Consider the following 57,671-nt stretch of genomic DNA (forward strand, 5'->3'; position numbering starts at 1 on the left):
CTCATGAAATACGGTATTCTGATGTGACAAAACCTGAATCCTGGTCGTTAAAGTGTTTGTTTGCACTCATATTTTAACTGTTAGGACTCAGGTTTTTTTATTTAAAGCAAACTATGGGACAGCAGTGGAGAGTGCCCCTCTTTTAAAAAGAGGGGGCTTTTATTTTTGACTATGCGATTGAGCGAATATTTTCAGCCAATTGTGCCAGCGCTTGATCATCCGCCCTTCGAGCATCATGCGATGAAATATAGCCCTCATAAGCATCAAAATACTTATCGACTGAAGAATTAATTGGCTGCCATTTTTCATGGGTATTTTTAGTCTGATGCATTGGAAATAGCTTGGCATGCACATGATCGACACCAAATCCCTCGAACACCATTGCTGTTCGGCCAACGTCATCAAAATAACGATCCAATTTTAGGGCTACCTGCTTGGTATATAAAACCAGATTTGTCAGCACCTGGTCACTCAGTTCAAAGGCATAGCTGGAATAATGCTGTTTTGGAATCACTACGCTTGCGCCCAATGTATTGGGAAATATAGTAAGAAACGCCATAAAATCATCATTTTCATCGATTAAATGACATGGCAATTCCCCTTTTACCATTTGACAGAAAATACAATTTTTACTCATTTTAAGATCCCCTAAATTTTTATATTTTTTAAAAACTTCAATGAAATTTACTTTATTTTTTAACAATATAAATTATAAAATTATGACTCTTCAGACTGTTTAGCTTAAAAAATTCAGTTAAGTGGTTTAAACCTCAGCCACCACATTACGTCCTTTCGCTTTGGCCTTAAATAACGCCTCATCGGCCTGTTCCAGTAAAGCAATCCATGACTCTGCACCAATCGCTACCCCAATACTCACCGATACATGAATATCTTCATCAGCTGCGGTCAGAATAGAATGTTCAGCGACTTCGGTCCGGATTTTATTCGCCAGCATGAAAGCATGCTGCATCTCGATATTTTCAATCAGGACCAGAAACTCATCACCGCCATAGCGAACCAGCAGATCCGAAGCTCGAACATTGGCTTTTAAGCGTTCTGCAACCAGCTGAATAACCTGATCACCAATAATATGCCCATATTGATCATTGACCTGTTTGAAGTGATCAATATCAATAATCATCAGGCAGGTTCGCTTAAACTGGGTCGGATGCACTTCCATAAAACGGATATATTCATCGAGCGCAAAACGGTTAGCCAGTCCTGTCAGGGAATCGGAATGGGCAATATTTTTCAGTCGAAATTCTAATGCTTCACGCTCTTGCAGCATGTGCTGCAGTTTTTGAATTGCTGTAAATAAGGATTCAGTAGGCCGGTCTATTTTTAGTTTTGATTGGGCTTGCTTCCGTTCAGACCCAGTGGACAAATCAAATAAAATTTTACGTGCCCGAATTAAAGGAATAAAGATGCGTTTACGCGCAAAAATCATGGTCAAAATTGCCGTAATCAGGGAAATTCCAGATAAGGCCACCGTCCAGATCAAATGATTCAGACTATGGCGCATTTCCTTAATAGCCACATCTTTGGTGTATTGCAGTAAATAGTTCTGCAAATCAATCACTGTTGTAAATTTATCTACAATAGCTTCAGTCAGCTGGGTTCCAGTTAAATAATAAGGACGCTGCTGGCGGCTATCTTCAATCAGTCGCTCCACAATCGGTAAACCTTGCTGAATAAATTCAGTTCCGACCCGTTGATGTAAACGAATAAACTCATCAGTTTTGTCCTGAACAGGCTGTAGCGTATCAATGATATCCCAGAGGTAGCGTACCTGATGCTGGACTTGTAAGGAACGGGTAATGTTTTGCTCTGGAATGTGGGTTCCAAATGTCACATGTGCCATGACATTTGACGCTACCCGACCCGATTGATCCCTGAGATCAGATAAAAACAGGATTTCACTCATGTAATTACCCAAACGGGCAGATGGCGTAGCAGAGGCAATCACTACTCCTTTCAGAATTTTACGGCTGCTATCCCAGGCAGTAAACATGGCGAGAATAGCCTGATCCATTTCCTGTGCAGTACGTTCCGGGCGAGGTATTTGAGTATAGAGATCGACCTGCTGACGTCCATTCTGCAAGCTCGGTTTCAATTCAGATAAAAGTTGCTGGCTTAGGTGATTAAAACCAACCTGATCAAGTGCCTGAGCCGTAATTTGCATCTGTTGATCGACTTCCTGACGGTAATCGCTTAACTCCTGCTGATGTTTGGCAAATTCCTCAACCGAGCTAGACATTACTTTGTTGGCAGGTGCCCGTTCCCGGGAGATTTTATTGGCGAGATCGGTGACCTGTTGTAAGGCATAAAGCTGCTGATAGGTTTGTTTTGATTTTAAATAATGTTGACTACTATCAATAATTAAGGGAATACAAATACACAATAAACATAAAATAATGATCGACATCGACCAGTACAGATGTTTGCTGATTTTCTCAGAGCGCAAAGTATTCATCTTGATTTTTAGTCCTTCACATGAATCAAGGACTCCCCATTTAATAGTAGATAGATTATACAAATAAACGCCTACTCATCATCAATATTTCTTCCCAATTGCTTTGATTTTCAGAAGGTTTTTCTTATGTTCTTAAAGGTTTTAACTCTTTATATTTTCAGGATTTTTCATCTGTTATCACTAAAATATAAATAGGAATGAAAATTTCATAATTTAAAATATAAGAAAATTAAAAAACTCGCTTTCTGAACTATTTACACGTGCAACAATTAGGTGCATAATGCACTGCATTAGGGCGAGTTAAATTATTCCTCAGCAGATTTTTTGATTTACCCGCAAATTTTGGCGAAAAAACCTCAATTTTATATAGAAATTGAGGTTTTTTTTTGCAACTTTATAGAACGAAGCAATTTTTAAATTGAAATAATGCACCATTAAGGTGCACTTAAGAATCATCTTTGACGGCTTTCTATACTAGTTTTTCTAATCTTCTTTTATGAACTAATCCGTAGACTGATGCTTCTAAAAAATTCTGGCAAAAAAAAGCCCAACCTTGGGGAAAGCTGGGCCGATAAAAACAAAAATATGTGGAGAATCAGTCAAATTATCATGTAAAAACATGAACTCTAACCTGATTTTTTTATTATCAGTCAATTTGGTAACAATGTAAAGCACATTAATTTACTAGGATTTATGGCATATCACAATTTATAGACAAAACAGTGAAATACATCACATTATAACCCTGATTTTGTCGCTAAACCGATCAATTCTTTCATAAATTTGCTTTATATTACAGTTTTTACGCCTCTCTTAAATTCAGTGTAATAAACATGATTATTTTCATGATAAATAAATTGGTTTTTTGAATTAAAATCCACTATTCAACTTAATTAAACAATCAAAAAATCCTTTATTAATTCATTTTCCTGATTAGATGTAACAATTTATTTAGTATACAACATTGTTATTTAAGCTTTTTTCTAAAATAACTAAATTTTCTAATTAAAAGACTATTAAACAAAATCAATACAATGATTTTGTACAAAAAAATAGCGATTTCGAATTGGATTGACTTAATAAATTGTCACAATACAATACGTTCCTGTTGTACATCTTTTGTAACAAAATGGTAAATATCATGAAAAAACTCGGTTTAGCCACTGCTTTATTATTAGCCATGACCGGTGCTCAAGCATATCAATTCGAAGTTCAAGGTCAATCAGAGTTCATCGACAACACTGTAAATGACAAAGATTTCACTGGTGCTGTTCAAGGTACTTACTACTTCAAAGATGTAGACGCTTCTAAAGGCCCTTTAGCTGAAGCTGCTTTCATCAACCAGGCATCTAACGTTTCTGCTGCTTATACATATGGCGAATATGATGTAGATGCTGATGATAGAGACCAGACTTCTCATACTTTCGGTGTGAAAGGTGAAGCTTACATCCCAACTAAAGTTGTTCCTGCTTATGCAAGCGCTTCTTATAGCCATACAATTACTGATGGTAAAGGTGGCCAAAATGATGACAATGGCGACCGTTATGCATTAGAAGTAGGTGTACTCCCTATTCCTAACTTCCTGGTAGCTGTAGGTTACACAAGCGTTGCAGACCAAACTTCTTATGACGCTTTCAATATGTTCAACAACGGCGTTGCTAAAGCTGCTCTTGAGTCTCGCACAATCGATGAAGACCAAGATGCAATCACTGCTCGTACTAAATATGTAGGCGCAATTGACGGCACTAACATGTCACTTGGCTTCGAAAGCGGCTTGGTTTATGGTGAAGATACTGCTTACAACCTAGGTACTACTTTGTACATCAACCCTAAATTAAGCGTTGGTGCATCTTATATGGAATCTAGCTACGCTAACTCTCCAGACAAAGCTTGGGGCGCAAACGTAAACTACTTCATCACTCCAGCAGTTGCTGTAGGTGCTAGTTATGTGAACTCAAACTACGAAGCAAATCTTGCTCAAAATGCTGTAGTTCGTGATACACAAACTGTAGGCTTAAATGCTAAATTCCGTTTCTAATTTCTGAATTAGTGACTGAATAAAAAAAGGACGCATCAGCGTCCTTTTTTATTGGATCAAATATTTATTCTGGAGAACGGACCAGACTTAAAAAGTGCAGATGACGTTCATATTGGTCAATGATGTCCTGGATTAAATCTTCCTGAGTCCATTCCATCACATCATAATTTTGCCCCCCTTCCCTTAAAAAGACTTCTGCCTGATAAGATTGCGGAGAATCTGCATCCGGCATAAAGCTCGGTGCTAAAGTCTGGGTAGCAATGACCTGATAAATAAAGTTCATTTCATTCTGATGATCGACACGTAACTCGATCCCATCTTCCAGTTTAAAGATTTTCACCTGGATGTGACGACGTTTCAGTTCAACCTGAAAACTGTTAAAAGCTTTGCTGACCATCGTATCAATATAATCACGTACTTCATCATGCGTATGCGGATAATGCATAATTAAACCGAGTCGCTGTTGCCAGCTACGCGGGTTCTGAATGGCCCGCGGGGTAATACGTGCAGCTTGTAGCGCATGCATTTTCGTTACATCCAGATGCAGGGCCTTAATCAGTCCCCAGCAAATCAGCAGCATAATAAATGTAAACGGCAAGGCACTCATAATCGTAGCCGACTGCAAGGCTTCCAGCCCACCTGCCAGTAACAGAATGATGGCCAATAAAGCCATTAACACGGTCCAGAACAGACGCTGCCAAGTCGGTGAATTCTCGGTTTTCGCCGTGAGATAATCCGTGACTAATGATCCAGAATCTGCTGAAGTGACAAAGAACAGGATAACCAATACCGTAGCAATAATACTGGTGACTGAATTAAATGGCAGATTACCTAAAAATTCGAACAGCGCTACAGAGGAGTCACGTTGTACTGCCTCAAGCAGATTAGTATTGGCTTCATGCATGATACTGAATAATGCAGCATTGCCCATAAAGCCCATCCAGATTAAGGTAAATCCGGTAGGAATCAGTAGAACCCCCACAATGAACTCACGGATACTGCGGCCTTCGGATACTCGGGCAATAAACATCCCGACAAATGGCGACCAGGAAATCCACCAGGCCCAATACATAATGGTCCAGCCACCAATCCAGCCACTAGGCTGATAAGCATACAGATTAAAGGTCATACTGAACAGGTTTGCAACATACTGGCCAGAGTTTTGAATGGTGGTCTGCAGAAGATAGATGCTTGGACCGGTAACAAAAACAAAGATGAGTAGCAGTAAGGCAAGCAGCAGATTCAGTTCAGCTAGGCGTTTGATGCCCTTATCCAAACCAAAAAATACGGACATTGATGCCATTACAGTGACGGCAATAATCAAAATGACCTGAGTACTGGGGGTCTGCTCAACTCCAAATAGGTAATTCAGACCCGAATTAATCTGAGTCACCCCAAAACCTAAAGTTGTCGCAACCCCAAATACTGTCCCTAAGGTGGCAAAAGTATCTACCCCGTCTCCGATCGGGCCATGAATCCGGTTACCGATCAATGGATATAAGGCGGAGCGAACTTTTAAAGGCAGGTTATGTCGATACGCAAAATAGGCCAATGACAGACCCACAATGGTGTAAATCGCCCAGGCATGCAGGCCCCAGTGGAAGAAGGTCACGCGAATAGCCTGCTGTGCGGCCAGTACAGTTTCCGGGTCACCAGCAGGCGGTGTGACATAGTGCATAACCGGTTCGGCAACACCGAAAAACATCAGGCCGATCCCCATTCCTGCGGTAAACAGCATGGCAAACCAGGATGCCTGGCTGTATTTTGGCTGGCTATGGTCGGGCCCGAGTTTGATTTTCCCCATATCAGACAGGGCAATATAAATCAGAACAATCAGGAAGATCGCCACGGAGAGGACATAAAACCAGCTAAATGAAGTGGTAATCCACGCATTCATTTGCTTGGTCAACAGGTCGAATGAATCAGGTGCCAGTATTACCAGTCCCAAAAAAATGGCGATAATCACCACTGTACTAATAAAGACATTCGGATTGATATTGGCAAACCAGGATGAAGGTTTGGAAGGCATAGATCCCCCATTTTTTTAATAGATTGAATGCCGGGAGGCTTGAATCATTATTGATAAGTAAAAACATTCTGATCGAGAGAATTACGATCAAAGATACGTTTTGGACCTTAAGATTTTAAAATATTCAGGAAAATAAAGCCGTTAAGTTACTGTAACCAAGCTATGCAGCTCTGTACGTTCTATTCCTCAGGCTTTCTATGCTTATGTTGTATATGAGTCTGTTTAGGAAGATGGGAAATATACTGTAAGGCAATCAGACGGGAAACAATCAAGGCCAGATACATTACCCCGACAAACATTTGGATAATGGCAAGCATCCGTGCGACCGGGCTGACCGGCATCACATCAGATAATCCTGTAGCAGACTGTACACTAAAGCTCAGAAAGAGCAGATCCAGCCACGGCTGATAAGCTTTTAGATCTGGGTCCGAAAAGCTGTAAGGTACCCATAACTGGCAAATGCTATAGAGAAAAGCAAAGCCCCAAGCCAGCAATGTGAAAACTGCTCCCGCTGCAAATAGTTCGTCTTTGGTCAGATAACGGTCATGAAACATATAACGTAACAGGCCATACGCTGCACTGAAGTAGGCACTGGCTTCAAACAGATGCGCGACGATCATGATCCAGGTATAGCGCAGCCCCAACACAATTAATGACGAAAAGAAGATGGCCCCTGCGACAAAGATGAGTCCCAGAATGGTAAACATCGGAGTCTGACGAATTACCTTGGCAATCACCAGCAAGACCACCACTCCCAGCATCCATGTACCCGCGCGATAAGAAACGCTGTCATAACTCAGCATCGACAGAATCAGAATCAGTAACTGCAGGCATAGCAGCCAGGCAGAAGGCAGATACTTAAAATGGGTCCAGAATCGTAGCAGGGAGTGCTTCATGAGATTTGTCTTGATGTCCTGTCGAGCATCATTATTGTTATCGCTGGCTTAACATAGCATGATCTGTCGAATGGATAGAAACAGGATTGTATAAAAATCATTGAAATCTCAGTTAAAAATAGCTGTATTTAATTTTAGATAACCTATCCCAAAGTATTTCATTGGGTAGCTCAGGTATTTTATCGCTATAAAAAAAGCCCCCATCAGGAGGCTTTTTTAGGACATCAGATCTTAGTGATCAGATGCACCTGAGATTCCAATACCTGTTTGTGAGCGAACAAACTGTGCATCGAAAGCTTTGCGTTCTGCTTGTGCTTTCACTGAGCGGTCTGTGATGGAGAAGAACCAGCAGCAGAAGAAAGACAGTGGCATTGCAAATAATGCAGGACCATTAAATGGAACGACTGGTGTATCTGAAATCGCGAAAGTATCTACCCAAACGGCTTTAGACAGTACGATCAGTACTACTGCAGTCACCAAACCAACCACGCCACCAATGACAGCACCACGTGTGGTCAGGCCTTTCCAGAACATAGACAGAACCAGTACCGGGAAGTTGGCACATGCGGCTACCGAGAATGCCAGACCCACCATGAAGGCAACGTTTTGCTTCTCGAACAGGATTCCCAGAATCATCGCAAAGATAGCAAGACCAAGAGTTGCAATTTTAGACATGCGCAGTTCAGATTCAGGTGTAGTACGGCCTTTCTTGAATACGTTTGCATACAAGTCATGTGAAATTGCTGAAGCACCTGACAAGGTCAAACCTGCAACTACCGCAAGAATGGTTGCGAATGCCACTGCAGAAATGAAGCCCATGAACAGGTCACCACCCACAGCATCTGCCAGGTGAACCGCGGCCATGTTGTTACCGCCCACCAGCTCTAGCTTGCCTGTGATTGCCATTTTTGCAATGTCCAGGAACTGCGGGTTGTTCGCTACGTATAGAATCGCACCGAAACCGATAATGAAGGTTAACAGGTAGAAGTAACCGATAAAGCCTGTTGCAACCACCACTGATTTACGTGCTTCTTTGGCATCTTTTACTGTAAAGAAACGCATCAGGATATGTGGCAGACCTGCTGTACCAAACATCAGCGCCAGACCAAGAGAAATCGCATCGACCGGATTCGAAGCGAGATTACCCGGACCCATAATCTTGGTTGCATCTGCAAGGCTCAAGTCATGTACTTTAGAGTAAACCTGAATCGATTGTTCAAACATATTGGTAAAGCTGAAACCTACGCCCTTCATTACCATGAAAGCCATAAATGTCGCACCAGACAACAGCATTACTGCTTTAATGATCTGTACCCAAGTGGTCGCTAGCATGCCACCGAAGATTACGTAAGCCATCATCAACAGGCCAACAATCACCACAGCAATATTGTAGTTCAGACCGAAGAGTAACTTGATCAACTGACCTGCACCTACCATCTGTGCGATCAGGTAAAACGCAACCACAACCAGTGAACTTAATGCAGCTAGAGTACGCACCGGTTTTTCTTCCAGACGGAACGACACTACATCAGACAGGTTAAATTTACCCAGGTTACGCAAACGTTCTGCCACCAGGAATAAAACGATTGGCCAACCCACCATAAAGCCTAGTGAGTACAGCAATCCGTCAAAACCGGACAGGAATACCATCGCGGAAATACCGAGGAAAGATGCTGCAGACATGAAGTCACCAGCAATGGCCAGACCGTTCTGGAAGCCAGAAATCCCGCCGCCGGCAGTATAGAAATCATTAGTATTTGTGGTTTGTTTGGCAGCCCATTTGGTAATAAATAAGGTTGCTCCAACGAAAATCACAAACATGATAATCGCGTGCCAGTTGGTCGCTTGCTGCTCCGCAGCACCCAGATCTGGTCCAGCAAATGCCATTGCCGAGCTGAGCAAGGTCAGCGCTGCAGCAGCAAGCGCTTGATATGAAATCCCTTTCATCTTAGTGTTGCCCCTTTTCTTTTGTAATCGCTTCCACTTCCTGAATTGCTTCTCTGTTCAGCTGATCAAGTTTGTTATTGGCAATGTAGGAATACACCCAGCACAATATAAAAGACAAAATAATGATACCGATACCTAGAGGTACACCCCAGGTCGTTACACCGCCAGAAATTGAAGACAATAGAAATTCTTTGTTGTAGCCAACAAGCAACATGAAACCGACATAGACAAATAGCATGATGCCGGTTAAGGTCCAGCTCAGCGTACTTTTTCTACGTACCATTTCTTTGAATTTGGGATTCTGTAGAATTCTTTCTACTTGGGCCTCATCCATAGTTACACTCCTGTAGCCCCACCATGGGCTTACTATTTTTTAATTCGAATTATCACTGTTGCAAAATAACAACATTTAGAATGACTTGTAATTTAGACTTTGGTCGTTAAAAAATGATCAATTTAAACTGCTGAGTGCATGATGCGGTATCATAGCGTCATGCACAGTACACATCAGGCTATATGAACAGTTGGCTCATCATAGGGGTGCTCGCCCTCTATATCACTTTACTCTTTACTTGCGCTTTCTATGGGGAAAAACATGCCAGCCGGCTGAGTACCCGTGGCCGCATGCTATTGTTTAGTTTAACTTTAGGCGTCTACTGTTCTTCCTGGACATTTTATGGCGCGACCGGTGCTGCGGTTCGTGAAGGAATTATTTTCCTGCCGATCTATCTTGGTCCCCTGCTCTTTGTCGCGATTGGTTACGATATCTGGCGCCGTCTGGGACGGGTACGCCAGCATCATGCGATTTCCTCTATCGCCGACTTCGTCGCTGCACGTTATGGTAAGAGTGGGCCTCTGGCTTCGCTGGTCACCATTCTGGCGGTGATTGCCATCATTCCCTATCTGGCTTTGCAGTTACGTGCAATTGCCTTGAGTGCGGCGGTCATTCTGGAACCTTCAGCCGGGATTGCCAGTACCACCAATAGCGTACTGTTCCTGACTGGCGTCCTGGCGATTCTGGCGATGATTTTCGGTACCCGGCAGATTGCCAACACCGAACAGCATGGCGGTCTGATGCTGGCTGTCGCCTTTGAGTCTTTTGTTAAGTTATTTGCCTTGCTGGCCGTAGCTTGTTTCTTTATTTTTGAAGCACCAGAAAATCTGCCTCAGATCAGTAGCGATATTCAGTCAACCTTCCATGATGTACAGCTGTTTGGCGTACCGGAAAGTTTCTGGGTACAGACCCTGTTGGCTGCACTGGCGATTATCTGCTTGCCACGTCAATTCCACGTAGCAGTGGTTGAATTACGGGATGAAAAACATATCCGTGGTGCACGTCGCTGGTTTGCCATTTATCTGATTCTGACCACACTGGCAATTATCCCGATTGCCAGCTGGGCACTGCATGCGGCTCCCCAATATTTAGCGATTCCAGATGTCGCGGTACTGTCTTTACCGCTTAGCTATAATCAGGACTGGCTGACCTTATTGGCCTTCTTAGGCGGTTTCTCGGCTTCGACTGGTATGTTACTGGTGTCTTCAGTCGCCCTGTCGATCATGCTGAGTAATGACCTGATCATGCCAGCGCTCTGGCGGTTAAACCTGATCTCACGGCATGACAAGCGTTTACCACTGGTACTGAAATTTACCCGCCGGATCTGTATCCTAGCCGTGATGTTGATGGGCTTTCTGTTCTTCAACTTTTTTAATGATATTGACCAGCTCTCAGTCTTTGGTCTGCTGGCCTTTAGTGCCGTGGCACAATTCGCCCCTGCCCTGATTGGTGGTCTGTATTGGCGTGGCGGGAGTAAGCAAGGTGTATATGCTGGCCTGCTGACCGGTTTCGCTTTATGGTCGTATACCCTGCTATTACCAACGATTTTGCGCAGCCTGCCAGAAGCCTATCAGCAGTTCAGCCAGAGTTTTCTGGAACAGGGTCCTTTGGGCTGGAACTGGTTACGTCCTGAAGCCCTGATCGGTTTCGAATCTTTTGATCCTTTAACGCATGGTGTGGTCTGGGCACTAGGTCTGAACACATTCCTATATATCTGGGTTTCCCGGATGTTCCGTCCAAGTGTGGCTGAACAGATTCAGGCGGAAAGTTTCTTCTACTATGAAACCAAGCCGCTTCCTTCTCAAAGTCCATCTACTGATGTCAGCTACTCGCATCAGGATGTGGCCCGTTTAAAAGTTGGTGACCTGATTACGCTGGCCAAGCGCATTACCGGTGAAGGTCCAACCATGCAGGCCTTCCAGCAGTTCTGTGCTCAAAATAGTGTGGAACTGAATGAAAATAGCAGTGCCAATGGCATGTGGTGGCGTTTTACTGAGCAGTATCTGGCCGGTACCATTGGTGCAGCCTCGGCACGTACCCTGCTGACTACCGCGATGGTGAATAATGGCCTGGCCCTCGGTCAGGTGGCGAATATTCTGGATCAGGCCTCACAATGGCAGCGTTTTAACCAGAACCTGATCATGACCATGATCGACCATATGACCCAAGGGGTGAGTGTGGTTGATGAAAATATGTGTCTGGTCGCCTGGAACAACCAATACCTGAAACTGTTCGACTATCCAAAAGATATTGTTTATGTCGGCTGTCCAATCGCTGACCTAATCCGTTATAACGCTGAACGCGGTGAATGCGGTCCGGGCTCGGTCGAAGAACATGTGCGTAAACGGATTCACTGGATGCAGGTCGGCAGTGCGCATGAATTTGAACGGATCCGTAAAGATGGCCGCGTGATTCAGATGCGGGGTAACCCAATTGAAGGCGGTGGTTTCGTGACGACCTTTGCCGATATTACTGCCTTCCGTGAAAATGAAGCATTACTGGAAGCCCGGGTTCAGGATCGTACCCAGCAGCTCGCTGATGCCCTGTCTGAACAGCAACTGGCGCGTGAACAAGCCGACAAAGCCAATATGTCCAAGAGCCGCTTTATTGCTGCCGCCAGTCATGACCTGTTACAGCCAATGCATGCTGCACGTCTGTTCAGTACGGCGCTGGAGCAAAGTGTACAAAGCGAAGAAGATCGCAAGACCCTGCAGCAACTGGATCGTGCCCTGCATGGGGCAGAAAGCATGCTCTCAGCTCTGCTGGATATTGCCCGACTGGAGGGCGGTACGATTCAGCCGAAACGCCAGGCTTATCCACTGCATGATTTATTAAGTGATCTGGAACTGCAATTCAAATCCATTGCGGCACAACGTGGCATCAAACTGCGAGTGCATGATGCCCAGTTCTGGATTGACACCGATCCACAATGGATTCGCCGGATTATCCAGAACTTTGTCAGCAATGCCCTACGTTATACCGCCAAAGGTAAGGTCGTGGTCGGTGTACTGCGTTCTAGCAACCGGCCAAATCATATCCGGATCGGGGTTTGGGATACCGGTCCCGGTATTGCTGAAGAACAGCGGATCAAGCTGTTCCAGGAATTCGAGCGTTGTGGCCATACTTCGCCTTGGGGTGAACAGGGTCTGGGGCTTGGTCTCGCCATCGTGCAACGTATGACTGGTCTATTGGATTATCCAGTTCATGTTTCTTCCGAGCTGGGCAAAGGTTCCTGCTTCATGATTGAAGTGCCACTGACCGCAGCACCGAAAGTCGTTGCCGCCCCTGTTCAGGCTGTGCCGTTGAAGTCCAAGGCCTTTAAGATTCTATGTCTGGACAATGATGAAACCATTCTGGAAGGCATGTCGACCTTATTGACCAAATGGGGTTATCAGGTCTTTAAAGCCACCGAACCAGAACAGGCCGCCGAGATGATTCAGCAGGAAAATATTCAGGTCTGGCTGGTCGATCAGCATTTAAACCAGGACAAGATCGGTCTGGACTTTATTCTGGAACATCGTAGTAGTGATATTCCGGTGGCATTGATTACCGCAGATTCTGATCCGGAACTGCCACAGCGCCTGAAGGATTTAAATATTGTCCTGCTGAAAAAACCGTTGAAGCCTGCTTCACTCCGTTCCTGGTTATCCGGTCTGAAAATCTCAGGTAGCTAGAACTTTTTATTTTCATCTCAATGCCCATTTTAATGATTTAAAGTGGGCATTTTTTATACCAAACAAATACCTTTCTTTACCTGACTGGCAAAAAAATCAGGCCAATGTGCTAAAAGCACCAAATTTCACATAATTCCTGCTGATAAATTGCTCAAAATTATCATTTCAGCATTCTCTATGGCAAAAGCCACCAATTCTATTAATATACATGTGTACACCTAGTTACAATTATTTAAGTTGTTGTTTTAAATTAATTTTTAATCCTATTTTATGGCAGATAGAACTTTGGTCGTATTTTTAATACAACAAGCTTAGTTCTAAAAATAGACAATATAAGAAACGATCAGTTTCCATCTGACAATGCCTAAATCCTTTTGGCAGCTGGTCTATTTGCACTGCTAGATAGGAGTTATAAAAATGAAACTCGATGAATCAATTGCTCAGCTTCCCGCACAGACTCAGCAATTCCATCGCCAATATGGTGCTAATGCCTTATTACCCAGCATCGACTGGGCACAAATGTTTAAATACAGCAAACTCGACGATACCCAGATTCAGGCACTCGAAACCCTATATCAGCATGCAGTTCCTTTAGCTCTGCAAGTTTTTGATGAACTGCATTTTGATGTCTTTGAACCTTATGCCTATAAACCGCAAGGTTTAGGTCTATTTGAACGTCTGGCTGAACAGGAAAATAAGCTAATTGAATCTCTGGAAGCAGAAGCCGAAGATTTACCAGCAAAAACCCGTCATCAGATCTGGAGTATGCTGCTGCGTGGTGGCGCTGTTCTGGTCTTTAAAGCGTGGCTCGGTAAAGTAAAGAATGAAGAAGATTGTCTGGACACGACCCAATTTGATGAACTCTCTGATCTGCTCTTTATCAAAACTTGCCCGCATGAACTGGCAGAGCACCTACAGGTCGATCCGAATAGCACAGACGAGCATGTGTTCCTGATGTATGAGGATGAGGTTTATCTGGACCGTTTCAATAGTCTGGAAACCGCTGCCCTGTTTGTTGATCTTGGTGTTTATGATGCGACTTTCCTGAGTCTGCGTGATGACCGCGTGGCAGAATATCTGATCTCCAAAGGCTATGTCACTCAAGAACAAATTGATGAATTGCAATCCGCACTGAATCCCATGTTCTGTACTGATGTTACCCAAAAACAGGATTATATTGCTTAATCCGCAATATTCTCTCAATAAAAAAGACCTCCTCTGAGGTCTTTTTTATTATGTAAGCTGCATCATTTACATTTTCTTTTCTTCAATATTCAAGGCATTAATAGCAAGCACGGCTTGGGTACGGTTTTGTACACCCAGCTTACGGAAGATTGCTGTCACGTGCGCTTTAATGGTGGCTTCTGAAACATCCAGTTCATAAGCAATCTGTTTGTTCAGCAAGCCTTCGGCTACCATCATCAAGACACGGAACTGTTGTGGTGTTAAAGACTGAATCCGTTCTGCCAATGCAGTTTCATCTGCAGCACGCGGATCGAAGTTCATGTTGGCTGGCAGATTGGGTGGTAACCAGATTTCCCCTTCGAGGACTTCGCGAATTGCTTCACCAATATGGCTTGGATGTGCCGATTTTGGAATATAGCCCATCGCACCATGTGCAATCGCACGCTGGATAATGCTGGCTTCTTCGTGAGCAGAAACGACAATAATTGGAATCGAAGGATATTGGGCGCGAACGTGGACCAGAGCAGAAAAGCCCGATGCACCTGGCAGGTTTAAATCCAGAAGGACAAGATCAGGCTCAGGACCATTTTCTAGACGTTCATAAAATTCATTGACTGCTGCAGTTTCATGAATCTGCGCTTGTGGCAGACTATAACGAACAGCTTGGATCAGAGCATGACGAAACAGTGGATGATCATCAACGATTAAAATATTCATAGGACGTGAGAGAGATCTTGTGCACAGTAGCTCCTATTCTAACCACACAAGCCAGTTTATGGATATGCAAGATCACCAATTTTTTAAATAATGTGGAGTTTTTCTTTAATTTTTTTAAATTTTGGCTTATTTCAATAATTCTTTAATTCTCATCACTTTTTTATATATGATTTATTCCTATTATGCATAGCTTATCTTTATTCAATATAAATATAGTTATCAGTTATTTATCCAGCTCTCTATGTTTTAGAAGCAAATTTTCCGCTTATATAGAAAAATCAGATAACTTTTCAGCATTTCGTTATTTTACACCTACTGCGGCAATCGGGATTAATAGGGTCATTCCGAGCTTAACCATTTTTAGGTACTTCACATGTCCCATTTTTCCGAGCAAAAACCTTTAAACATCGTGGCTGTTTCTGGTGGCCTGAATCACCCATCTAAAACCGAAGCACTGGTTCAAGCCATTCTGGATGAACTGGGTGAAGCGACGCCAATCAATGTACATTTCATCAAGTTCAGTGAAATTGGCCAGCTTTTAGGTGGTGCAATTTACCGTAACCAGCTACCGCAACGCGTGCAGGATGATTTGGCAGCTGTTGAAGCAGCAGATGCCCTGATTGTCGGTACGCCTGTTTACCGCGCTTCATTTACGGGCCTGTTCAAGCATTTCTTTGACTTCGTAGAACAAACGGCGCTGGTAGATGTACCGGTTCTTTTAGCAGCTTCTGGTGGTAGTGACCGTCATGCGCTGGTTCTTGAACACCAATTACGCCCATTGTTCAGCTTCTTCCAGGCACAAACCTTACCAATCGGGGTATATGCCACAGATCGTGACTTTACGCCTGAATATACTATTCACAGCGAATTACTTCGTGCCCGTATTACCCTGGCAGTGGCTCGTGCCCTACCAATCCTTGAATGGGCGCCAGCAAAGGGGCAGCGTGCTGAGGTCATTAAAGAAAAATCTCAGCAAGCCAACCAGAGCCTAGGCATCAACAAGCAAATCGAACAGGAAGAAGTTTTACCTTCAGCTGCAGTGCCAAGCCTGGATGCCGCAGAATCCCGTTTGCACAGCAAGAAAGTGCCAAAGACTCAAGTGGCTTAATGGCCACTTCATTCAGAGGGTAAGAATTAATGTCTCAAGATAAAAATATTGTATTTGCTTACTGGGTTCCAAATGTCAGCGGCGGTCTGGTGGTCAGCGACATCGAACAGCGTACTGACTGGAGCTATGACTACAATGTCCGTCTGGCGCAAACTGCTGAGAAAGCAGGTTTTGATTATGCCCTGACCCAGATCCGTTTTACTGCGGGATATAACGCTGAAAACCAGCATGAATCAGTCAGCTTCAGTCACGGCATCCTGGCAAAAACTGAACGCTTAAAAGTGATTGCCGCGATCTTGCCGGGTCCATGGAAGCCTGCGCTGGCAGCGAAACAGCTGGCCACCATTGACCATCTGACCAATGGCCGGATTGCGATTAATGTCGTAAGTGGCTGGTTCCGTGGCGAGTTTGATGCAATTGGTGAAGAATGGCCGGAACATGACGAACGTTATGCACGTTCAGAAGAATTTATTCGCAGCCTGAAAGGGGTCTGGACCCAAAACAATTTTAGTTTTGATGGTAAATACTACCAGTTCCAAGACTATACCTTGAGTCCAAAACCGGTACAAAAACCGTATATTGAAATCTTCCAGGGGGGAAGTTCCCGGGCAGCACGCGATATGGCATCTCGCGTGTCTGACTGGTACTTCACCAATGGCAATACGCCGGAAGAGCTGAAAAAACAGATCGATGATATTCGTGAAAAAGCCAAAGCGAACAATCACTCTGTGAAAATTGGTGTGAATGCGTTTGTGATTGCACGTGACACCGAAGAGGAAGCGCAAGCAGTACTGCGAGAAATCGTGGCCAAGGCCAATGTTCAGGCGGTGAAATCTTTCGGTGAGGCAACGCGTGAAGCGGGCGCAGCGAGTAAAGAAGGTGAAGGTAACTGGGCCAAATCCACATTTGAAGATCTGGTGCAATATAACGATGGCTTCCGTACCAACCTGATCGGTACACCTCAGCAGATTGCGGAACGTATCATCGAACTGAAAAAAGTTGGTGTTGATCTGGTTCTTTCAGGCTTCCTGCACTTTATTGAAGAAGTGGAATACTTCGGTGAAAAAGTCTTGCCACTCGTGCGTGAACTCGAAACGCAGCAAGCTGAACAGCAACAAGAAGAACAAGAAGCTGAGCTCGTTTAAACTATAATAATGCTCAGCATAACGATTCATTCCCTCAAGGCTCGGCTTGAGGGATTTTTTTTGTGCAACACAGTGTTCTCGGCATAGAGATAGCCGCCTGCTTCATTCTTGACTAGAATGAAGCCAAACTCGATGAGATAGAAATTTAAATTATGTATACCGGTATCGTACAAGGCTTAGAAAAAGTCGTGGATATTCACCAGGGCAATGGCTTCATTACCATTATCGTGAGCAACGAAAATCAGTTTTTTCAGGATGTCTTTATTGGCGCCAGTGTTGCGATTAACGGCGTCTGCCTCACCGTAACGACTATTGATCAGGAGCTAAACCAGATTCACTTTGATATCTCCAATGTAACCCTTGCCCTCACCACCTTAAAATCTCTTCAAGTAGGTGATGAAGTGAATGTCGAACGCTCTGCCAAAGTCGGTGCAGAAAATGGCGGGCATAATCTGTATGGACATATTGAAGGCACAGCGATCATTAAAAATCTGGAACATCGCGGTGAAACCTACCATATCGATATTCAGATCCCGGATGGCAATATCAAATACTTTTTCTTAAAAGGGTTTATTGGTCTGAACGGCTGCAGCCTGACCATCAATCGCGTCGATCGCGCCAATAGTGAAATCTCGATTGATCTGATTCCCGAAACTTTGCGTCTGACCACCTGGAAAAATGCCAAAGTAGGTGATGAAGTCAATTATGAAATTGACCAGACCACGCGTACCTTGGTGGATACCTTAGAAAATATTCACCAGCGTTAAATGAAAGAGCCGCTTATACCATAGGCGGTTTTTTAACTGATCATTCTGCCCATATCTACGTTTCTATACAGAATTTTCAGGTGGAATGAATAAAATAATCTGATTCCGATTCAGAACGTTATTCCCATGCAGTTGATCTGGTTCCGCCAAGACCTCCGTATACATGACCATGCCGCACTCTGGCATGCTACTCAGCAAGGACCTTGCATTGCGCTAGCAGTCCTCTCTCCCGAACAATGGCAACTGCATCAGGATGCCCGGATCAAAACTGATTTTTATCTGCGTCGGCTCAAATATTTAAAACAGCAGCTACAGCAACTGAATATCCCGCTGATCATATTGAATATTCCTTTATGGAAAGATTTGGCGCCAGAAATATTGAATCTATGTCAAACCCTGAATATTGAAAACCTGCATGCCAATATCGAAGTTGGTGTCAACGAGCTGAAACGTGATGCTCAGGTACAGCAATTGCTGGAACAGCAGCAAATCAGGGTCGAGCTCTATCATGACCGCACCCTGTTTCCCCTTGGCAGTATCCGGAACCAGTCCAATCAACCCTATCAAGTCTATAGTGCCTTTAAGAAAAAGTGCTATGAGCGGCTAATTCTGGATGTACCCGCCTGCTATCCTGAAATTGAAGCTCAAGATCCAATCCAATTACCTACTGGTTTCATCAATGTTGATCTGGAAAAATTCTCGGCAGATTATGTAGTAGAGCATGCTGCCCAACTTTGGCCTGCGGACGATCAAACTGCCTTGGACCTGCTTGATGATTTTATCGAGGACAAAATGGCTCATTATAAAACCGACCGTGATCTGCCTGCAGTTGATGGCACCAGCCGTCTTTCCCCTTATCTGAATATCGGTGTTATTTCAGTTCGCCAATGTATGCAAGCTCTTTTTCAGGATGGCTATTTCCAGATTGAGGATGTGGGTCAGCAGACCTGGTTAGATGAACTCTTGTGGCGGGAATTCTATCTACAGACCCTGTTTGATTTTCCACGTGTCTCCAAACACCAACCATTTAAGCAAAATACCAATAAGATCCAGTGGCGCAATGCCCCCGAAGATCTAGCTGCCTGGCAGCAAGGCCAGACCGGAATTCCAATTGTCGATGCTGGCATGCGGCAAATGCTGGCAACTGGCTGGATGCATAACCGGGTCAGGATGATTACTGCGATGTTCCTGTGTAAGAACTTGCTGATCGACTGGCGACTGGGTGAAAGCTGGTTTATGCAGCACCTGATTGACGGCGATCTGGCTGCGAATAATGGTGGCTGGCAATGGTGTGCATCGACCGGCATGGATGCTGTGCCCTACTTCCGGATTTTTAATCCGGTCAGCCAGTCCCTGAAGTTTGATCCCAATGGAGACTATATCCGCGAGTGGGTGCCTGAACTGGCGCATCTGGATGCCAAATCCATTCATGAACCTTATGCCAAAAATCCTGATCTGGAACTGGATTATCCAAAACCGATTGTCGATTTAAAAGCCTCTCGTGTACGAGCCATAGAAGCCTTTAAGCAGATTTAGAAGAAACTATCACTTCATCTAATATGAAAAGCCTCCAGTATCAGAGGCTTTTTATTTTCATATCAAGAATAAAAACTTGGATCAGGCACTTTCCCGGTCAGTATCCATTCCCCAACTTCCTGATATTTATAATCTACCGGATCATGCAAGGTCTGGGTGCGAACATTACGCCAGAAACGGTCCAGATTCAGTTTGGCTGTGGTCGCACGCGCGCCCATCACCTGAAAAATATTCTGGGTGATATAGAGAGATGTATTGGTGGCCGCGATTTTGGCTGTAGCAATCGCCACTGAAACTTCACCACGCTGCTCGGCAGTGAGATCATTGCCCAGATCCCAAGCAGCTTGTAAGGTTTGAATCGCTTTATCAGCCAGCAAACGCACGCTTTCCAGCTGCACATAAAAATCGGCAAAATGCTTCTGGGTAAAAGGGTCATTCACAGCCTCTTCTACCAGTGATTTAGACCAGGCTTTCTGAGTCTGTACGGTTTGTTTGGCCACTTCAAACGCACCTTCTGCTACACCAAGGAACATGTGTACAAAGATCAGCTGGGCAATCAATGGACGTAAGCTTGAATACGGTGTACTCAGTGGACCGGGATTTAACAGTAATTCATCTTCATGAATTTTGACCTGCTCAAAATGGCTGGTGCCGCTATCGGTCTGGCGTTGACCCATATTATTCCAGTCACCGAGAAAACTTACACCCTTACGTGCTGTTGGAATTACCCCGATCAGTAATTTTCCAGCGTCGTTATATCCTGAGCACAGTAAAATATCGGAATCAATGGAGCCAGAACAGAAACTTTTATTTCCATCAAAAATATATTCTTTTTCAGCAACTTTTGTTGCGGTAGTACGACGGTCCAGTGGATTTAAGGTATTGCCCCAGAACAGGTTTTCCCGAGCGGTCTGTTCAAACCATGGGCCATATTGTTCTGGTTGGGAAAATAATTGAACCGTTGCAATCAGCAAATGATGAAACCCATAAACATGTGCTAATGAACTATCAACTCGGGCAATAATTTGAATGGTTTTAAAAATTGTCTGCCAGTCTGCTTCCTGACCGCCGTACTGTTTCGGAATAGACAGGCCCAGTAAACCGCTCTGGCGAATCAGATCACGTTCGGCTTTAGGATTACCGCCCTGCTTGTCACGAACTGCGGCCGTTTGGGCAAAAGTTTCTGCCAGTTGCTGGGCAATTTGCAGTGGAGATTGATCTAGATATTGTTGTCGTACATTCATTCTTTTGACCTAAGTTCAGCATGGTTTTAGCTTAGCAGATTGCAGCTTGGCACTATATTCGAAAGCATGCAGAGCTTATTCCTGAGACAAAAATACCGGCAAATAATGCCGGTATTTGAACGTCCCAAACTTATGCTTGATTGCGCTGCACTTCAGCAATCAATTGATCTACCACCTGTGGCTCCGCCAATGTTGAAGTATCACCCAGACTATCCAGTTCATTGGCAGCAATCTTTCTTAAGATCCGGCGCATAATTTTTCCTGAACGCGTTTTAGGTAAAGCAGGTGCCCAATGCAAGGCGTCTGGCGTTGCCACTGGCCCTAAAATTTTACGCACCCAAGCTACCAGTTCACCGCGCAACTGTTCAGTACTTTCAGTCCCTGCCTGCAAGGTAACAAAGGCACAAATCCCCTGTCCTTTGATGTCATGCGGCATACCGACAACAGCAGCTTCGGCAACTGCTTCATGGGCCACCAGTGCACTTTCAATCTCTGCCGTACCCAGACGATGACCGGAAACATTGAGTACGTCATCGACACGACCAGTAATCCAGTAATAGCCATCTTCATCACGACGTGCACCATCACCGGTAAAATAGGTACCTGGATAGGTCGAGAAATAGGCGTCAATAAAGCGGTCTGGGTCACCCCAGATGGTGCGCATCTGACCTGGCCAAGAATCCTTAATTACTAGATTCCCTTCTGCCACCCCTTCAATTTCCTTGCCTTCTGCATCGACAATGGCGGGTTGCACACCAAAGAATGGCCGGGTTGCAGAACCCGGTTTCAGGTCGGTCGCACCTGGTAAAGGCGTAATCATGAAGCCACCAGTTTCGGTTTGCCACCAGGTATCAATCACCGGGCAGCGGCTTTCACCGACTACCGAGTAATACCAGTTCCAGGCTTCCGGGTTAATCGGCTCACCGACCGAACCTAAAATTCTCAGACTGCTACGATCACTTTCCCGTACATAGGCATCCCCCTCACGCATCATGGCACGAATGGCTGTCGGTGCAGTATAGAGAATGGTCACATTGTGCTTGTCGACGATATGTCCGGTACGTGCCCAGCTCGGATATTGCGGCACTCCCTCGAACATGACCGTAGTCGTACCATTAGAGAGCGGACCATACAGTACATAGGAATGCCCGGTAATCCAGCCGACATCGGCAGTACACCAGAACACATCATCCTGTTTGATGTCAAAAACTTCTCGGAAAGTACAGTTCACATAAGTCAGATAGCCGCCTGTGGTATGCAGTACGCCCTTAGGTTTTCCGGTTGAACCCGAGGTATACAGGATAAACAGCGGATCTTCCGCATTCATCGGCTCAGGCGGACAGATCTCATTGACGGTCATAATTTCCATGTGATACCAGAGATCACGCCCCTGTTGCATTTCCACCGGATTGCCAGTGCGATGTACAACGATGACATGTTCAACCGATTCGGTACCGGCGACTTTCAGGGCTTCATCCACATTGGCTTTCAGTGGAATAGCTTTGCCACCACGCATGCCCGAATCTGCGGTAATCACCATTTTGGCCTGACTGTCTTCAATCCGGCTGGCCAGAGAATCAGGTGAGAAACCACCAAACACCACACAATGCACTGCACCAATCCGGGCACAGGCCAGCATGGCAATTGCGGCTTCCGAGACCATTGGCATATACAGCACCACCCGGTCGCCTTTTTTAATCCCGTTCTTTTTCAGTACATTGGCAAAACGGCAGGTTTCATCATAAAGCTCATGAAAAGAAATAATCTTGTGACGGGATGGATGATCCCCTTCCCAGATAATCGCCGGTTTATAAGGATGTTCCTTAAGATGGCGATCCAGACAGTTGGCACTGACATTGAGCTGGCCATCTGCAAACCATTCAATTTTAAAATTGTCTTTATCAAAACTGGTATTTTTAACCTGGGTAAAAGGTTTGATCCAATCCAAGCGTTGTGCCTGTTCAGCCCAGAACTGATCCGGTTGTTCAATGGATTGCTGATAACGCTCAAAATACTCTGTATCAGTGGTACGTGCGGTTTTCTTAAATTCTACTGGTACTGGATAGATTTCTTTCATTGTTCGCTTCCTTGATCTTGTTCTATCTCATCACGAGAGCTTGATGGCATTTTGTTGATTGTTTTTTATGCATAATGGCAGTATGTACTGCATATTTCAAATCCGACAATCATGCTTTCGTCGTAGATTATTTATTCAAATTCAATCAGAATAACTTCGGATAATGCTCAGCTATGGCCAAAGTCAGCTAGATATTGCTATCGTCAAATAAAATGAGTCTCCCACTCTCGCTGTATTTTATACAGGCTTAGGATCTTGCCCATGAATTCAACTGAACCTTCCTATTTCCCTCCTCCTTTTCCTGCAGCAGATCATCCCTTATCGATCAGGGGCCGATTTGGACGTTTGAGTTTTATTGCCTGGTCTGCATTTTTACAGTTTATTTTCTTATGCAGCAGTATTGCGCTAGGTTTAAGTATTGATATTGTGAATATTGCCAGCCTATCGGTAGATTCAAACTGGCAAATTTCTCTGCATGGCCTGTCCAGTCTGATTGCCTTGGCGATCATGCTGGTCTACCTGTATTTGGGTATTGTGATTACAGTACGACGTTTACATGATCTGGACCGTAGTGGCTGGTGGATGCTGCTATTCTTCGTGCCTTTGATCAATCTGTTTGTCTGGATTTATATCGTACTTTTTCCAGGAACAAGAGGCAGCAATCAGTATGGCCCAATACGTACAAGCCCCGTCTGGGAAAAGATTGTAGCTTGGCTGGTAATCATTTTTACCGTATTGAGCCTGTTGGCGACGACTGCATTATTCTCTTATATGAGTGAAGGTGAACCTTCAAGAATCCCAAGTGAAGTGAAACAAAAAACGACTGAGTTCTTTTAAACCAATTGTGTCTGTTTTGCATAAATATATTGTGTATAAACTTCGCTGTTGTTAATTTTTTGCTGTAGTTGAGGCAAAATAAGCGAAATTTAAATTGTGGAGTTTTTGTGGCTGAGCAAGAGAATACTTTAAGCCAGGTAACTGAAGGGACGACTGAGCTCCTGCATCAGGCGACTGAAAAAACTGCCCAAACTGTGATCGAACATACCTCCAAGTACAATGATGCCTATAGCACCATTGACAAGATCATGGAGGGTTTCTGGGAGCGTGTGCCTTATTTCTGTATTGCGCTAACAGTCATTGTCATTTTCTGGTTACTGTCAAAACTGTTTAAGTTTTTTGTCCGTAAGACTTTAGAAAACCGTACTTATACCCGACAGAATCTGGTGCTGGTGCTGAACCGTGTCGGTAGTACCGTGATTGTTTTCTTCGGTGTTTTAATCGGGCTGGTGATTGCGATTCCAGGTTTCACCCCAGGTCAGCTGATGAGTGCGCTTGGGATTGGTTCGGTGGCGATCGGTTTCGCATTTAAGGATATTTTCCAGAACCTGCTCTCAGGTGTACTAATTTTGCTGGGTGAACCTTTCAAGATTGGCGATGACATTATCGTGAATGGTCTGGAGGGTACCGTAGAAGATATCCAGATTCGTGCAACCTTTTTACGCTCGCCAGATGGTCGTCGTATCGTAATTCCAAATGCTACGGTCTATACCAGTGCAGTCACAGTGAATACTGCTTATACCCGTCGCCGCTGTGAATTTTCGGTCGGGATCGGTTATGAAGATGATATCCAGAAAGCCAAGGATATTATTACTGCAATTCTGGATAAAGATCCGACCATCCTGAGTCAACCTGCATTTAGCGTCAATGTGATTGCACTGGCAGACTTCTCGATTACCCTCAAAGCCTTATGGTGGGTCAATACCACTGAAACAGGCATAGGCACCTCAATCAGTGCCGTTCAGGAACGGGTGATTCAAGCCTTTGCTGAACATAACATTTCGATTCCATATCCGGTGCAGGAAGTGAAAGTCTATCGTGGCGATGGCCATGAAGATGCTTCAGCTCGCGCTAAACAGTCGACCTAAAACATACGAAATCGCCGTTTCAGTACGGAGAATACGGTTGCCAAGGCTCACTGCCTGGCAGCCGTTTTTTATGAGTAAATCGACCTCATAAGGAATAAAACCACCTTCCGGACCTATGACAATCGTGCAAGGATGCTGAAGTGCATATGGCATCGGCTGTTCGGCATAAGGATGTGCAACAAAGGCTGGACAGTCTGCTGTAATGAGTCCCGGCAAGATATCTTCGACAAAAGGTTTAAAGCGTTTATATAGCTCAATTTTCGGAGCAAGCGTATCTCCTGCCTGTTCTAGCCCGAGATCGATATAATGATTCAGCTGCTGCAAAAATGGGGTCTGCCAATAGCTTTTATCCACCCGATAGCTATGCAATAAAATGATCTTTTCTACCCCCATGGTCACAGCATCCATGATCAGACGGCGCAAAACTTTAGGACGTGGTAAGGCTACAATCAAGGTAACAGGCAGCTTTGCAGGAACTGATTCTTCTTGAATGGGTTTCAATAAAACTGCTTTTTCAGAAATTTCGACAACTTCAGTTAGATACCGTTTCCCTTCCCGAATCCCAACTTTTAATGTGTCACCAACCTGAATCTCAAGATGCTGTTGCAAATGCTCCAGTTGTCGCTTTGAGCTAATCGGCCATAGTTCAGATTCAGTTTGGCGGGGATCAAGCAGGACGATATTCATAAAAAATTAACTCAACAAATCCATCACTGGATACGCGGAAACTTCATCCACAATTGTCCGAGGCAGGGCTCTTTTTGCCTGATATAGGTTCTGCGATATCTTTGCAAAAAGATGGTATATGACGATTTTTGTGGATGACAAATGGTTTTGTTACTTTTGCCGAAACAAAAGTAAAAGAAAGAAGAGCGCTAGCATTAAATCTATAAAGATAAGGCTTAGTTTTAACCTTATACAATCAATCCATGAAAATCAGCTTCTTCACAAATCAGAATATAATCAAAGATATTGATCAATCACCTGAATATGCCTTTCAAGTGAACCCTGATTCTGCTGCATAATCTTTTGTGCAGCAGTATTCAAACTTTCAGCTTTAGTTGAATTATTCAGAATTTCTAGCAAAGTCTCAGCAGACTGTTTAGCATCCTGCACTACTTCTACCGCATGCGCCTGAACAAACTCATCGACAATCGTCTGAAAGTTAAAATAGTTTTTACCCAGAATCGTTGGGACATTCAGCGCAATCGGTTCCAGAATGTTATGCCCACCACCTGGTTCATTCAGGGAACCGCCGACATAACAGGCTTGGCTCAAGGCATACCAGAGCCACATCTCGCCCATGGAATCCGCCAGATAAACCTGAGTATCTTCTTCGATACGTTGCCCCAGACTACGACGTTGGGTTCTTAAACCTAAGGACTGTGCAGCTTGGAACACCTCATCAAAACGTTCCGGATGGCGTGGCACCACGATACAAACCAATGCTGGAGTTGCATCTAACGCAGCTTTAAGCTCAGCCATCAATTGCTGCTCTTCAGGCGCATGCGTACTGGCGAGAGTAATGATCTTCCGGCCTTGCAAAGACCATTCCTGTTTCAATTGGGCAGCATGATCAATAAATTGCTGCGGTGCCGTAATATCAAACTTGATATTGCCCAAGACCTGAGTTTTTTCTAAAGCTATACCTAGATCAATATAACGCTGCTGGGTTGCGGTATCCTGAGCCAAAAGGCCGGTTAAATTCTTAAGCATGCCACGGGTTAGGCCTTTGACTTTGCCATAGCCCTTGGCGGATTTTTCAGAAAGACGGGCATTCAGTAACAGACATGGCACATTAAAAGCAGGTGCTTGATCAATCAGATTTGGCCAGAGCTCGGTTTCCATCAACAGTAATAACTTAGGCTGATATTTTTGATAAAAATCACGAATCAGTTTTTTTTGGTCAGCTGGCAAATATACAGCCTGGAATAAGTCTAAATAAGGTTCTTTCAAGAAGAGAGATTTGGCACGTGCCTGCCCGGTCTTGGTGGTATTGGTCACTAGAACCGGATGCCCAAGTTTTAAGTAATGTTCAATTAAAGGTTGAGCGGCATTGGTTTCCCCTACGGATACCACATGAAACCAAATCGCCTGCAGGTTTTTAGGAGATTGGAAAGGACCAAAACGTTCCAGCAATTCTTGTTCTAATTGTTCCGGACTGGTCGCACGTTTACGTATACGGGATTGATAAAGCGGTTTCGCTAGCGCCAAGGCTGCGTTATACCAGAATGGAGTAGCCACATTGCGCCCCAAAACAGATTCAATCGGCAAAATATAACAGAGCCACATCGACATGTTAATCGATGTGGCTCTTATTTCGAATTATTCTATGGTACTTAATACCTTAACTTCTGCCAAAGTTGGATAATCAATATAACCTTCAGCCACCTGACTGCCGATCATATTTTCCATTTTCAGCTCATTCAGCGGTGCATTCTGAAGCAGACGCTCGTATAGATCAGGATTCGCAATGTAGGCTTTACCAAATGCGACTGCATCTGCCTTTTCAGCTGCCAGTAGCTCAATCGCATCTTCACGACTCAGTTGCATATTAGCAATATAAGGTACTCCACCAGAACGCTCTTTCATATATTCAGAAATACTGTCTTCAGCCAGATATTCACGGGTAAAGAAGAAGGCAATCTTGCGCTTGCCTAGCTGCTCCATGGCATAGCCAAATGTTTCACGTGGATCATTATCACCCATGTCATGGTCATCACCACGCGGAGCAAAATGCACCCCTACACGATCTGCACCCCATACTTCAATCAGTGCATCAGTTGCTTCTAGCAGGAACCGTGTACGGTTTTCGACTGAACCGCCGTATTCATCCTCACGCTGATTGGTTTTGCTTTGCAGGAACTGGTCAATCAGATAACCATTGGCAGCATGTAATTCAACACCGTCAAAACCGGCTTCTTTAGCACGAATCGCGGCTTGCTTGTACTGCTCGGTAATCGCGTGAATTTCAGAAACTTCCAAAGGACGTGGCGTAACGTATGGACGCTTCGGGCGTAACAAGCTGACATGACCCGCCTGTTGTACTGCACTTGCAGAGACTGGTATTTCACCATTTAACAGATCCGGATGCGATACACGACCAACATGCCAAAGCTGGGCAACAATCAGACCGCCCTTCTCATGAACCGCTTGAGTGACCTTTTTCCAGCCTTCGACCTGAGCATCGGTAAACAATCCTGGAGTATTTAAATAACCGTTGGCTTCTTCGGAAATCACTGTAGCTTCAGAAATGATCAGACCAGCACTTGCACGTTGCGCATAGTACTCAACCATCATGGAGGTTGGAACACGATCAGCAGTTGCACGGCTACGGGTCAGCGGCGCCATGATGACACGGTTTTTAAGCTCTAACGCACCGAGCGTTAAAGGAGAATTTAATTCAGCCATCGTTACTCCCACCTGTTAAAGGTGTTGTTGTAGGTGTTCGATAAATTGCTGAATCAAAGTTTCATTGCGGGAGAAATATGACCACTGTCCATGCTTGGTCGCAGTAATCAGGCCAGCCTGCTGTAATACCGACAGGTGATTGGACATGGTGGACTGTGAAACCTGGCCCAAACGTTCAATTTGACCTGCACAGACCCCACGTTGAAAGCCACCACACTCTTCCGCAGGCAGATATTGCTCCGGAGATTTTAACCACTCCAGAATTTGTCGACGGGTCGGATTGGCTAAGGCTTTAAAAATTAGATCAAGGTCCATAGGCACATCACAATCAGTGGCGCAACGAAACTTCATTCAGCATCTGCGACCATTATATCGTATTTTTTCGATTTATATATCGAATAATTTGGATATAAGAGTCACAGTCTGTTAAAGCTTTGTTACGCCAGCTTTTAAACAATTTCTTACAGGCCCTGTTTCAGGCTTGCTTCGATAAATTTGTCCAGATCACCATCCAGAACTGCGCCAGTATTAGAGTTTTCTACCCCTGTACGCAAATCCTTGATACGTGAATCATCCAGGACATAAGAACGGATCTGGCTACCCCAGCCGATATCAGACTTGGAATCTTCCAATGCCTGTGCAGCTTCATTACGTTTATTCATTTCCAGCTCATACAGCTTGGCACGTAATTGCTTCCAGGCATGGTCACGGTTAGCATGTTGTGAACGCTGGTTCTGACATGCCACCACAATACCGGTTGGAATGTGGGTTAAACGCACCGCAGAGTCAGTTTTGTTAATGTGCTGACCACCCGCACCTGAGGCACGGTAAGTATCAGTACGGACATCTGAAGGATTGATTTCAATTTCGATATTGTCATCGACTTCGGGTGAGACAAACACGGCAGAGAATGACGTATGACGACGGTTGCCCGAGTCAAAGGGTGATTTACGCACTAAACGATGTACACCAGATTCGGTACGTAACCAGCCATAGGCATACTCACCTTCGACACGAATCGTCGCAGATTTAATCCCGGCGACATCACCGTCAGACTCTTCCATCAATTCAGCTTTAAAACCATGACGTTCGATCCAGCGCATATACATACGTAACAGCATAGATGCCCAGTCCTGTGCTTCAGTACCGCCTGAACCTGCCTGAATCTCCACATAGCAAGGGTTTGGATCCATCGGGTTGCTGAACATACGACGGAATTCAAGCTTCGCCAGTTCTTCTTCAGCCGCATTCAGTTCAGCTTGCACATCTTCCAGCATGGCCTCTTCATCTGCTTCAACCGCAAGGTCAAGCATTGCCTGGGCATCTTCAAGCTGGGTGGTTAAGCCGTCCAGTACATTGAGTACATTCTCAAGCTCGCCTTTTTCTTTGGCCATGGCCTGAGCACGACTCTGGTCATTCCAGATCGCTGGGTCTTCTAATTCACGCAGGACTTCTTCTAAACGCTCTTTTTTCAGATCGTAGTCAAAGATACCCCCGTAGTGTTTGACCACGTTCGTTTAAGTCTTTTAATTGGTTTAGATACGGATTAATTTCCACGTGAATTACTCTCAATCAAAATTAGGTATAAATTCTTAGGTCAATATTATATCACAGTCTATTTCGCCAATTTATAGCGATAAATCCATCTTTAAAGCTAAGCAAGAAAATGTCACTCGCACATTTTTTAATTACAAAATTTGTCAGCCCGATAAAATAGCTAAATATTATTTTTAATACTTTCTCATTCTATTCTTAAATATATTTCGCTGTATTTTTATACTCAGTTTTTGATTCATTTTAAAACCCTAAAACCCCTACAAAATAAGATAAAAAATAGCATTTTCAATACATTCCACAATATCTACACACTTTTAATAAAACAAAACATTTCATTTTTAGTTTTTAAATTCAATTAGTTATTAAATGAAAATTACATAATATTACCTTACTCACAATGTAGTAACTTTCCTTTGATTGACGATTATTGGAATTGGTCTAGACTTAAAGTTGTAACAAAAAGTGTATTAATTTTAGCCATATTTTCAGAGGGGAGTATCCGCATGAAAAAACTAGCAATCGCTTCAGCATTACTTTCAGCCGTAGCTCTTACAGGTACAGCAGCTCATGCTTATCAAGCGGAAGTGGGTGCATCTGCAGGATTAGTTGATCCTGACAATGGTAGCTCAAGCGGCTCTTTTGGTGTTGATGGCACATATTACTTTAATCCAGTTGAAACACGTAATGCGCCATTGGCCGAAGCAGCTTTCCTTGATCGTGCAAGTAATGTGAAAGCTCAATATCAATATGATGATTACGACTCTTCAGAACGTCACCGTTATGGTGTAGGTGCTGAATACTTCGTACCAAACTCAGATTTTTATTTGAGTGGTAGCGTAGGTCGTGATGATTCTAAATACGACTATGCACCTGATTTTGACGAAACCGTTTATAGTGCTGAAGTCGGTTATTTACCTGCACCAGGTCTGTTAATTGCAGCAGGTGTGAAAGGTTATGACAATGACTATGATGACGGTGTAGATCCAACTTTACGTGCTAAATATGTGACTACTTTAAGTAATGGTAAAGACATTAACCTTGAAGCTGGCGCTGCCTTTGGCGACCTGGATGAGTACAACTTAAAAGCTGACTACTTCATCGACAAAACTTTAAGTGTTGGTGCTGATTATCAAAGCAAAGACAATGGCCCATATGACTCAAATGAATTTGGTGTAAGTGCACGTAAATTCTTTAATGAACAAGTGAGCTTGGAAGGTCGTGTAGGTTTTGGTGAAATTGGTAACCAAGACTACAACAAATTTGGTCTAGCTGCGAAATACCGCTTCTAATCCAAACTAAGAAATTTCATTATAAAAAACCCATCTTCGGATGGGTTTTTTATTGCACTTTAAACAAGCATTTAGGTAGTTTTTGCACATTGACGGGGCGATTATTATCTGTACAATTTGTTACAACTGTTAATAAAACAGCCATATTTTATAACAAAGAGAGAAAATCTAAATGTTTAAGAAACTTGCTCTTGCTACAGCACTTCTTGCTAGCCTAGGAACTGCACATGCTTACCAAGCTGAACTTAATGTAGGGTATGAAAACACTGATATCGATAACCTTGGGGATCTAGATACATTTTTCATCAATGGAAAATATTATTTAAATGATGTTCAAGTTAAGAACTCTCCACTTGCAGAAGCGGCTTTCCTAAATAAAGCAAGCAATATTGGCTTAGGTTATGCAAATGCAAGCGGTGATGGCGATGAAGATATTGATGTGTTTGGTGTAAGTGGTGAGTTTTATATTCCAAATACTCAATTTTATGTAAGCGGTACTATTAACCAAGTTGATTTTGCAGGTGACGATAATACCGGTTATGCGCTTGAAGTAGGTTACCTACCAGTTACTGGCTTGTTGCTAGCAGTAGGTGCCGCAAATGAAAGCGTAGACCCGGTTCAAGTGGCAAACTATGGTTTCACCGCAAATCTTTCAAATGCACTTACTGTAGGTGATGACACTGCATTATCTTTACGTGCCAAATACGTGACTCAAATTGGCAATCATTTCACCAATTTTGAAGGTTTAACTTATATTGGTGATGAAACAACCTATCGCTTAGCTGCTGATCTTTATATCGATCCAACTCTCAGTGTAGGTCTATCTATTGCTGATTCTACTGCAGATGGTTCAGATACACTGTTCGGTATTAAAGCTCAAAAATTCTTTACGCCAACTATTGCAGCAGGTGTAAATTACCACACAACTGACGGTATTGACTCGTTTGGTATCAATGGTACTTTCCGCTTCTAATCTCTCCGATTAGAAGTCAAAAAACCGCTCAATTGAGCGGTTTTTTATTTGAATAATTTATTGTTCCAGATGAGCAATTCGCATTTGCAGGCTAACATTGCCATTAAAGACATTTTTATCCAGTTCATAGACCAGACGTACATGCTGTTTCATCGGATCAAACTTGTATTTATCGATGGCACTAAAAGCAATCGCATCCACAACCTGTCCATTCTCTAAGGCAACACGTAATTTCAGATGTACATCCTTGAGCCAGCGGTAATCCAGAATCTTAAAGATGCCTTCAAAAATCGGTTGAGGAAACTTTTGTCCCCATGGACTTAAGTTTTGCAGTAAATCGACCGTTTCAATTTGGAAAGCTGATGCCGGTAGTTCCCCATCAGTCCACAGCGTAGCGGTAAATAGGCTTTCATCCATCTCTGCAATCAGCTGTTCAAAGACCTGTTTAAATTCAGCAAAATGCTGTTTTTTAATAGTTAGTCCCGCTGCGGCCGCGTGCCCACCAAAATGGCTGACCAGATGCGGATACTGCTCTGCTATCCGTTCAATACTATCCCGGATATGAATCCCTTCAATGGAACGTGCTGAACCTTTGATATGAATCCCATCTTCATCTGCTGCGAACACAATACTTGGACGATGGAACTGTTCTTTTAAACGCCCCGCCACAATCCCGATCACACCCTGATGCCAGTGCTGTTCAAACATGATCAGCGCGGCTGGCAAAGTATTCTCATCCAGCTGGATTTTTTCCAGTTCAGTCAAAGCTTCCTGCTTGATTTTACCTTCTACCTGACGACGTTCGACATTGAGTTTATTCAGCTGTTCTGCGAGTGGATAAGCGGTTGCCAGATCCGGAGCAAGCAAACACTCGATCCCGATATCCATGGTTTCCATACGACCCGCTGCATTAATGCGTGGGCCAAGCACAAAACCCAGATCCTGCGCTTTGAGCGTAGCTGCATCACGACCAGCAATCTCTAGCAAGGCACTGATGCCAGGTCGGCAAAGATGATGTTGAATCCGTTTTAAGCCGGCATCCACCAGAATACGGTTGTTATAGTCCAGACTTGCGACATCTGCATAAGTACCTAAAGCGACCAGATCCAGATAATTGGTAATAACCGTTGAAGATTTACTCAACTTTTTACGATGAGTCGATAGATTTGCCAGAACATAAAAAGCTACCCCTACACCCGCCAAAGCCTTACTTGGAAAATCACAGCCCAGCTGATTAGGATTGACCACAGCCTCTGCTGCAGGTGTAGGCTTGGTGGTTAAGTGGTGATCGGTAATAATCACCTGCATACCATGATCTTGCGCCTGTTTCACGCCTTCATGACTGGAAATCCCGTTATCCACTGTGATTAAAAGATCCGGCGTAAAATTAGCAAAAGCCAGATCCGCAATCGCAGGTGTCAGGCCATAACCATACTTAAACCGGTCAGGAACCAGATACTCAACATGGGCACCCATATCACGCAGGGCGAGTACCATTAGTGTGGTACTGGTCGCCCCATCAGCATCATAGTCACCGACGATTACGATTTTCTGGCCAGTATCTATAGCCTGATCAATCAGCTGGATCGCTTCTGTTAAGCCTTTCATGGTCGGTGCCAGTAGATGCTTGAGTTTAAGCTCCAGCTCCTGTCCAGATTCCACACCACGGCGTGCCAAAATTTCGGCTACGAATGAAGGCACGCCCTGAAAAGATTCAGGGCGTGTCAGTAAAGGTCTTTGCTTGATTTCAAGTTTAGGCATTGTTATGGCATCAATCGTTGTAGTTTCCACGCCCCATCGATTTTTTCATAACTCAGGCGATCATGTAAACGGTTGGGACGGCCCTGCCAGAATTCATAATAATCCGGCTGCAAACGATAGCCGCCCCAGAATCCCGGCTTATCCAGTTCTTCCTGATTAGCGACCTGCTGATGCAGATCCCAGAAACGTTGCTGTAATTCTTCACGACTCGCAACCACACCGCTTTGCGGGGTACTGATATGCGCAGCGATCTGACTTTCGCGCGGACGTTTATGATAATAGTCAGTTGATTCTTCTTCCGAAATTTTAATTACCTTACCGCTAATCCGGATCTGACGTTCCTGTTCCTGCCAGTAAAACAGCAGTTCAGCATACGGGTTTTCGGCCAGATCCAGACCTTTCTGACTATCATAATTGGTATAGAAATCATAACCCGCTTCAGTCGCACCACGCAGCAACACTGTGCGCACATGCGGACGACCCTGTGCATTTGCAGTTGCCAATGACATGGCATAAGGTTCATGCAGCTGTGCAGCAAGTGCATGGTTAAACCACTGCAAAAACTGCATATGCGGATTGGGATTGACCTGATCTTCATGTAGCTCGCCTTTTTGGTAGTTCAGACGCAGTTCACTTAGATCCTTAATCAGATCGCTCATTCACTCTTCCCCCATTTAAGCGGCGTTGGCACGTACCGCATCAGCCAATGAATTTGCCAGTGTGGTTACCTCTGCAAGATCCTCGCCTTCCACCATGACACGGATCACCGGTTCAGTCCCTGATTTACGGATCAGTAAACGGCCACGGCCTTTGAGCTGCTCTTCAGCTTTGCTAAACTCTGCAGTCAAAGCAGGCACTGAGTACGGGTCAAACATGGTATTCAGACGTACATTCACCAAGACATTCGGCAATAATTTAAAGTCAGCCACTAACTCATGTAGCGCTTTCTTCTGCTCGACCATCACGGTTAAGACTTGTAGTGCAGCAATAATCGCATCGCCTGTGGTGCTCTTGTCTAAAGTCAGGATATGACCTGATGGCTCGCCACCAATCGACCAGCCTTTTTCTTCCAGACCTTGCAGTACATAACGGTCACCGACTTTGGCACGTAGCAGCTCTACCCCAGCTTTCTCGAGGGCCAGTTCCAGCGCCATATTGCTCATCAAGGTACCAACAATCCCAGCTGGCTTATTTTTTGCCTGAGTCGCAAGAATATACAGAATATGATCACCGGTAATTTGCTCACCGTTTTTATCGACCATAATCACGCGGTCAGCATCACCATCGAAGGCTATGCCTAAATCAGCACCATGCTCAACCACTGCTTTTTGCAGATTTTCCGGATGAGTTGAACCACAGTTCTCATTGATATTCAGACCGGTCGGTTCATCATAGATGGAAATAACCTTAGCACCCAGTTCACGGAAAACCGCAGGGCCAACGCTATAAGCTGCACCATTGGCACAGTCAACGACAATGGTTAAATCATTCAGGTCTAAATGGTATGGGAAAGTCGACTTACAGAATTCGATATAACGACCATTAGCATCTTTCACACGGAAACTTTTACCCAAGTTCGCGTTATCTTCAATTACTAGTTCTTTTTCCAGTTCCTGGTTGATCTCATCCTGCAAAGCATCAGGCAGTTTTTTACCTTCACTCGAGAAAAACTTAATGCCGTTATCGAAATACGGATTGTGTGATGCAGAAATGACAATACCGAGGCTGGCATGCAAAGCACGGGTCAAATGGGCAATGGCCGGGGTTGGCAAAGGTCCAAGCAGATGCACATAAACACCTGCCGCATTGAGTCCTGCCTGTAGCGCAGATTCCAGAATATAACCAGATAAACGGGTATCTTTACCCAGTACCACCAATGGTTTGCTTTTTTTGCTATTTCGTTTTAATACTTTTCCTGCCGCAAAACCTAATTTCAGGGCAAATTCAGGTGTAATCGGTAACTCACCAAATTTTCCACGAATACCATCGGTACCAAAATAACTCATGCTTTGTCTCACTTCTTAGCGGGTGATTTACATCATCCTTTTTCATTGTGCAACACTGTACACCAAAACAAAAAAGCCGTCATGAGGATGACGGCTTTTTTAGAGTAAACAATCAGCGAAAGTTAACCCATACGGTAGTTTGGCGCTTCTTTGGTGATGGTTACATCATGCACGTGAGACTCAGACATACCGGCAGATGTGATTTTCACAAACTTGGCATTTTGACGAAGATCATCAATCGTTGCAGAACCAGTATAGCCCATAGAAGAACGCAGACCGCCCATCATCTGATGCACGATATTGCCCATTGGGCCTTTGTACGGTACGCGACCTTCAATACCTTCAGGAACCAGTTTTTCAGCACCGGCTTTAGAATCCTGGAAGTAACGGTCAGCAGAACCAGTTGCACCGGCCATCGCACCCAAAGAACCCATACCACGGTAAGCCTTGTAGTAACGGCCCTGGAAGAATTCAACTTCGCCCGGTGCTTCTTCAGTACCGGCCATCAGTGAACCCACCATGATGGTACTTGCACCAGCGCCAATCGCTTTTGCCATATCTCCAGAGAAACGGATACCACCATCAGCAATCAATGGAATCTGTTCTTTCAATGCACGTGCAACAGAATCAATTGCAGAAATTTGTGGCATACCAATACCAGCCACAATACGAGTTGTACAGATTGAGCCAGGACCAATCCCCACTTTTACGGCGTCCGCACCCGCATCAAGCAAGGCAAGCGCAGCATCACCAGTGGCGATGTTACCGCCAATCACTTGAACTTGCGGGTAGTTCTGTTTGACCCAGCGTACACGCTCGATCACACCCGCAGAGTGACCATGTGCAGTGTCCACAACGATCACATCTACACCAGCATCAACCAGTGCTTCTACACGGCTTGGTGTTTCAGCGCCAGTACCAACTGCTGCACCTACACGTAGACGACCTAAATCATCTTTACAGCTATTTGGATAAAGTTCCGCTTTACGGAAATCAGTTACCGTGATCAAGCCTTTTAATTCGTTGTTTTCGCCGACAACGATCACTTTTTCAATACGGTTTTTTTGCAATAAGGCCTGAATGTTTTCTTTCGATTCGCCTTCACGCACAGTCACCAGACGGTCTTGGCCAGTCATGATATTGCTAACCGGCTGTTCCAGATTGGTTTCAAAACGTGTATCACGACCTGTCACGATACCAACCACTTTACCGTCTTTAACCACGGGTACGCCACTGATGTTATTCGCTTGAGTTACAGCGATCAGTTCACGTACTGTAGTTTCTGGGGTAACTGTGATCGGATCTTTCACCATACCGGCTTCAAATTTTTTCACACGGCGTACTTCTGCGGCCTGGGCAGCAATATCCATGTTCTTGTGCAGAATACCGATACCGCCATTTTGTGCCATCGCAATTGCCATACGTGACTCAGTCACAGTATCCATAGCTGCTGAAACAAGTGGGATATTCAGGTTAATGCCGCGAGTCAGGCGTGTCTTTAGAGAGACATCTTTTGGGAGAACAGTAGAGTAGGCAGGGAGTAATAGGACATCATCGAAGGTTAACGCGTCTTGAACGATGGTCAACATAACAGTCTCACTGGTAATTTCCGTGCGCTATTATAAACAAATTTAGCTCTAAATTTCATTGCAATTGCAAAATTTATTTTGTCTAAATCTGGACTTAGATTTAATCCGAATATCTAAACCTGTAAATTTGACTATTCAATCAACAATTTAAATATGCCAGAGTAGTCATCATATTTATTTGCTTTACAAAATCCCTTACTAATTTTTTCTCCCATAAAAAAAGCAGAGTCCATACCCTGCTTTTTAAATCTTGAGTTTGAATTTAGCTCACCCGTTCGAAATTATCATCATTTTCGGCTTCATCCGGCTCAATCTGGATGAATGGAATCATATTGTGTGCCATCCGTGCTTTATTGCACTGGGCATCAGCGATCTGCACTTCTTTACAGGATGAGCTACGTAGCTCGTACATGCCGCAACTCACCTGCTCGCCAATCTTGCCTTCTAGCGCAACACAGCGCGGATTTTTCTGATTGGTTCCCGCCATGCATGAATAGACCGAGGTGACAGGCTCAGTATAGTGCTCAGGCATGGGAATCCCCTCTGCCCAATAAAATGAAACCCTGAAATAGGCGCAACATGCGCCACAACTTAAACATGCATCTTGTGTAGGAACTTGAGACAACATTTCTTATAAATTCTCGTCATCAAAAACAGTTTTTTTTGCCGGCGGAAAATATAAAAAATGTTGTTTTTCTACTCAAGAAAAAATTTAAAATTTTCTTGAACTATTCAGGACAAGTAAAAACAGTTTCATCCATTAAATCAGTGCCACATTCCAGTGTTTCAATCCAGTCCAGAAACTGGTTAATCTGTTCTTTACCCACAAATGGTGTTCCATGTTGTGGCACAATCATGTCTACATCCATGGTACGTACCATCTGTACCCATAAACGAATCACCTTGTTATTGCACATATAGCGCTGGTGAAATCCTTTCATTTTCGGAATGTGCGCTGCAAAATTTTCCAGTGGCTTTGAAGCATCCTCGACCATTGACGCCCCCATATCACCAGAAAACAGGATCTTGGCAATCGGGTCATAAAACTGGAAATTACCGACTGAATGTAAAAAGTGCGCTGGAATAGCAATAATGCTGGATTGACCGAGTGGAATGATCTGACCATGATCCGGCAATTCAACCAGACGATCCAGCCAGTTACCTTTCATACGGTCACTCATAAAGGCTGAATTCAGATGCGGCAAGAAACGCGCCCAGAGCTTGGAAGCTACGACTTTGGCTTCGGTATAGACCAGCCAGCGCGGCATGGAGGTAATAATGTCCGGATCCTGATGCGATGCCATCACATAATCCAGATTGCTTAACCGGGTATAGCGGTTCAGTTCCATGGTCAACGGTACATAAGTTAAATCACCGCCCGGATCAAGTACTGCAGCACGCTCATTGTCTAAAATCAGAAATTGGTTTGCCTGGACACCTTCACCTTTAACGAGACTGGTAAAACTAATACATTTATGTGTCCCATTATCAAACAAGACTTGCGATGTGGTGCGCTCGAAGGCCATCAGTAATCCCCAATTTTTTTCGTTTAGGATGGTTTTTCTATAGGCATATAACATATAGGGAATTAAATGAACTTACAATCAATAAAACTGGATATATCACTTTATTTATCAGTAAATTGAGCACAATTTCACAATAAAAAATCCCGAGTTTTTAGCTCAGGATTTATACGAAATTGATTTTTATTTTTAAAATAAATAATGTTGTGCCAAGGTGCCGACACCAATGATCAAGAAAATACTGGCGCCAATTTTATGAATCAGGCCGATTGGAAGTTTATTCGCCAGTTTATCACCGATAAATACCGCAGGTGCGTTGGCAATCATCATTCCGACGGTAGTACCCATCATCACCCAAAGCACACTGTCAAAACGTGCTGCCAGTGCCACTGTCGCAATCTGGGTTTTATCACCAATTTCAGCCAGGAAGAACAGCACAAAAGTCGCACCAAACACGCCGTACTTTTGCCATTTATTGATACTGTCGTTTTCATCCCCTAATTCATCCGGAATCAGCATCCAGATTGCCATCCCAATAAAACCGACTGACACGATCCACAGCAAAATTTCTGGCCCAATAACGGTAGTGACCCATTGCCCCAGGGCTGCTGAAAGACCATGGTTAATCAGGGTTGCCAGTAAAATTGCAATTAAAATCGGTGTCGGTTTGCGGAAACGTGCTGCAAGAAGCAAAGCCAGTAACTGGGTTTTATCACCCATTTCGGCAAGTGCAACGATGGCCGTGGAAAGCAGGAATTCGTACATGCGGTCTTTCTCTGGCTGGCATTTTCTACCGATGATTCACCCTTCCCGCCAGCCAAAATCTGCAGAATGGTAAATCAAAGGTCTTGCCAACAAAAGAAAGCTTCGAGAAGCTTATTTGGTTCTTTGCTATGATGACCATGCCCTGTTGAGCAAATATGTTGACCATCACCCTTCTGCTTTGCGCAAAAGGCGGCTACTCCCCAATGAAGTGCGCCCATTATAGCCAACCGTGTTTATATTTACAAATTGTCATATAAAAAAACCCTGCCGGAGCAGGGTTTTTATTTTCATACATTCATGAATCAGATCAAGAGTGTACGAATATCCTTTAACAGCTTGGTCAGCTTATTGGTAAAGCGTGCAGCATCGGCACCATTAATTACGCGATGGTCATAAGATAGCGACAATGGCAGCATCAAACGTGGATCAAAACCCTCCCCATTCCATACCGGCTGCATGGTCGCAGGAGAAATACCCAAGATCGCCACTTGCGGCCAGTTCACCAACGGCGTAAATGCTGTACCGCCAATTGAGCCCAAGCTGGTGATGGTAAAGTTCGCACCTTGCAGATCTTTAGGTGATAATTTCTTATCACGCGCTTTCTGGCTTAACTCACCGAGCTCAATAGCGATCTTCTTGATCGACTTCTGGTCCGGGTTACGTAATACAGGAACAGTCAGACCATCTGGCGTCGCAACCGCAATGCCCATATGGATCTCATTACGTAGCAATACCGATTTACCGTCATCAGACAGATGACCAGCAAATTCGCGCTCTTCTTTGAGCAGATAAGCTACAGCCTTGATAATGAAAGCCATGATGGTCAGGCCAATACCTTCTTTCTTGAAGTTGCCTTTCAGCTCATTACGCCAAGCTTCCAGCTCAGTGATGTCTGCTGCATCAAACTGGGTCACTTGTGGGATATAGTTATTTAAAGATAACTGCGGAATCGAAACCTGTTGCAGACGCGTCAAGGCTTTCTCTTCTACCCCACCAAAAGCACTGAAATCAGGCAGTTTTGGTAAGCCAGCAGGAGCTGTAGCTGCCGCAGGTGCGGTTGTTGTTTGCGGTGCAGTCAGACGATCTTTCACATACGCAAACAGGTCTTCTTTCATTAGACGTTCATGCGGACCAGAAGCCTTCACTTCTGCCAATACCACACCCAGTTCACGAGCCAGTTTACGCACAGCAGGACCAGCATAAACTTTGGCATTGGCAGCGTTCTGCTCTTTGCTAAGCTTGTCTGCACTATGCGTTTCAGGCGTCGCAGCAGCAGTGTCAGCTTTTGGCGCTGCAGCTGGTGCAGGTGTAGCTTTGGCTGCAGGTGCTTCTGATTTTGTCGCAGGAGCCGCAGCAGGTGATGTCTGTCCCTCAGCTTCAATCGTAATCAGTGCCACGCCTTCAGAAACATTCTGACCCAGCTCAACATGAATCGCCTTAATCACTCCGGCAGTCGTGCTTGGCACTTCTACTGTCGCTTTATCCGATTCGACCACGATGATGCTCTGGTCTTTCTCCACCGCATCACCGACCTGTACCAGAATTTCTGCTACAGATGCCTTGTCTACACCCAAGTCTGGTACTTTTACTTCAATATCGCCTGCAGGGGATGCCGCCTGTTGTGACGCTGTTTCAGTTTTGGCTTCAGGTGTTGCTTGAGCTTTCGGCTTTTCTGCCGCTTGAGGCGCTGCTTGCTCAGCAGCTGGTGCCGAATCTGCAGTTTTCACTGTCAGAATCAGCACTCCTTCTTTGACTGAATCACCTTCCTGAATATGAATCGCTTCCACAGTACCTGCAACCGTACTTGGTACTTCAACTGTCGCTTTATCCGATTCAACCACGACCAGGCTTTGATCAACTTCAACTTCATCGCCAACCTGAACCAGAATTTCACCCACCAGGGCTTTTTCTACGCCAATATCCGGCAATTTCACTTCTACAGTAGATGTAGAAGCCGATTGAGAGGACTGTTCACTTTGGCTAGAGGCTTTAGGCTGATGTGTCGCCACTTCCTGCAGGATTTCCTCATCAGGTAATTCAGTTGGAGTATTTTCCGAAGTTTTGTCAGTAGCATCAGCTTCCTGACTTTCTACCGTACTGGCATCATCTTCAGCTTGCAGTTCAATCAGGACAGTACCTTCAGATACTTCATCACCCTGATTGACCAGGATGCTTTTAACCACACCTGCTGAAGTGCTTGGCACTTCAACAGAGGCTTTATCTGATTCCAGCAGCACAATACTTTCATCTACAGCGATGGTGTCGCCCACCTTCACCAGGATTTCTGCCACAGTTGCCTTATCTACACCAATATCTGGAGTCGTAATTTGCATGATTAGTTCTCCTCTTTGTAGTCAGCAACAGCATGCAGTTCCGGGGTCGCCTGTGGCGCCCAAGCCACCGGACGATCAGTATCTAACTCAAAGCTAGAGATCGCATCTTTCACTAAACGTGCATCGACTTCACCTTCATCTGCCAGCTTCTTCAAGGTTGCTACGACAATATGTGCAGCATCGACACCAAAGTAGCTACGCAGGTTGCCACGGGTATCTGAACGGCCATAACCATCGGTACCCAAGGCTACGAATGGACGGCTATCTGGAAGATAGGCACGGATCTGTTCGCTATAGGCACGCATGTGATCGGTAGCCGATACCACAATACCGTCCTTGTCACGTAACTGCTGAGACACCCATGGCTCTTTCGCTTCTTCAGCCAGTGGATGCAGGCGGTTATATTCTTCACATGCCATACCATCGCGAGCGAGTTCGTTAAAGCTGGTCACGCTCCAGACATTGGCATGAATCTGATATTCCTCACGCAGGATTTTTGCGGCCTTGATCACTTCACGCAGAATCACGCCTGAACCCATCAACTGAACCGTCGCTTTTTCGTCTTCTTCCAGCAGATACATACCACGCTTGATGCCTTCTTCTGCACCTTGCGGCATTGGCGGATGTTCGTAGTTTTCATTCATCAGGGTCAGATAATAGAACACACGCTCCTGATTCACATACATACGTTGCAGACCATCATGCACGATCACGGCAAGCTCATAGCCAAAGCACGGGTCATAAGAGACACAGTTTGGAATGGTGTTGGCCAGAATATGCGAATGACCATCCTGATGCTGCAAGCCCTCACCATTTAAGGTAGTACGGCCAGCGGTTGCACCCAGCAAGAAACCTTGCGCCTGTGCATCACCTGCTGCCCAGGCAATATCGCCAATACGCTGGAAGCCGAACATTGAGTAGTACATGTACATCGGGATCATTGGCAGGTTATTGGTTGAATAACTGGTCGCCAAGGCTGCCCATGCGCTCATCGCACCGGCTTCGTTAATCCCTTCCTGTAACATATGACCGTCTTTGGCTTCCCGGTAATGCATCAACTGTTCCTGATCTTCAGGGGTATATTGTTGACCATGCGCTGCATAGATCCCCAATTGACGGAACATCCCTTCCAGACCAAAGGTACGTGCTTCATCCGGAACAATCGGGACCACACGGTCCTTGATTGCTTTCTCTTTTAATAAGGCAGAGATTAAGCGGACCATGACCATGGTGGTGGACTGTTCTTTACCGTTTGAACCTTTAAGCACAGCATCAAATACAGAAAGTTCAGGAATCGGTAAAGATTCGCTTTCTTTGCGACGTGCTGGCAGATAACCACCCAGTGCCTCACGGCGTGCCTTCATATATTTAATTTCAGGCGAATTTTCACTTGGGCGGTAGAATGGAATTTCTTCCAGTTGTTCATCAGTAAATGGCAAGTTGAAACGGTTACGTACATATTTCAATGATTCCAGCTGCATTTTCTTGATTTGGTGGGTCTTGTTCACCGCTTCAATTTCATCAGACAGACCATAACCTTTTACGGTTTTCGCCAGAATGACCGTTGGTTGACCTTTGGCCTTGGTCGCTTCTGCATAGGCAGCAAAGACTTTGTACGGGTCATGACCACCACGGTTCAGATTATCGATATCTTCATCGCTCAGGTCTTTGACCAAAGCTTCTGCTTCTGGATATTTACCAAAGAAATGTGCGCGTGCATAAGCACCACCTTTCACCTGATAGCGCTGATAATCACCATCTACTGCTTCTTCCATAATCGCTTTGAGTGCACCAGATTTGTCTTTATCCAGTAGCGGATCCCAATGACGACCCCAGACAACTTTAATCACGCGCCAGCCAGCACCACGGAACAATGATTCAAGTTCCTGAATGATCTTGCCATTACCACGTACCGGGCCATCCAGACGCTGCAAGTTACAGTTCACCACCCAGATCAGGTTGTCCAGCTTCTCACGACCCGCCAGTGAAATCGCGCCTAAGCTTTCCGGCTCATCCATTTCGCCATCGCCCAGATAAGCCCAGACTTTACGGTCTTCTTCCTTAATCAGGCCACGGTTCATCAGATACTTTTGAATATGCGCCTGATAGATCGACATGATTGGACCCAGGCCCATCGATACCGTCGGGAACTGCCAGTAGTCTGGCATCAAGTAAGGATGAGGATAAGAAGGCAGACCTTTGCCGCCGACTTCACGACGGAAATTATTCAGATGCTCTTCAGTTAAGCGGCCTTCTAGAAATGAGCGGGCATAAATCCCCGGGGCACAGTGACCTTGATAGTAGATCAGGTCGCCACCGAAGCTGTCGTTATTGGCACGGAAGAAATGGTTAAAACCCACATCGTATAAAGTGGCAGATGAAGCAAAGCTGGCCAAGTGACCACCTAAGTCATCACCGGTTTTATTTGCGCGAAGCACCATTGCCAAAGCATTCCAGCGGATCAGCGCGCGAATACGGCGCTCCATGTCCTGGTCGCCCGGCATCGCAGGTTGTTCTTCTACAGAAATAGTGTTTAAGTAGGGAGTATTTAAACGCTGAATAGGAACATGTTTGGCAATTGCGCGTTGATAAAGTTTTTCAAGTAAAAAGGCGGCGCGCTCGGTTCCCATGTGTTGCAAAACGGAGTCAAAAGCGTCTTGCCATTCTTGGGTTTCTTGAGCGTCGGTATCTCCATAAAACGCCATAATCTACAGTTCCTGAAAGCCAAATTGATCACTTATATGTATCATATTTACGGCTTATGCAGGTATGGCTCTGGCTGAATGCGATTCTGGAGTACTATTTATTATCTAAATATCCATTGACACTTTCTTACACAAAGTAACAAAAAGAAGTCAATAATGGCGATTTTTTATACGACAGTTATAATTCTCGGTGATAATATAATATCTAAAAGCAATTAGACCGAACTCCTTCTCTACTCCCTGGAAGAAATGTTCAGTCTAATTGCCTTAAAAGCGGTTTGATTGATTTTTTATGAGTATCAAGTATCAGACGTATTAAAGTATTTCAGTTATTTTGAGCAAAGCTACGCTTAAGGCAACATTGCTAAATAAGTTGAAGGATTTTTACGTTGACCGTCTTTTACTACTTCATAGTGTAGATGAGGACCAGTACAACGACCTGTACAACCTACATTCGCAATATGATCACCGGCTTGCACCTGATCTCCCACACGTGCAATCAAGCGTGAAGCATGGGCATAACGAGTAAGGTATCCATTACCATGGTTAATTTCGACATACTGACCATAACCTGTACCCCAACCCGATTTGGTTACGATACCAGGACCAGTTGCATAGATCGGTGTACCGCTTGCAGCAGCCAGATCTAGACCTGAGTGATTTTCAGCACGACCACCCATGGTACGGCCGCCAAAATTTGAGCTGACACGTTTCATGTCGGGTAATGGATGAGCCACTAACCACGAATAAGGATTATTTGAAGATGCAACTTTACTGGATGAAGAATTGCCATATTTTTGAGCAATGGTCTGATTATTCAGTTCAACCGGTTTTTCACGTAGCTGAACATTTAATTTAGTTTGTGCGGGAATATCAATATCTTCAGGATGGGTATAAGAACCCTGCGATAAAGTACGTGTTAACTGCTCAAGACGGTCAGGTGTAGCATCTTGTTGATTCAGATCCACTAAATCTGCAAAAGCTACTGAAGCAGCTGAAACCGAAATAGAAAATGCCAATAGAATACGTCGCATAGGCATATGCATAAAAAACCTCTCTAAACTGCTAATCGAGTTTCTTGAAGATCTCTTCCTTGATATCCACTTTAAGAAGCGCATAAGATTAAGACATAAACATGTAGGAATTATGTATGTCGGAACCTGTCAACGTCTTTCAAAAAACAAGAAAACAGATAAAAACAGGAAACTTTTCGTTTCTCTCATCACAAGTTTCTGCATGGCAGAAGCTTACGAAACTCGTACAACCGCTATTGCCTCAACCCGAACAATGGCAAGTTGCCTGCTATCAAAATGGTGTGTTAACGATTACTGGTGAAAACCAAGCCATGATTTCTCAATTGGCCTATCTTCAAAAGCAATACATCTCACAACTCTCTCAAATAAACGAATTAAAAGATCTCACTAAAATCCAGGTTTGCTTAAGGAATCCATCCCCTGTTCAACCGGTTCCAGAAAAATCTGAAAGAGCCTTGAGTCCAGAAACACAGGAATTACTTCGCGGTGCTGCTGACTTTATAAGCGACCCTAAGCTTAGCCAAGCTTTACTACGTTTGGCAAGCAATAAAAAGTAACATTGCAATGAGATGTAATAAATTCCAATGTTGTTTTTATGTGACAGGTGTCACATTAGATGCAGCTAAGTTATAACACAAAGACACAAAGACAAGGACTTATGTCACAGTTACATAATTAATTGGACATTGAGTTACGTCATCAAATGTTACAATTTCATAGCTGCTTGGGTCACTTTTCACGTTACGCAATAGTTGATTATTCAAAGCATGCCCTGATTTGTAACCATCAAATTTGGCAATAATCTGGTGGCCTAGCAGGTATAAATCACCAACTGCATCTAGAATTTTGTGACGTACAAACTCATCCGAGAAACGCAAACCTTCTTCATTGACTACGCCGGTTTCATCTACACCGATGGCATTTTCCAAGCTTGCACCCAAAGCCAGATTATTGGCTTTCAAGTAGTCAAGGTCTTTCATAAAGCCGAATGTACGCGCTTCACTGACTTCATAAACAAAGGTTTCTGTAGAAAAATCGATGCTGGCAGATTGATGTTCTTTTTTAAAGGCAGGATGATCAAAATCAATAGTGAAATTTAGCTGAAAGCCGTCATGTGGGCTGAAAATCGCCCGTTTGTCATCGATCAGGGCTTCAACAGGTTTAATAATTTTAATAAATTTCTTTGGTGCATCTAGTTCTTGCAAGCCGCCCTGCATGAGCAGATAAATGAAAGGTCCGGCACTGCCATCCATAATGGGAACTTCTGAAGCTGACACTTCAATAATCAGGTTATCAATACCTAACCCTGCAATGGCGCTCATCACATGCTCAATCGTACCCACTTTGGCATTTGACTGAACCAGGTTCGAACACATGAAGGCTTCCTGGATCAATAAGGCATCTGCAGGAATATCGACAGGTGGATCCAGATCAATACGACGAAACACAATGCCCCCATCGGCGTGGTGTGGCACAAAGTTAATCATAACCTTCTGCCCACTATGAAGACCGATTCCGCTCGCTTTCACGATACGTTGCAGGGTACGTTGTTTCAACATGCTTTTTATCATCTGTTCACCAATAAAACCGCTATACGTTAGCATATTTGGCCATTGATAAAAAACAAAAGGTGGCTCTAAAGCCACCTTTTCTGTGCAATCATCGTAAACACATGCTGTTACATATTATTTGCGCTGTTGATTTTTAAGATAATCTTGGATGCTCATTGGCGTTGGACGCGGACTAGAAACTGAAGCGGCAGGATTAGCTGCTGCACCTGCTTCATTTTGCTGGCGCTGAATTGCCGGTACATCATCATCTTCAACTACTGCCTGTGATGATGATGGACGTACTGCCTGTACATTCGCACGTTTAGTCGGCTCAACCGAATCTGCAGCATGGCGAGTCAAACCAGTCGCAATCACCGTTACACTGATTTCATCACGTGCATCCGGATCAAATACTGTACCGTAGAAGACCTGACCTTCATCCAGATCCACGATCTGGTTTACAACATCAGTAATTTCTTCGATTTCACCGAAGGTTACGTCATCACCACCAGTCACGTTAATCAGAATACCTTTGGCATTCATGATGGTGACGTTATCCAGTAATGGGCTGCGAATCGCCTGCTCTGCTGCCTGACGTGCACGGTTTTCACCACGACCCAAGCCTACACCCATCATGGCATAACCACGTGTACTCATTGCAGTTTTCAGATCGGCGAAGTCAAGGTTAATGTGACCAGGACGTACCACCAGATCAAAGATACTACGTACCGCATTCAACAGTACATCATCCGCTTTTTTATACGCATCCTTCATTGAAATATCACGGAAGACTTTCAATAGACGCTGGTTTGGAATGATGATCAGAGAATCTACATGCTGTTCTAGTGCTTCAATCCCCTTCTCAGCAGATTGCAGACGGCGTTTACCTTCAAAGTTGAATGGCGTAGTTACGACACCAACAGTGAGGATACCCATTTCTTTGGCAATTTCAGCAACGACTGGCGCAGCACCAGTACCTGTACCACCACCCATACCGGCAGTAACGAATACCATATCGGTACCTTCAAGCTGCTGGCGGATCAGTTCACGGCTTTCTTCTGCTGCCGCTTGACCGACCTGTGGATTTGCTCCAGCACCCAGACCACGTGTACTTTGCTCACCCAGCTGAATTTTAAATTCGGCTTCCATGCGATCCAGTGCCTGTTTGTCTGTATTGGCACAGACGAACTTTACGCCCTGGATATCGGACTGCAACATATGCTGTACAGCATTACCACCCGCACCACCTACACCAAATACAGTGAAACGGGCTTGACCATTGCTATCGCTATGATCTTCTTCGAAAAATTCAAATGAGGCCATGACCTATAAAATTCCTAATTCATAATTGGCAGTCACTAAGCCCGTATACTGCCTTAATCTTGATAAAAATTGTTTTTAAGAATGCTGCTCAAGCAAGCACTTGTCAAGTACAAGCCCGATTAACTACAACTTCCCAACAATATTCACAATAAAAATCGCTTAAAAGATCGCTTTTAACGTTTCGTTAAAACCTGACCATGCCCGTTTAATGCGCTGTGTTACTGATAACTTGTCCCCGTCTTCGGTCTCAACGAGGGTTTCCTGGGTATCACTCTGGCTAAACATCAGCAAACCAGCCACTGTTGCGTACTGGGAACGACGTAAAGCCGCCTGGTGCTGTTCATCTGCATAGACCTGTACCGGCGGATTGCCCAGATGTGCAGATACACCCAAGGTACGGCGTACAAAGCTGACCATACCTTCAATCTGACTGGCATCACCAGTCAGCACCACACCATGATACAGTCCCTGCATCGCGCCATGGTTCACCAGTTCATCACGCACCAGACCCATGATTTCTTCATAACGCGCCATGATAATTTCAGTCAGTTCAATCCGGCTAATGGTTTGTGGTCCATCAATGCCCTGGAACTGAATCATATGCTCTGGTTTAACCACTTTTAGGTCAACACAGCCATAGAGCAATTTCAGACGTTCTGCTTCTTCTGTCGTGGTCTGTAAAACTGCTGCAATATCACGGGTCACATGTTCACCGCCACGCTGAATAGTATGGGTTAACGCCAAACGGCCATCCAAATAAACAGCAATATTGGTGGTTCCCGCACCGATATCTACCAGACACACGCCATATTCTTTTTCATCTTTCAGCAGGCTGGCTTCAGCAGTAGCTAGACAGGACACCACCATTTTCTCCACACCGATATTGGCCCCTTTTAAAGCGCGGTCAATATTCTGCATGGTGCTGATCGGTAACATCATCAAGTGATAATGCCCGGTCATGCTATGTGCCGACATACGGATCGGGTTGAGTACCCATTCCGGTGCATCATCCAGCTCGAAGCCTAAAGGCACCGCACTGACCAGATAATGATCTGAGGTGACATGACTGGCTTTGGCCAGCTCAAGTGCCCGTACCACTTCACTGGTCGTAATTGAATGTTCACTATTATCAATGGTGGTACGACCCGAGGCATAAAAGCTTTTTAATTCAGCACTTGGGATCGAAATCCACGCAGAATGCACACGACATTCAGCCATATCTTCCGCTTCTTGTACGGCGTTTTTAATGGCGGTAATGACTTTATCGAGACTGACAATTTTTCCTTTATTCATGCCTCGGTTACGAGCGGTCGCCATCCCAATCACTTGGATATTGTCTGGCGCGTGTACCTTACCAATCAAAACTGAAACTTTGTGTGTCCCAATGTCAATCGCCACAACCGAGGGAACAGCTTCACTCATTATTAACTACTACCATTACGTGTTTGTTAGATTTATGGCTTTATAAGGCCTCTAGTTTTTAAAGCCGGTCATTATGGCTTTACTGTTACATTATTCTCAACGCCCGTGTCATTAATGGTTACAATAAATTGACCATTTACAATTTTAGGCGGAATTGAATTTTTCCATTGAATCGCCAATCCATTGCGATAACGCAGGTCGATCGCTGAAATTTTCGACCATACCGGTTTTAGTTCGCTATAGGACAGATGACTCAAACGTTGCAACTTGCTCATGGTTTGGTCTTTATCGACAATCACACGCAAACCTGAATCAAACTGCATAAACCACGTCATTCGTTCAGTTAAATATAATTCTTTTAAACGAATACCTTGTGGTAAAAATAACTGGTTGATTTCATTATAACGTCGCATCATGGTATTTGCATGAGTAGATGGTCCATGCAGCAACGGTAAAGCTGAATAATCTTTAGGGCTGACTTCAGTGAAAATAATGCCACTATCACTCAGCAGTCGTCCTGTACCCCATCGGGCAATAGCATGATGCGGCATTACCCGGACATGAATCTTGTCTGGCCAGGCACGAGACACTACGACACGATCCACCCAAGACAATTCCAGTGCGCGGTCACGAATCGATTCCAGGTCCGAAGTAAAATAGTTTTCAGTCACAATCGGTGAAACGTACTGCATGACCTGACGCTCTTCAGCTGCTGTACGCGTTCCTGCCACTTTCAGCTCTGCTACCTGAGCATCCGTCATCACCTTGTATAGGCCAAAAATCCCAAAAGCCAGCACCACCAGCGCGACACACAACAAGGCCCAACCACCCAGGTTGGTTAGTTTCTCTTTGCGTGTCGGCGGCTTGTCGTGAATTGAGGTAATCGCAGCACGTTTACGGCGCATGGTTGCTGGGAGTTGAGCCATAACTTAGTGTGCCGCACCGTTTAATGTTTGTTCCAGAATCGCTACACAGAGCGCATCAAAACTATAGCCGACGGCTGCTGCCGCTTTTGGTACCAGAGAATGACTGGTCATCCCCGGAACTGTATTCACTTCCAGCAACCAGAAATTACCCTGTTCATCCTGCATTGCATCAATACGGCCCCAGCCACTTGCACCCACTGCCTGGAAGGCACGTAGAGCCAAGGCTTGCAATTCTTTCTCTTCAGACTCGCTTAAGCCACATGGAATGCCATATTCCACATCATTACGCTGATATTTAGCTTCATAGTCATAGAAAGCCACATCTTCTGGCGGTTGCAGACGAATGACAGGTAGGGCCTGACCATTCAGAATTACAATGGTAAATTCACGGCCTGTGATCCATTTCTCTGCCATAACCACGGCATCATGTTCAGTGGCTTTGGCAATCGCATCGGCAAAGTCTTCTACTTTTTCAACTTTACTCATGCCAATACTCGAACCTTCGTGTACAGGCTTAATGATCAGCGGCAAATCTAGAGCAGATACAATTTCTTGCGCATTCGAGTTCTTGGTCACGATACGATATGGCGCAGTAGGTAATTCTGAACCCTGCCAAACCTGTTTGGTTTTGACTTTATCCATACCAATGGCAGAACCCTGTACGCCTGTACCGGTATATGGAATATTCAACCATTCCAGCGCACCCTGAATCTGACCGTCTTCACCGCCACGACCATGCAATACCACAAACGCACGATCATAATTTACCAGCTCGGTAACACTACGCTCTTGTGGATCAAACGCTTCTGCATTGACCCCAGAACGCATTAATGCCTCAAGTACGGCGGTTCCACTATCTAGCGAAACCTCACGCTCTGCAGATTTACCACCCAGCAATACGGCAACTTTTCCGAATTTTGAAGCATTTGACACGTTTATATCCTTAAACTTTTTGAATCTGTTCAATCAGTCATAACATGACTATTTTACTTTACATATAAATGATTTTGAGCAAGTTCGATTGAGATTGCTCCAACATTACCTGCGCCTTGGGTTAATAACAAGTCATTTGCTTGTAATACCTTTTTCATCACCTGGCTCAGGTTCCCCTCAACCGGATCAATCAGGATTGGTTCAACTTCCCCACGTAAACGGATACTACGTGCCAATGCGCGGCTATCTGCACCTACAATTGGCTTTTCCCCTGCCGGATACACTTCAAGTAAGAGCAGCTGATCAACTTGTGAAAGCACTTCTACGAAGTCATCAAAACAGTCACGGGTACGGCTGAAACGGTGCGGCTGGAACATCATCACCAGACGGCGATCTGGATGGCTGGCACGAGCCGCTTTAATAGTGGCTTCTACTTCTTTTGGATGGTGACCATAGTCATCGACCAGTTTCACATCGCCGCCTTCAAGTTCGAATTGACCTTGTACCTGGAAGCGACGACCTACACCACTGAAGCCTTCCAGTGCACGGCAAATAGCTGCATCGGATACGCCTTCATCCGTTGCAATCCCAATTGCAGCCAAGGCATTGAGTACATTGTGCAGACCCGGCTGATTCACAGTCACGCGTAGCGGCTCACGATCTTTACGTAATACGGTAAAGTGGCTGCGCATACCTTCCTGTACGACATCGACGGCACGAATGTCATTATCTTCATTAAAACCATAAGTCAGTAATGGACGACCAATACGTGGCATGATTTCACGGATATTGGCATCGTCACCACACACAACCGCTAAACCATAGAATGGCAGTTTTTGCAGAAACTGGATAAAGGTATCTTTTAAAACATCGAAGCTACCGCCATAAGTATCCATATGGTCAGCATCAATATTGGTTACCACGGCAGCCATTGGTTCTAGATACAGGAATGAGGCATCTGATTCATCGGCTTCTGCCACGATATAACGACTTGCACCCAAAGCGGCATTCACACCGGTACGGTTTAGCAAACCGCCGATCACATAAGTTGGATCCAGATTTTCTTCTGCCAGCATACAGGTGATCAGGCTGGTGGTTGTGGTTTTACCGTGAGTGCCTGCAACCGCGATCCCGTGACGGTAACGCATCAGCTCACCCAGCATTTCTGCACGGCGGACTACCGGTGTACGGGTTTCAAGAGCCGCCTTGATTTCCGGATTTTCCTTATCAATCGCGGTAGATACCACGATGACATTGGCACCCTTAATATTGCTGGCTGCATGGCCGATATAGACCTTGATACCATTTTCTTCTAATTGAGCCGTAGTTTTAGAGGCCTTGATGTCTGAACCAGAAACTTTATACCCCTGGTTTTTCAGTACTTCCGCGATCCCGCACATCCCTGCACCACCAATCCCTACAAAATGGATATGCTTGATCCGGCGCATTTCCGGGACTTTAATTAATTTCTTTGCTTGGTCTGCTGGGGTTACTGGAGACATAATTTACTCGGATTACAATTCTTGAATTAAACGGACCACATGCTGGGTCGCATCGGGTTGAGCCTGACGGCGTGCTTTGATCGCCATTTCCATCAATACCTGACGGTCAAGCATCGGCTCTAATAAGGTTTTTAAACTGTCTGGCGTCAAAGTAGCCTGCGGGCAGATTTTGGCTGCCTGCTGATTGGCCAGGAATTTGGCATTCGCAGTTTGGTGATCATCAACCGCACTTGGTAGCGGTACAAAAATCGCAGCTACACCAGCAGTTGCAATTTCAGTAACTGTCAGTGCACCGGCACGGCAAATGACCAGATCGGCGTCGCTATAAGCTTGGGCCATATCTTCAATAAACGGCTGAACTTCAACCTGCAAGGAGGCGGGTTTGTCTGCATAACGTGCGCGCGTTGCTTCAGCATGATTTTGACCACACTGATGATAGACATTTAACGGCACATTCAACTGTTTCAAGGCTTCCGGCACACGTTCATTTAAGGCTTGTGCCCCAAGTGAACCACCAACAATCAGAATTCGTAGCGGCTGGCCAGCTTTTTCCCGCTCCTGATAACGCCAGGACGGATTTAAAATTTCTGTAATTTCTTTACGTACCGGATTACCGGTGGTTACTACTTTATCTTGTGCCGGGAAAGTATCAGGAAAAGCCTGACATACCGTTTTAGCGACCCGTGACAACTGGGTATTGGTAAAACCCGCGACTGCATTTTGCTCGTGAATAATTACAGGAATACCCAGGATCCGCGCTGCCAGACCACCCGGTCCTGCCACATAACCGCCAAAGCCTGCAACAGCTTCGACTTTGAGCTGTTTCATATGCTTCATAGCACTAAGAGTGGCTTTTAAAATTTTAAACGGGGCCAAGACTTTACGCACAAAACCATTGCCACGCACACCTTGAATATCGATTTGATAAATTGGAATATTATGGTTTTTTAATAATCGGTTTTCCATGCCCGCTGGTGTTGCCAACCAGGACACTTCAATTCCTTGTTGTTGTAGATCTTTTGCAACGGCTAACGCTGGAAACACATGTCCACCCGTACCTGCGGCCATCATCATGACATGTTTAGGCTGTTTTTGCTGAGCGTCGGTCACGGTCTAATTCTTCAATTAAAAAATGAAACAGGAGGTCTAATTTAAGTCATCAATTGTAATCACAAACGCTTGCCCTTGAAAGTTTATTTACCTTATTTCAACAAGCGTTTCATTGTTTTTTTCATACTAATTTGAAGTTTAAACTAGTTTTATTATAAGGTCTGCATTTTTCCTTAGACTTAAGTGAAATATAAGCATAATTTTTAAATATTTTTCATTTAATCTTTTTATAGTCATTTCCTAAATCTATACATTTTTCACTAATTACTGCTATTTTTCCATTTAATTCATCCTATTAACTTATGCCTAAATCATATAAATCTGAATAAAATTTTATGTTATCCCTATCTCTATATAATTTTTTTCAAATTGATCTGCATACTCCTTAAATGGATTCAAGCATTATAGATGTCAAAAATATCAATTCGTGATCTATGGATTATTTTAGCCGGTTATCTGGCGGCCATGCATGTCGGCAAACTGTCTGCTATTATTCCTATTCTGCAACAGGATTTAGGCTTAAGTTTTACGCAAGCCGGGTTTTCCCTATCTTTAGTACAAGGGGCCGGGATGCTATTCGCCCTTTGTATTGGTGCTTTTTCGGAAAAAGTGGGTTTAAAGCGCTGCATGATTTTGGCGTTAATCATTTTAGGACTGAGCAGTATCGCTGGCCTTTGGATTCAGCATGCCACAGCCTTATATTTCTTCCGCTTTACCGAAGGGATTGGATTTTTAACTATTTCCTTGTGCGCGCCTGCAATTTTAAAACGGATCAGTCGGCCTGAAACACTGAATTTTAAAATGGGACTCTGGAGTTCCTATATGGGTGTCGGTGTCAGTCTTGCTGTTTTTAGTATTCCTGTTTTACTCGAATACCTGAACTGGCAGAATATTTGGGCTATTCTCGGCAGTCTATGCTTGATTATTGCAGGCATCATTAAACGATACCTGCGAATAGATTCAATGGCATTTGCATCTAACACAATTCCTCAACCAGTACCGTCAAATACTTCATTCTGGCAGATTGTCAAAGTTACCCTTACCCATCCACCCATTCTGTGTTTAGCTATTATTTTTGCCTGTTATACCAGTCAGTGGATTACCGTGACCGGGTTCCTGCCCAGCATGTATGTCGAACATGGTATTGATTTAAAAGTTGCAGGCGTTCTGGTTTCAATCGTGGTACTTGCCAATCTGGGCGGCACTTTTGGTGCAGGTATGTTGTTACAACGTGGCTGGAAACCCAAGACGCTATTCAGTACCGGATTTACAGCCATGCTGTGCAGCAGCTTTCTGGCTTTTGCAGCCAGTTCATGGCTCATGTTCGACTTACAGTTTATAAGTGCTGTACTGTTTTCACTGATTGGTGGAATTATCCCGACCACTGTTTTTGCCATTACTTTGCAGCATGCCCCGCGTGCCAATGCCGCAGCAGCCAGTGTGGGTCTGGTTTTACAGCTTTCAGCCTGTGCTCAATTTTTTGTGCCGCCTTTGAGCGCAGCACTGGTTTCGACTACACAGAATTGGGCTTATATCGCGGCAGTTACCGCCAGCCTCTCTATATTAGGAATCTTAATGACCCTGCTTTTATTCAAGCATTATGGCCAATAAAAAGAGCCTCAGACGAGGCTCTTTTTTATTATTGAAAGCTTAGGCTTGACCCAGACCGGCTTCCAGTACATCAAACAGGTCATCTGCAATGGAGGTACCAAACTGAGTATCAATTTCACGGATACAGGTTGGACTGGTGACGTTAATTTCAGTGACATAATTGCCAATCACATCCAGACCGACAAATACCAAACCTTTTTCTCTGAGATAAGGCCCCACTTGCGCTGCAATGGCTCTATCATTCTCAGTTAATGGACGTGCTTGACCTAAACCACCTGCTGCCAGATTGCCACGCACTTCACCATTTTGCGGAATACGGGCCAGACAATACGGTACTGGTTCGCCATTGATCATCAGGATACGCTTATCCCCTTCTACAATTTCAGGAATATAACGCTGTGCCATAATCGGCTGGTTACCATTGTTGGTCAGAATCTCAATGGTTGAGCCAATATTGATACCATCCTGATAGAGACGGAAAATTCCGGTGCCGCCCATACCATCCAATGGTTTTACAATCACATCAACATGCTCTTTTAAAAATTCACGGAGCAGGCTTTGTTGCGACGTTACCAAAGTCGGAACTTGCAGGTGCGGGAACTGAGTAGCAAACAGCTTTTCATTGCAGTCACGCAGGCTTTGCGGTTTGTTGATAATCCATGCTCCTTCACGTTCTGCCTGTTCCAGAATATAAGTGGTATAGACAAAGTTCATGTCGAATGGCGGATCTTTACGCATCAGCACCACATCATAAGCCGCAATCGATTCTTTTTTCTTTTCACCCAGTTCGTAGTAATGGTTATAGTCTTCAAATACCTGCAAAGGCGAGATCAGACCAAAGGCCTTACCTTGGTCGATATATAAATCTTGCTGTAATGCATAACCCAGTTCATGTCCACGGCGTGCAGCTGCCCATAACATGGCCATGGTTGAATCTTTTTTCAGGTTTACATTTTCGATGGGATCCATCACAACAAGTACGCGCATGTCTCTGTGCTCTTTCTTAAAAATACATTAGCAAGGAGTATAGCCTGTGCAGTTTCTTTTGTTTATGGTGATTTTGCATGACTAATTTTGTATAAATGCTTAAATACTTTAATCAACAAGAGCATTTATCATGCAGCAGGCAATTGTCGGCTTTCATCTGGATGAAGAAAATCATTGGGTCGCTGAACTGGCCTGTGGTCATGGTCAGCATGTGCGGCATGATCCACCTTGGCAAAACCGTCCTTGGGTCATGACCGAACAAGGCC

General features: G+C 44.5%; 46 protein-coding genes and 1 riboswitch (1 of these 47 running past the window's edge). Of the genes, 14 read left to right on the top strand and 32 right to left on the bottom strand.

Translation table 11 applies throughout. The annotated features are described in order from the left end of the window. Positions 1–169 precede the first annotated feature (169 nt). On the bottom strand, positions 170–637 hold the full coding sequence (locus FTV13_RS03760; RefSeq protein WP_166139514.1) for an HIT family protein: 468 nt from the start codon (positions 635–637) through the stop codon (positions 170–172). A 126-nt stretch (positions 638–763) separates the two neighbouring features. Further along, entirely contained in the window at positions 764–2,473 is a 1,710-nt protein-coding gene (locus FTV13_RS03765; protein WP_179991935.1) for a GGDEF domain-containing protein, read from the bottom strand. Between the two features lie 1,141 nt (positions 2,474–3,614). On the opposite strand from FTV13_RS03765, the gene omp33-36 reads away from it, so the two are divergent. Then, on the top strand, positions 3,615–4,511 hold the full coding sequence (gene omp33-36, locus FTV13_RS03770; RefSeq protein ID WP_005232638.1) for a porin Omp33-36: 897 nt from the start codon (positions 3,615–3,617) through the stop codon (positions 4,509–4,511). A gap of 64 nt (positions 4,512–4,575) precedes the next feature. On the opposite strand, the gene FTV13_RS03775 is transcribed toward omp33-36, so the two are convergent. From FTV13_RS03775 to FTV13_RS03790, 4 genes are all read right to left on the bottom strand, one after another. Further along, positions 4,576–6,540, bottom strand: coding sequence for a choline BCCT transporter BetT (locus tag FTV13_RS03775; protein ID WP_180011053.1), 1,965 nt, complete (start codon positions 6,538–6,540; stop codon positions 4,576–4,578). A 179-nt stretch (positions 6,541–6,719) separates the two neighbouring features. Beyond that, on the bottom strand, positions 6,720–7,436 hold the full coding sequence (locus FTV13_RS03780) for an ion channel (protein ID WP_159123809.1): 717 nt from the start codon (positions 7,434–7,436) through the stop codon (positions 6,720–6,722). A 231-nt stretch (positions 7,437–7,667) separates the two neighbouring features. Next, positions 7,668–9,383, bottom strand: coding sequence for a cation acetate symporter (locus FTV13_RS03785; protein ID WP_180011055.1), 1,716 nt, complete (start codon positions 9,381–9,383; stop codon positions 7,668–7,670). 1 nt (position 9,384) lies between these two features. Then, positions 9,385–9,717, bottom strand: coding sequence for a DUF485 domain-containing protein (locus FTV13_RS03790; RefSeq protein ID WP_004781535.1), 333 nt, complete (start codon positions 9,715–9,717; stop codon positions 9,385–9,387). A gap of 182 nt (positions 9,718–9,899) precedes the next feature. On the opposite strand from FTV13_RS03790, the gene FTV13_RS03795 reads away from it, so the two are divergent. Then, positions 9,900–13,391 (top strand): PAS domain-containing hybrid sensor histidine kinase/response regulator, encoded by a 3,492-nt coding sequence (locus FTV13_RS03795; protein WP_159123807.1) that lies wholly within the window; start codon positions 9,900–9,902, stop codon positions 13,389–13,391. 417 nt (positions 13,392–13,808) lie between these two features. Beyond that, positions 13,809–14,576 carry a hypothetical protein gene (locus tag FTV13_RS03800; protein ID WP_005232645.1) on the top strand — a complete coding sequence of 256 codons (768 nt, stop codon included), beginning with the start codon at positions 13,809–13,811 and terminating at the stop codon, positions 14,574–14,576. Between the two features lie 66 nt (positions 14,577–14,642). Here FTV13_RS03800 and FTV13_RS03805 read toward each other — a convergent pair whose 3' ends face one another. Further along, positions 14,643–15,293 (bottom strand): response regulator transcription factor, encoded by a 651-nt coding sequence (locus FTV13_RS03805; protein WP_004781530.1) that lies wholly within the window; start codon positions 15,291–15,293, stop codon positions 14,643–14,645. Between the two features lie 373 nt (positions 15,294–15,666). Between FTV13_RS03805 and msuE the strand changes: the two genes are divergently transcribed. From msuE to FTV13_RS03825, 4 genes are all read left to right on the top strand, one after another. After that, entirely contained in the window at positions 15,667–16,401 is a 735-nt protein-coding gene (gene msuE, locus FTV13_RS03810; protein ID WP_166139499.1) for an FMN reductase, read from the top strand. Positions 16,402–16,430: 29 nt separating this feature from the next. Continuing rightward, the gene (sfnG, locus tag FTV13_RS03815; RefSeq protein WP_179991932.1) at positions 16,431–17,546 is read left to right on the top strand and encodes a dimethylsulfone monooxygenase SfnG; all 1,116 of its coding nucleotides are present in this window, start codon (positions 16,431–16,433) and stop codon (positions 17,544–17,546) included. A gap of 152 nt (positions 17,547–17,698) precedes the next feature. After that, positions 17,699–18,313 carry a riboflavin synthase subunit alpha gene (locus FTV13_RS03820; RefSeq protein WP_180011058.1) on the top strand — a complete coding sequence of 205 codons (615 nt, stop codon included), beginning with the start codon at positions 17,699–17,701 and terminating at the stop codon, positions 18,311–18,313. 126 nt (positions 18,314–18,439) lie between these two features. Then, positions 18,440–19,849, top strand: a complete 1,410-nt coding sequence (locus FTV13_RS03825; RefSeq protein WP_180011077.1) for a deoxyribodipyrimidine photo-lyase — start codon at positions 18,440–18,442, stop codon at positions 19,847–19,849. Between the two features lie 62 nt (positions 19,850–19,911). On the opposite strand, the gene FTV13_RS03830 is transcribed toward FTV13_RS03825, so the two are convergent. Both FTV13_RS03830 and acs read right to left on the bottom strand, forming a co-directional pair. Next, positions 19,912–21,093, bottom strand: a complete 1,182-nt coding sequence (locus tag FTV13_RS03830; protein WP_180011079.1) for an acyl-CoA dehydrogenase family protein — start codon at positions 21,091–21,093, stop codon at positions 19,912–19,914. Between the two features lie 130 nt (positions 21,094–21,223). Further along, positions 21,224–23,170 carry an acetate--CoA ligase gene (gene acs, locus FTV13_RS03835; RefSeq protein WP_180011081.1) on the bottom strand — a complete coding sequence of 649 codons (1,947 nt, stop codon included), beginning with the start codon at positions 23,168–23,170 and terminating at the stop codon, positions 21,224–21,226. A gap of 261 nt (positions 23,171–23,431) precedes the next feature. Here acs and FTV13_RS03840 point away from each other — a divergent pair, with 261 nt between their 5' ends. Together FTV13_RS03840 and FTV13_RS03845 are read left to right on the top strand one after the other, a co-directional pair. Beyond that, entirely contained in the window at positions 23,432–24,007 is a 576-nt protein-coding gene (locus FTV13_RS03840) for a DUF805 domain-containing protein (protein ID WP_180011083.1), read from the top strand. Between the two features lie 107 nt (positions 24,008–24,114). Beyond that, on the top strand, positions 24,115–25,095 hold the full coding sequence (locus FTV13_RS03845; protein ID WP_159123798.1) for a mechanosensitive ion channel family protein: 981 nt from the start codon (positions 24,115–24,117) through the stop codon (positions 25,093–25,095). Here the strand turns inward: FTV13_RS03845 and FTV13_RS03850 are convergent. The 5 genes from FTV13_RS03850 to prfB all read right to left on the bottom strand — a co-directional run bounded on the left by FTV13_RS03850 (position 25,069) and on the right by prfB (position 30,063). Further along, positions 25,069–25,782: a 16S rRNA (uracil(1498)-N(3))-methyltransferase gene (locus FTV13_RS03850; RefSeq protein ID WP_179991928.1), complete on the bottom strand. Its 714-nt coding sequence runs from the start codon at positions 25,780–25,782 to the stop codon at positions 25,069–25,071. The genes FTV13_RS03845 and FTV13_RS03850 overlap by 27 nt on opposite strands. A gap of 276 nt (positions 25,783–26,058) precedes the next feature. Further along, complete coding sequence (locus tag FTV13_RS03855) at positions 26,059–27,339, bottom strand: 3-deoxy-D-manno-octulosonic acid transferase (protein ID WP_180011130.1); 1,281 nt, start codon at positions 27,337–27,339, stop codon at positions 26,059–26,061. Between the two features lie 81 nt (positions 27,340–27,420). After that, complete coding sequence (locus FTV13_RS03860) at positions 27,421–28,506, bottom strand: alkene reductase (protein WP_180011085.1); 1,086 nt, start codon at positions 28,504–28,506, stop codon at positions 27,421–27,423. Between the two features lie 15 nt (positions 28,507–28,521). Next, the gene (locus FTV13_RS03865) at positions 28,522–28,821 is read right to left on the bottom strand and encodes a helix-turn-helix transcriptional regulator (protein ID WP_180011131.1); all 300 of its coding nucleotides are present in this window, start codon (positions 28,819–28,821) and stop codon (positions 28,522–28,524) included. Positions 28,822–28,967: 146 nt separating this feature from the next. Further along, positions 28,968–30,063 (bottom strand): peptide chain release factor 2 gene (gene prfB / locus FTV13_RS03870; protein WP_104426741.1). Its coding sequence is split into 2 segments (ribosomal slippage): positions 28,968–29,990 and positions 29,992–30,063, totalling 1,095 coding nucleotides; the frame shifts between segments, so codons are not numbered across the junction. A gap of 503 nt (positions 30,064–30,566) precedes the next feature. On the opposite strand from prfB, the gene FTV13_RS03875 reads away from it, so the two are divergent. Together FTV13_RS03875 and FTV13_RS03880 are read left to right on the top strand one after the other, a co-directional pair. Further along, positions 30,567–31,352: a putative porin gene (locus tag FTV13_RS03875; protein WP_180011087.1), complete on the top strand. Its 786-nt coding sequence runs from the start codon at positions 30,567–30,569 to the stop codon at positions 31,350–31,352. 172 nt (positions 31,353–31,524) lie between these two features. Next, positions 31,525–32,325 carry a putative porin gene (locus FTV13_RS03880; RefSeq protein WP_179991927.1) on the top strand — a complete coding sequence of 267 codons (801 nt, stop codon included), beginning with the start codon at positions 31,525–31,527 and terminating at the stop codon, positions 32,323–32,325. 57 nt (positions 32,326–32,382) lie between these two features. On the opposite strand, the gene recJ is transcribed toward FTV13_RS03880, so the two are convergent. The 10 genes from recJ to FTV13_RS03930 all read right to left on the bottom strand — a co-directional run bounded on the left by recJ (position 32,383) and on the right by FTV13_RS03930 (position 46,047). Beyond that, a complete protein-coding gene (recJ, locus tag FTV13_RS03885; RefSeq protein WP_180011089.1) occupies positions 32,383–34,086 on the bottom strand; it encodes a single-stranded-DNA-specific exonuclease RecJ in 1,704 nt (567 codons plus the stop codon). Between the two features lie 2 nt (positions 34,087–34,088). After that, positions 34,089–34,745, bottom strand: a complete 657-nt coding sequence (gene pdxH / locus FTV13_RS03890) for a pyridoxamine 5'-phosphate oxidase (protein ID WP_180011091.1) — start codon at positions 34,743–34,745, stop codon at positions 34,089–34,091. Positions 34,746–34,760: 15 nt separating this feature from the next. Continuing rightward, the gene (glmM, locus tag FTV13_RS03895; RefSeq protein WP_180011093.1) at positions 34,761–36,092 is read right to left on the bottom strand and encodes a phosphoglucosamine mutase; all 1,332 of its coding nucleotides are present in this window, start codon (positions 36,090–36,092) and stop codon (positions 34,761–34,763) included. A 122-nt stretch (positions 36,093–36,214) separates the two neighbouring features. Beyond that, positions 36,215–37,681, bottom strand: a complete 1,467-nt coding sequence (gene guaB / locus FTV13_RS03900; RefSeq protein ID WP_034170242.1) for an IMP dehydrogenase — start codon at positions 37,679–37,681, stop codon at positions 36,215–36,217. Positions 37,682–37,943: 262 nt separating this feature from the next. After that, positions 37,944–38,309, bottom strand: coding sequence for a YkgJ family cysteine cluster protein (locus tag FTV13_RS03905; RefSeq protein ID WP_166137458.1), 366 nt, complete (start codon positions 38,307–38,309; stop codon positions 37,944–37,946). 100 nt (positions 38,310–38,409) lie between these two features. Beyond that, complete coding sequence (locus FTV13_RS03910) at positions 38,410–39,207, bottom strand: MBL fold metallo-hydrolase (protein ID WP_159123793.1); 798 nt, start codon at positions 39,205–39,207, stop codon at positions 38,410–38,412. A gap of 186 nt (positions 39,208–39,393) precedes the next feature. Then, a complete protein-coding gene (locus FTV13_RS03915) occupies positions 39,394–39,969 on the bottom strand; it encodes a TMEM165/GDT1 family protein (RefSeq protein WP_159123792.1) in 576 nt (191 codons plus the stop codon). 73 nt (positions 39,970–40,042) lie between these two features. Further along, positions 40,043–40,183: riboswitch (yybP-ykoY riboswitch) on the bottom strand. Positions 40,184–40,271: 88 nt separating this feature from the next. Continuing rightward, entirely contained in the window at positions 40,272–42,302 is a 2,031-nt protein-coding gene (locus tag FTV13_RS03920; protein ID WP_180011095.1) for a 2-oxo acid dehydrogenase subunit E2, read from the bottom strand. Positions 42,303–42,304: 2 nt separating this feature from the next. Then, positions 42,305–45,007 carry a pyruvate dehydrogenase (acetyl-transferring), homodimeric type gene (gene aceE, locus FTV13_RS03925; protein WP_180011097.1) on the bottom strand — a complete coding sequence of 901 codons (2,703 nt, stop codon included), beginning with the start codon at positions 45,005–45,007 and terminating at the stop codon, positions 42,305–42,307. A gap of 350 nt (positions 45,008–45,357) precedes the next feature. Beyond that, positions 45,358–46,047: a M23 family metallopeptidase gene (locus FTV13_RS03930; protein ID WP_034170247.1), complete on the bottom strand. Its 690-nt coding sequence runs from the start codon at positions 46,045–46,047 to the stop codon at positions 45,358–45,360. Positions 46,048–46,157: 110 nt separating this feature from the next. Between FTV13_RS03930 and FTV13_RS03935 the strand changes: the two genes are divergently transcribed. Then, positions 46,158–46,598 (top strand): DciA family protein, encoded by a 441-nt coding sequence (locus tag FTV13_RS03935; protein WP_004781492.1) that lies wholly within the window; start codon positions 46,158–46,160, stop codon positions 46,596–46,598. 99 nt (positions 46,599–46,697) lie between these two features. On the opposite strand, the gene lpxC is transcribed toward FTV13_RS03935, so the two are convergent. The 7 genes from lpxC to murG all read right to left on the bottom strand — a co-directional run bounded on the left by lpxC (position 46,698) and on the right by murG (position 54,807). After that, complete coding sequence (gene lpxC, locus FTV13_RS03940; protein ID WP_180011099.1) at positions 46,698–47,600, bottom strand: UDP-3-O-acyl-N-acetylglucosamine deacetylase; 903 nt, start codon at positions 47,598–47,600, stop codon at positions 46,698–46,700. Between the two features lie 126 nt (positions 47,601–47,726). Next, positions 47,727–48,914 carry a cell division protein FtsZ gene (gene ftsZ / locus FTV13_RS03945; protein ID WP_179991920.1) on the bottom strand — a complete coding sequence of 396 codons (1,188 nt, stop codon included), beginning with the start codon at positions 48,912–48,914 and terminating at the stop codon, positions 47,727–47,729. Positions 48,915–49,073: 159 nt separating this feature from the next. Further along, positions 49,074–50,336: a cell division protein FtsA gene (gene ftsA / locus FTV13_RS03950; RefSeq protein ID WP_159123790.1), complete on the bottom strand. Its 1,263-nt coding sequence runs from the start codon at positions 50,334–50,336 to the stop codon at positions 49,074–49,076. 71 nt (positions 50,337–50,407) lie between these two features. Then, entirely contained in the window at positions 50,408–51,262 is an 855-nt protein-coding gene (locus FTV13_RS03955) for a cell division protein FtsQ/DivIB (RefSeq protein ID WP_159123789.1), read from the bottom strand. Positions 51,263–51,265: 3 nt separating this feature from the next. After that, positions 51,266–52,195, bottom strand: a complete 930-nt coding sequence (locus FTV13_RS03960) for a D-alanine--D-alanine ligase (RefSeq protein WP_166137467.1) — start codon at positions 52,193–52,195, stop codon at positions 51,266–51,268. 53 nt (positions 52,196–52,248) lie between these two features. Further along, complete coding sequence (gene murC, locus FTV13_RS03965; RefSeq protein ID WP_005232692.1) at positions 52,249–53,697, bottom strand: UDP-N-acetylmuramate--L-alanine ligase; 1,449 nt, start codon at positions 53,695–53,697, stop codon at positions 52,249–52,251. Between the two features lie 12 nt (positions 53,698–53,709). Then, positions 53,710–54,807 carry an undecaprenyldiphospho-muramoylpentapeptide beta-N-acetylglucosaminyltransferase gene (gene murG / locus FTV13_RS03970; protein WP_159123787.1) on the bottom strand — a complete coding sequence of 366 codons (1,098 nt, stop codon included), beginning with the start codon at positions 54,805–54,807 and terminating at the stop codon, positions 53,710–53,712. 408 nt (positions 54,808–55,215) lie between these two features. Between murG and FTV13_RS03975 the strand changes: the two genes are divergently transcribed. Further along, a complete protein-coding gene (locus tag FTV13_RS03975) occupies positions 55,216–56,418 on the top strand; it encodes a CynX/NimT family MFS transporter (protein ID WP_180002590.1) in 1,203 nt (400 codons plus the stop codon). Between the two features lie 39 nt (positions 56,419–56,457). Here FTV13_RS03975 and gshB read toward each other — a convergent pair whose 3' ends face one another. Next, positions 56,458–57,405: a glutathione synthase gene (gene gshB, locus FTV13_RS03980; RefSeq protein ID WP_180002589.1), complete on the bottom strand. Its 948-nt coding sequence runs from the start codon at positions 57,403–57,405 to the stop codon at positions 56,458–56,460. A gap of 130 nt (positions 57,406–57,535) precedes the next feature. Here gshB and FTV13_RS03985 point away from each other — a divergent pair, with 130 nt between their 5' ends. After that, on the top strand, positions 57,536–57,671 hold the 5' portion of the coding sequence (locus tag FTV13_RS03985; RefSeq protein WP_004781474.1) for a DUF3565 domain-containing protein. It continues 59 nt past the right edge of the window; the window shows 136 of its 195 coding nt (coding positions 1–136); it begins with the start codon at positions 57,536–57,538; its stop codon lies beyond the right edge, outside the window.

This window comes from Acinetobacter sp. YH12235 (assembly GCF_013417705.1).
Lineage (GTDB): Bacteria > Pseudomonadota > Gammaproteobacteria > Pseudomonadales > Moraxellaceae > Acinetobacter.

Bases quoted from the DNA above. Each gene is read 5' to 3' on its own strand.
- FTV13_RS03760 (WP_166139514.1), bottom strand. From the start codon at position 637: ATGAGTAAAAATTGTATTTTCTGTCAAATGGTAAAAGGGGAATTGCCA.
- FTV13_RS03765 (WP_179991935.1), bottom strand. From the start codon at position 2,473: ATGAATACTTTGCGCTCTGAGAAAATCAGCAAACATCTGTACTGGTCG.
- omp33-36 (WP_005232638.1), top strand. From the start codon at position 3,615: ATGAAAAAACTCGGTTTAGCCACTGCTTTATTATTAGCCATGACCGGT.
- FTV13_RS03775 (WP_180011053.1), bottom strand. From the start codon at position 6,540: ATGCCTTCCAAACCTTCATCCTGGTTTGCCAATATCAATCCGAATGTC.
- FTV13_RS03780 (WP_159123809.1), bottom strand. From the start codon at position 7,436: ATGAAGCACTCCCTGCTACGATTCTGGACCCATTTTAAGTATCTGCCT.
- FTV13_RS03785 (WP_180011055.1), bottom strand. From the start codon at position 9,383: ATGAAAGGGATTTCATATCAAGCGCTTGCTGCTGCAGCGCTGACCTTG.
- FTV13_RS03790 (WP_004781535.1), bottom strand. From the start codon at position 9,717: ATGGATGAGGCCCAAGTAGAAAGAATTCTACAGAATCCCAAATTCAAA.
- FTV13_RS03795 (WP_159123807.1), top strand. From the start codon at position 9,900: ATGAACAGTTGGCTCATCATAGGGGTGCTCGCCCTCTATATCACTTTA.
- FTV13_RS03800 (WP_005232645.1), top strand. From the start codon at position 13,809: ATGAAACTCGATGAATCAATTGCTCAGCTTCCCGCACAGACTCAGCAA.
- FTV13_RS03805 (WP_004781530.1), bottom strand. From the start codon at position 15,293: ATGAATATTTTAATCGTTGATGATCATCCACTGTTTCGTCATGCTCTG.
- msuE (WP_166139499.1), top strand. From the start codon at position 15,667: ATGTCCCATTTTTCCGAGCAAAAACCTTTAAACATCGTGGCTGTTTCT.
- sfnG (WP_179991932.1), top strand. From the start codon at position 16,431: ATGTCTCAAGATAAAAATATTGTATTTGCTTACTGGGTTCCAAATGTC.
- FTV13_RS03820 (WP_180011058.1), top strand. From the start codon at position 17,699: ATGTATACCGGTATCGTACAAGGCTTAGAAAAAGTCGTGGATATTCAC.
- FTV13_RS03825 (WP_180011077.1), top strand. From the start codon at position 18,440: ATGCAGTTGATCTGGTTCCGCCAAGACCTCCGTATACATGACCATGCC.
- FTV13_RS03830 (WP_180011079.1), bottom strand. From the start codon at position 21,093: ATGAATGTACGACAACAATATCTAGATCAATCTCCACTGCAAATTGCC.
- acs (WP_180011081.1), bottom strand. From the start codon at position 23,170: ATGAAAGAAATCTATCCAGTACCAGTAGAATTTAAGAAAACCGCACGT.
- FTV13_RS03840 (WP_180011083.1), top strand. From the start codon at position 23,432: ATGAATTCAACTGAACCTTCCTATTTCCCTCCTCCTTTTCCTGCAGCA.
- FTV13_RS03850 (WP_179991928.1), bottom strand. From the start codon at position 25,782: ATGAATATCGTCCTGCTTGATCCCCGCCAAACTGAATCTGAACTATGG.
- FTV13_RS03860 (WP_180011085.1), bottom strand. From the start codon at position 28,506: ATGGCTGAATTAAATTCTCCTTTAACGCTCGGTGCGTTAGAGCTTAAA.
- FTV13_RS03865 (WP_180011131.1), bottom strand. From the start codon at position 28,821: ATGGACCTTGATCTAATTTTTAAAGCCTTAGCCAATCCGACCCGTCGA.
- FTV13_RS03875 (WP_180011087.1), top strand. From the start codon at position 30,567: ATGAAAAAACTAGCAATCGCTTCAGCATTACTTTCAGCCGTAGCTCTT.
- FTV13_RS03880 (WP_179991927.1), top strand. From the start codon at position 31,525: ATGTTTAAGAAACTTGCTCTTGCTACAGCACTTCTTGCTAGCCTAGGA.
- recJ (WP_180011089.1), bottom strand. From the start codon at position 34,086: ATGCCTAAACTTGAAATCAAGCAAAGACCTTTACTGACACGCCCTGAA.
- pdxH (WP_180011091.1), bottom strand. From the start codon at position 34,745: ATGAGCGATCTGATTAAGGATCTAAGTGAACTGCGTCTGAACTACCAA.
- glmM (WP_180011093.1), bottom strand. From the start codon at position 36,092: ATGAGTTATTTTGGTACCGATGGTATTCGTGGAAAATTTGGTGAGTTA.
- guaB (WP_034170242.1), bottom strand. From the start codon at position 37,681: ATGTTGACCATCGTTCAAGACGCGTTAACCTTCGATGATGTCCTATTA.
- FTV13_RS03905 (WP_166137458.1), bottom strand. From the start codon at position 38,309: ATGTTGTCTCAAGTTCCTACACAAGATGCATGTTTAAGTTGTGGCGCA.
- FTV13_RS03910 (WP_159123793.1), bottom strand. From the start codon at position 39,207: ATGGCCTTCGAGCGCACCACATCGCAAGTCTTGTTTGATAATGGGACA.
- FTV13_RS03915 (WP_159123792.1), bottom strand. From the start codon at position 39,969: ATGTACGAATTCCTGCTTTCCACGGCCATCGTTGCACTTGCCGAAATG.
- FTV13_RS03920 (WP_180011095.1), bottom strand. From the start codon at position 42,302: ATGCAAATTACGACTCCAGATATTGGTGTAGATAAGGCAACTGTGGCA.
- aceE (WP_180011097.1), bottom strand. From the start codon at position 45,007: ATGGCGTTTTATGGAGATACCGACGCTCAAGAAACCCAAGAATGGCAA.
- FTV13_RS03930 (WP_034170247.1), bottom strand. From the start codon at position 46,047: ATGCCTATGCGACGTATTCTATTGGCATTTTCTATTTCGGTTTCAGCT.
- FTV13_RS03935 (WP_004781492.1), top strand. From the start codon at position 46,158: ATGTCGGAACCTGTCAACGTCTTTCAAAAAACAAGAAAACAGATAAAA.
- lpxC (WP_180011099.1), bottom strand. From the start codon at position 47,600: ATGTTGAAACAACGTACCCTGCAACGTATCGTGAAAGCGAGCGGAATC.
- ftsZ (WP_179991920.1), bottom strand. From the start codon at position 48,914: ATGGCCTCATTTGAATTTTTCGAAGAAGATCATAGCGATAGCAATGGT.
- ftsA (WP_159123790.1), bottom strand. From the start codon at position 50,336: ATGAGTGAAGCTGTTCCCTCGGTTGTGGCGATTGACATTGGGACACAC.
- FTV13_RS03955 (WP_159123789.1), bottom strand. From the start codon at position 51,262: ATGGCTCAACTCCCAGCAACCATGCGCCGTAAACGTGCTGCGATTACC.
- murC (WP_005232692.1), bottom strand. From the start codon at position 53,697: ATGTCTCCAGTAACCCCAGCAGACCAAGCAAAGAAATTAATTAAAGTC.
- FTV13_RS03975 (WP_180002590.1), top strand. From the start codon at position 55,216: ATGTCAAAAATATCAATTCGTGATCTATGGATTATTTTAGCCGGTTAT.
- gshB (WP_180002589.1), bottom strand. From the start codon at position 57,405: ATGCGCGTACTTGTTGTGATGGATCCCATCGAAAATGTAAACCTGAAA.